Here is a 57,399-nt window from a genome sequence, read left to right on the forward strand (position 1 = left end):
TTCGCGGTCGCGGCGTCGACGCTGTGTCCGTTGCTCGTGCTGGGGATCTGGTGGCGAGGTCTCACCGCAACCGGTGCGATCGCCGGTCTGGTCGTCGGCGGGTTGTCGTCGGGTTCGGCGGCGTCGCTCGCCATCGCCGGGGTGATCGACGACGACGTCCTCGGCGGATGGGCGGCCGCGCTGGCCGGTTATCCGGGCGCGGTCACCGTGCCGCTCGCTTTCGGCACGATGGTGCTGGTCAGCCTCGCCACCCGACGACGGCTGCCCGGCGACCTCGCCCGGACGTTCGCACGCATGCACGTTCCCGAACGCGTCGGGATGGGCGTGGACCGTCTACCCGGTCGGACCGTCGACACGCCTCCCGCCGATCGGCAGACGGACCGACGCGACGTCTGACCGTTCACCGTTCGTCGGATCCGATCGACCGTCCGTCGCACAGACGACGACCTTCGGCGTGTGACCCACGACACCCGATTGCGGTGTGATCTGGGCCTCAATCAGGCTGTTCCCCGAAGAGCCATCACCGTGGGGCTCCACCACCGTGGCCCCATCACCTTGGAGGACAGTGTGTCGAACATCGACCAACCAGCAGCGGCACCACCGCATGCGCCGACGGGCGAGCAGTTCATCGAGATGCAGAACAGCCCTCAGTTCCAGGAACTGAAGGCACGGCTGCGCAAGTTCATCTTCCCGATGACCGCGTTCTTCCTGATCTGGTACGCGGTCTACGTGCTCCTCGGCGCCTTCGCGCATGACTTCATGTCGATCCAGGTCTGGGGCAACATCAATGTCGGCCTGATCCTCGGCCTGCTGCAGTTCGTGACCACGTTCGTCATCACCGGCCTGTACGTGCGCTTCGCGAACCGCGAACTCGACCCGCGCGCCGAGGCCATCCGCAACGAGATGGAAGGCGGACCGTCGCTGTGAACACCTCCGTACACACCACCACGCTCGCCGCCACCGTCGGCAGTCCGGCCGCCAACATCGCGATCTTCGCCGCGTTCGTGGCGATCACGATGTACATCGTCATCCGGGCGAGCAAGAACAACAACTCCGCCGCGGACTTCTTCACCGGCGGCCGTGGCTTCTCCGGACCGCAGAACGGGATCGCCATCGCCGGCGACTACCTGTCGGCCGCCAGCTTCCTTGGTATCGCCGGTGCCATCGCGGTCTACGGCTACGACGGCTTCCTCTACTCCATCGGCTTCCTCGTCGCCTGGCTGGTGGCTCTGCTGCTCGTCGCCGAATTGCTGCGCAACACCGGCAAGTTCACCATGGCCGACGTCCTCAGTTTCCGCCTGAAGCAGCGGCCGGTCCGTCTCGCGGCGGCCATCTCGACCTTGGCGGTCTCGCTGTTCTACCTGCTCGCCCAGATGGCCGGTGCCGGTGGCCTCGTCGCCCTGCTCCTCGACATCGAGGGCCGCGTGGGCCAGTCGATCGTGATCGCCGTGGTCGGGGCGCTGATGATCGTCTACGTCCTCATCGGCGGCATGAAGGGCACCACCTGGGTGCAGATCATCAAGGCGGTACTGCTCATCAGCGGTGCGGCGATCATGACCTTCATCGTCCTCGCCAAATTCGGCATGAACCTGTCCTCGATCCTCGGCTCGGCCCAGGACGCCATCTCCGGCTCGGCGAGCGAAAAGGTGGCCGCCCGTGACGTTCTCGCGCCCGGCGCCCAGTACGGCGGTTCGCTGGAATCGAAGATCAACTTCCTGTCGCTGGCCATCGCGCTGGTCCTCGGCACCGCGGGCCTGCCGCACGTGCTGATGCGTTTCTACACCGTGCCGACCGCGAAAGAGGCTCGTAAGTCGGTGGTCTGGGCGATCGCGCTCATCGGCGCCTTCTACCTGTTCACCTTGGTCCTGGGTTACGGCGCAGCCGCTCTGGTCGGTCCGGACAAGATCCTCGCCGCCGCCGGCGGACAGAATGCGGCGGCACCGCTGCTGGCGTTCGAGATCGGCGGCGTGGTGCTGCTCGGCATCATCTCGGCGGTCGCCTTCGCCACGATCCTCGCCGTCGTCGCCGGTCTGGCGATCACCGCGTCGGCGTCCTTCGCCCACGACATCTACGCGTCGGTCATCAAGCGCAACAGGGTGAGTGAGGACGACCAGGTCCGCGTCTCGCGCTACACCGTCGTCGTGCTCGGCATCCTCGGCATCGTCCTGGGCATCCTGGCCAACGGTCAGAACATCGCCTTCCTCGTGGCACTGGCCTTCGCCATCGCCGCGGCGGCGAACCTGCCGACGATCGTGTACTCGCTCTACTGGAAGCGGTTCAACACCCGCGGCGCCCTGTGGAGCATGTACGGCGGCCTGATCTCCACGATCGTGCTGATCGTCTTCTCGCCGGCCGTCTCCGGTTCGTCGACCGCGATGATCCCCGGCGCCGACTTCGCCTGGTTCCCGCTGGCCAACCCCGGCATCGTCTCGATCCCGCTCGCCTTCGTCCTCGGCATCATCGGCACGCTGACCAGCCCGGCGGACACCGGCACCCCCGAGCGCAATGCGGAGATGGAGGTTCGCTCGCTCACCGGCATCGGCGCGGAGAAGGCAGTGCAGCACTAGCCTTTCCGGCAGACCCACCCCTTTTCGGCAGAATCACCACCCTTCCAGGTGGTGATTTTGCCGATTAGGGGTGGGTTTGTCAGCGGAGGGCGATACCGACGCTCAGGCGTCCTGAATCCGCGCGAACGGGCGGGCCGCCTCGAGCTCGAACGCCAACTCCAACAGCGTGCGCTCATCGCCGAGGTCGGCCGAGAACTGGATTCCGACCGGCAGCCCCGACGTCGACTGCCCCAGCGGCAGACTGATGGCCGGGGTTCCCGACGTGTTGTTGGCGGGCGTGAACGCGACGTACCGGGTCAGACGATCCATCGCCTCGGCGAAATCGACACCCGGGTCGAGGTATCCGATCTCCGGAGGTAGGTGCGCGAGAGTCGGCGACAAGATCACGTCGAACTGGTCGTGCAGCGAGCGGAAAGCGGCCGTGGAGCGACGGAGTCCGCGGATCGACGACGGCATGCGATAGAAGTGGCGCAGCGCGTTCCGCGACAGGCCGCGCGTGAACGTGTCCAGCTTCTTGCGGTCGAACCCCTTGTCGTGCAGTCGCTTACCGGTACGGTCCAGCGCGAACGCCAACAGCGACCAGTAGTCGATGAACTGCCGGATGTAGGCGCGATCGACGGGCAACGGCACCATTTCCGTTCGGTGACCGAGGGATTCGACGAGCTCGGCGACATCGGTGACGCACCGTTGGGTGTCGCGATCGAGCAGCTGGCCGGTGATCGGTTCGGTGATCAGTGCGATCCGCAGACGCTTGGTACCGGGTCCCTCGACGAGACCCACCGGCGGCAGGCCGGGCGCGGGACGGAAACCCTGGGAGTCGTCGAGGAAGCGGGCGGTGTCGCGCACCGAACGGCTCACGATCCCGTTGCACACGAGATCGATCGGGGCGTCCTCGGCCTGTTTCGCCGGCGCGGTGCGACCCCGAGTCGGTTTGAGACCGACCAGACCGCATGCGGCAGCGGGGATTCGGATCGAACCGCCACCGTCGTTGGCATGCGCGATCGGCAGGGCACCCGCGGCCACGAGCGCAGCGGACCCACCCGACGAGCCGCCGGCGGAGTGGTCGGTGTCCCACGGATTGCGCGTCGGCTCGCGGTCGACATACTCCGTCGTGGCGGTCAGCCCGAAGGCCGGCATGTTCGACGCGCCGACGAAGTTGACGCCCGTCGCCAGGAACTGGTTGGTGAAGGCCTCGTTCGCCACGGCCGGGTTCGGAGCGACCGCCGCCGACCCATGACACGTGGGGAGACCCGCGAAGTCGGTGTTGTTCTTGATGATCGACGGCACGCCGCCGAACGACCCGAGCGGGAAGTCGTTGTCGACGGCACGCTTCCGGGCCCGTTCGCGGTCGTCGAAGGCGATCGCGTTCAGCTGCGGATTGACCGCGTCGATCCTGGCGAGGGCCGCTTCGACCGCCTCGGCTGCCGAGATCTCCCGGGAGGCGATTGCCGCGGCGATGCCGACCGCGTCCAGATCACCGAGCGCGTCGTCTCGGAACGCGTGAACCTTCTTCATGCCCGGACCCTATCGCCCGGAAGCGGGTCTCCGGGGCGGCTGGAGAACATCGAGACGACATCGTCGATCAACTCGGCGACATACGCATCGTCGACGGCCAGGCCGAACACCGCGTGGTGGTAGAGCGGCGCGATCACGTGGTCGAGCAGCTGCCGCACCGATGGCGCCGACTCGCCACGCGCGCGGGCCCGCGCGATCATCTCCTCCGCCTGCTCACGGCGGATCTCCCAGCACGGGCACACCTCGACGACGTCGTCGCGGGCCGCGACCATCGCCCGCAGGTACGCCCGGCGCTTGGGTCGGCCGATGTCGGCGGCTATGACGCGCGCCCACTCCGCGACGTCCTCGCGCAGCACCCCGGTGTCGGGAAGCGGTTCGCCCTGCGTCAGGGCGGCGACCGCCACCTCACCCAGGAGCACGTCGATCGACCCCCACCTGCGGTAGATGCTGGTCGGGTTGACCCCGGCGAGGTCGGCGACCTCGGGAATGGTCATCGTGTCGCGTTGTCCGGCGCCGACGAGCTGGCCGACCGCGGCATAGACCGCCGACTGCACCCGCGCACTCCGGCCACCGGGCCGCCTCGCGCGCGGCGCCGCATCCGCGGAGTCCGACTGCGACGTTGCGCTTCCCATAGCCATGCGACCATTATTGCAAATCGAATTGCTTTTGGAAGCGATCCCTGCCTATCGTCGTGCTTAATGCAACTGCGTTTGCGTTAAGGAGACGAGATGGCACCGCTACATCCTCACCGCGCGTTCTGGCTGATCGCGGCCACCTACGTGATGGTCCTCTTCGCCTCCGCCGCGCCGTCGCCGCTCTACCCGATCTACCAGGAGCTCTGGGGGTTCTCGTCGCTGACGCTGACCCTGGTCTTCGCGGTGTACGTGGTCACGATGCTGATGAGCCTGCTGACGGTCGGATCGCTGTCGGATCACATCGGCCGACGCCCGGTGCTCGCCGTCGCGCTCGTCTTGCTGATCGCCAGCATGGTGCTGTTCGTCGCGGCCCAGGACGTGGGCACGCTTCTCGCCGCCCGCGCACTCCAGGGCCTGGCCACCGGCGCGGCGATGGGCACCCTCACCGCGACCACCGTCGACCTCCAGCCCACCGCTCGCCTCGGCTCGACGATCATCGGCGCCGCACCGGCGTTCGGGCTCGCCGCCGGCGTCGGTGTCGCCGGCCTGCTCGTCGAGTACGCGCCCGCGCCGCGAATCCTGGTCTACGAGATCATTCTCGGCTTCTTCGCGATGCTTCTCGCCGCTCTGCTCATCATCCCCGAGACGCGCGAGCGCGAGGGATTCCGCTCACGCCGCCACCTCGCGGTCACCCTCGCCCCCCAGGTTCGCGTGCCCCGTGAGGTACGTCCCGTGTTCTTCGCCGCGGTGCCCACCCTGGTGGCCACCTGGTCCCTCGGCGGGCTGTACCTGTCGCTCGGATCATCCGTTGTCGCACGGGTCTTCGGCGTCACCAACCACGGTGCGGCCGGACTCATCCTCTTCACGTTCTTCGCCAGCGCGACCATCACGTCCCTGGTCATCACGGGACGGCCGTCGACGGTCAAGCAGGCCGTCGGCTACCCGACCCTCGCCGCGGGCGTGCTGATCTCGCTGTCCGGCGTGCTGACCGAGGCCCTGCCGCTCTACATCCTCGGTTCTATCGTGGCCGGTTCCGGATGGGCGGCGACCTTCCTCAGCGCGATGGACAACATCACCGCCGCGACACCGCCCGCCCAGCGCGGGCAGGTCTTCTCGTCGGTGTTCGTCGCGAGCTACCTCGCGTTCAGCGTGCCGGCGGTGATCGCGGGGGTTGTCCTGTCCCACATCGGTCTTCGCGCGACGATCATCGGCTACGTCCTGGTGGTCGCACTGTTCGGCGCGGTACTCGCCCTCCTCATGCGTCGTGCCGCCACGAGAGCCGACCGCGCCATCGCCACGATCGGCGACACCGGCCCACGACAACCGGTGGCGGCCGGCGAACCCTGACCGACGGGCTGGTACAGCTAGTCCCGGTCCCGCAGACCCACCATCCGGGTGGCCAGCCGCGCGTAGAACTTCCCCATCTCCTCGGGCGGGAGCGAGTTCTCGGCGCGATACCACCGCGCGACGTCGATACCCATCGACAGCATGGCGTTGGTGGTGGCCTGCGAATCGGCAGCATCGAAGTCGCCGTTCTCGATACCCGCATCGACGATCGCCCGCACCCGGCGGGTGATCTCCCGTCGCAGCTCCATGACCGTCTCGAGGTGATCGGGCGCGAGCGAGGCCAGTTCGTAGTTCACGACGCGAGCGCGGACGTGCTCGCGCGCATGATGCTCGGTGAACGCACCGATGACCGTCGCCAGCCGGTCACCCGGCGACGACGCCGGATCATCGACCTCGTCGATCATGTCGAGGATGCTTCGATGCCCGGCGTCGGAGAGCTCGAAGAGGAGCTCCTCCTTGGAGCGGAAGTGCACGTAGACGGCGGCCGAACTCATCTGCGCCCCGTTGGCGATATCCCGGGTCGTCGTGGCGTTGAAGCCCTTCGCCGCGAACGCCTCGACGGCGGCGAGCAGGAGTCGTTGCCGGGCCGCGACCGGTTGCACCCGGGTCGTCGGTTCGGTCGACGAGACCATGTACGCCTCCTCGAATTAGCTCGGCGACCATGCGCCAACCTTGCCGATTGACACCGTCCACGCGGCGCGGCATAGTGCAACATATCACTAAGCAAGCGCTTAGTCAGCGGCGGTCTTCCCGGTCTTTCCAGGTAGGCGGTCCGCGACCGGTGTCGCCGAACACCCGGCAACCCCCGACAGGAGTAGAGAAGAACCCATGCACCTGAAGTTCAGTCCGGAGGAAGAGGCGTTCCGCGAGGAACTGCGCGGCATCTTCGCGAAGGTCCCCGAGGACATCCGCAAGCGGAACGAAGAGGGCAACCTCAACTACCCCGACGACATCGTCACCGCCTCGCGCGTCCTCAACGAGCACGGCGTGCTGACTCCGAGCTGGCCGATCGAGTGGGGCGGCAAGGACTGGACGCCGATCCAGCACCACATCTACCGCGAGGAGATGAGCCTGGCGTTCGTCCCCGACCCGCTGCCGTTCAACGTCAGCATGATCGGTCCGGTCATCGCGCAGTTCGGGTCGCAGGAGATGAAGGAGAAGTTCCTCCCCCAGACCGCCAACCTCGACATCTGGTGGTGCCAGGGGTTCTCCGAACCCGAGGCCGGCTCCGACCTCGCCTCGCTGAAGACCCGCGCGGTCCTCGACGGCGACCACTACGTCATCAACGGTCAGAAGACCTGGACGACGCTCGGTCAGTACGCCGACTGGATCTTCCTGCTCGCCCGGACCAACCCGGATGTCAAGAAGCAGGCCGGCATCAGCATGTTCCTGATCCCGATGGACACCCCCGGCATCGAGCTGCGCCCCATCCAGCTCATCGACGGCAGCTATGAGGTCAACGAGGTCTTCTTCAACGACGTCCGCGTGCCCGTCGAGAACATGGTCGGCGAGGAGAACAGCGGCTGGACGCAGGCCAAGTTCCTGCTCGGCAACGAGCGCAACGGCATCGCCCGGGTCGGCTACACGAAGTCGAAGCTGGCGCGCGCCAAGGAACTGTCCAGGGAGGTCCGGACCGCCAACGGCACGCTGCTCGACGACCCGCTGTTCGCCACCCGCCTGGCCGAACTGGAGAACGAGCTGCTCGCCCTCGAGATCACCCAGCTCCGCGTCGCCGCGTCGTCGGCCGACGGCAAGCCGAACCCGGCGTCGTCGCTGCTGAAGCTCAAGGGAAGCCAGCTGCAGCAGGCCGCCATGGAACTCATCGCCGACATCGCCGGACCGGACTCGCTCCCGGTCGCCGGGGTCGACGTCGACGCCGCGAACGGCAGCGCAGCGGTCACCTCTCCCGAGTGGGCCCAGCTCGCCGCCCCGACCTACCTGAACTACCGCAAGGTCTCGATCTACGGCGGTTCCTCCGAGGTCCAGCGCCAGATCATCGACAAGGCGGTCCTCGGTCTCTGACCGCCGGCCCCGCTGACCTCACTTTCGACTTCACAGACCAAGGACGACAATGGATTTCGAGCTTTCCGAAGAACAGGGGATGTTGCGCGACACCGTGCGCGAGGTCCTCACCAAGACCTACGACGTGGAGACCCTCCGCAAGGTGACCGACACCGATCTCGGCTGGAGCGAGAAGGTGTGGAAGTCGCTCGCGGAGATCGGCATCCTGGGCCTGACCTTTCCCGAGTCCGAGGGCGGCATGGACGCCGGACCGGTCGAGTTCACCAGCGTGATGACCGAACTCGGTCGCGCCCTGGCACCCGAGCCCTACCTGGACTCGGTGCTCGTCCCGGGCTCGCTCCTCGAGGCCGCCGACGACGCGACCCGCGGCGAGCTGCGTCAGGGCCTCGCCTCCGGCGAACTGCTCATGGCCTTCGCCCACAACGAGCCCGGCGACCGCTGGCCAGTGGCCGCGGTGGCCACCACTGCCACCGCCGACGGCGTGCTCAACGGCACCAAATCCCTTGTCGGACACGGCGACGCAGCGCACAAGCTGATCGTCTCGGCGCGCGCCGGCGACGAGGTGGGCCTGTTCCTCATCGACGCCGACGCCGAGGGCGTCACCCGCACCCCCTACCGCACGCACGATCGTCGACGCGGCGCCGAGATCACCTTCAACGACGCGAAGGGAACGCGCCTCGGCAGCGGCGACGCGTCGGAGCTCATCGCCAACGCGGAGATCGGCATCCAGACCGCGCTGTGCGCCGAAGCCCTCGGCGCGATGGAACGCAGCCTCGAGCTGACCGTCGAATACCTCAAGTCGCGCAAGCAGTTCGGCGTTCCGCTGGCGACCTTCCAGGCGCTCACCCATCGCGCCGCGGACATGTACGTCCAGCTCGAACTCGCGCGCAGCCTGGTGCTGTACGCGACGACCGCACTCGCCGACGGCATCGCCGACGCGGCCATCGCCTCGCGGGTGAAGCTGCAGACCGTTCGCTCGGCACGCCTCATCGGCCAGGAGGCCATCCAGATGCACGGCGGCATCGGCATGACCGCCGAGTACCCGATCGCGCACTACGTGAGCCGCCTGACCGCGATCAGCCACACCCTCGGTGACGCGGACGCGCACGTCACCAAGCTGTCGAAGGACCTCGGTTCCTACGACATGCTCAGCGTCGGCTGACGCATCTCCTCGCTCCCTGAGGTGCGAGCTTGCGAGCCACGAAGGGCTGGTGACATTCTCACCAACCCTTCGTGGCTCGTCGCTTTCGCTCCTCACACCTCAGTACCCGCGGCCTGCTGGCCGTCGTGAGGACGAAAGAACTCGTGCTACCCACGGAAGTGTCGCGCTCTCCGCGGTTCTGGCGACGAATGCCCCACAGCGGGTCTCGCGATCGGAAATTCGCGTCCATCTGAGCTGCTTCGGAGGGCAATATGCCCTCGGAGGATGCTCACGGGGACATGTCCGTCAACGACTCGCCGCATCACGAAGTGCTTCGCGCCGCCGGCTCATCTGGCCACCGAGCCCGCGTCAGTGAGAAAGAAATGAGGTCGCACGCGACGTCACTTCGCCGCGTACCAGTCGCGGGTGCCCGGCGGATCGGTGGCGGGTTCTTCCGGATCAGGCAGCGGGTCGTCGTTCGGCAGGCGCTTTCGTGTCGGCGACCACTTACCCCCACCCACCGATACTGTTTCCTCAGCACACTCGGCGATGGAGAGGGACTCGGATGGAACTGCTGCGTGACAATCTGGCCGCCGGGGCGTCCTTCAGCCTCGTCGGGATCGCCTTGCTCGTCCTCGGATTCGTGGCGCTCGACCTGGTGACCCCCGGCCGTCTGCGGCAGCTGGTGTGGGTCGACCACAACCGCAACGCGGTCATCCTCACCACGTCGATGGTGATCGGACTGTCGATCGTGCTCGCCTGTTCGGTCGTCGACACCGAACTCCTCGCACTGTGGCGCGCGCTCCTCTACACCGCCGCCTACGTCGTCCTGACGATCGCCGTGATGATGTGGTCGTTCGTGCTCATCGACTGGCTGACCCCCGGCAAGCTGGGCACGCTGCTCCTCGAGAACGACGAGCACCCCGCCGGGTGGATCACCGCTGCCGTATTCGTCGGCATCGGCGCCGTCATCGGCATCACACTGCTGGTCTGAGCCCCTCCGTCGCACCGATCGCGCTTGTTGACGGTCCGCCAACAACGTATTGACGGTGCGCCTACAAGCCCATACTGTTGGCGACCATGACCGCATCACTCATCGAAGAGTCCATCGACATCGACGCCACTCCCGCACAGGTGTGGTCGGTGATCTCCGATCTCCAGCGTATGGGCGAGTGGAGCCCGCAGTGCAAGAAGATGATCATCCGCGGCGGCACCGTCGGGTTGGGGACGAAGACCATCAACATCAACCGCCGGGGACCGCTGGTGTGGCCGACCACCTCCAAGGTCGTGCGCTTCACGCCGAACCAGGAGATCGCGTTCCGCGTGGCCGAGAACCGCACCGTGTGGAGCTACACCATCACCCCGAACGGGTCGGGCGTCACCGTGACCGAACGTCGTGAGCTGAACGGCACCACCACCAAGGTGTCGTCGGTCCTCGTGGACAAGGTCATGGGCGGCACCGAGTCCTTCGAGGCCGAACTCAAGCTCGGCATGGCCGAGACCCTCGGCAAGATCAAGCGCGCCGCGGAGAGCAAGCTCGACCGCGTCTGAGGGCCATCAGGTTCGGCTGATCTTGTCGATCAGCTCGGGGAGGTCGGCCACCGAGTCGATGACGTGGTCCGGGTAGGGCCCGAACTCGTCACGCTGCAGCGCGTTCAGCGCCTCCTCGCGGAACTTGCCGGTGCGTACCAGCACACCGATCAGCGCCGACGCCTGCGCGCCCAGGACGTCGTTGTGCATGTCGTCCCCGACCATCACCACCTGGTTGGGCTCCAGCCCTAACATGTCGGTGGCGGCCCGGAACCCGAGTGGCGACGGTTTGCCGATCGCCTTGATCTTCTTGCCCGATGCCTTCTCGAGGCCCTCGAGGTACACGCCGGTGTCGATCGACAGCCCGTCGGCCGTCGACCACGTCATCGAACGGTGCATGGCGATGACCGGCACGCCGTCGAGCAGCATCTCGAGCACCTTCGACAGCGCGTGGTGGGTGAACACGGGCCCGGCCCCACCGAGAACCACGACCTCCGCGTCCGACGGGTCGTCGGTGAGTTCGACGCCGGTCATGTCCTCCGCGATCGGCCCCTGGTTGAGAACCCACACCCGCTTTCCCGGGAAGGTCGACGCCACATACTCGGAGGTCAGCTTCGCGGCGGTCAGGATCTCGCCGCCGTCGACGAAGAAACCGCAGTCGTTCAGCAGTTCCGCGATCTCGTTGCGCGAGCGCGAGGTGGTGTTGGTCAGGAACATCCGCGGGATCTTGCGGTCGGCGAGTCGGGAGACGGCCTCCACCGCGCCGGGCAGAGCCTTCCACGAGGTGACCATCACCCCGTCGATGTCGAGAAGCAGACCCAATGCCATGGGCACGAATGTAGTCCGCGGTCCCCGGCGACGCAGTGCAGGCATCCCGCGAATCGGGGACCGCGGCGAGACGCGACCGCCCACCTGGCATCCTGAGCGCATGCGTACCGTCGCAGAGCATCAGGCCGTCGTCGCGGCGCTGTTCGGCCCACCCGTCCCCGTCCGGCTGCCCGTCCCGGAGGCACTGGGCCGGGCAACGCTCGCCGACGTCGACGCACCACTGTCGCTGCCCGGCTTCGACAACTCCGCGATGGACGGATTCGCCGTCCTCGCCGCGGATCTCGCCTCCGCCGGCCCCGACTCCCCCGTCACACTGCCCGTCGCCGCGGACATCCCGGCCGGGCGCACCGACACCCTCACGCTCGCGCCCGGCACCGCGCACCGGATCATGACCGGCGCCCCGTTGCCGGCCGGCGCCGACGCGGTGGTGCCGGTGGAACTGACCGACGCGGTGATCGGCCCGGTCGCGGCCGCCGAGACGGTCACCTTCACGGCACCGGTCGAGTCCGGCAAACACATCCGGCGCGCGGGGTCCGACATCGGGCGGGGAGCACGGGCACTGCCCGCCGGCACCGTGATCGGCGCGCCGCAGGTCGGGCTGCTCGCCGCGCTCGGGATCGTCGAGGTCACCGTCGCGCGCCCGCTGCGCGTCGAGGTCCTGTCCACCGGTTCGGAACTCGTCGAACCCGGAAACCCGTTGCAGCACGGCCAGATCTACGAATCGAACGGGGCGATGCTCACCGCCGCGGCCATCGAGGCCGGCGCGCTCGGCCGGCATGTGCACTTCGTGCCGGACGACACCGGCGACTTCCTCGCGCGTCTCGACGAGGTCGCCGGCGAGGCCGACCTGATCATCACGTCCGGGGGTGTGAGTGCGGGCGCCTTCGAGGTCGTGAAGGACGCGCTGTCGGCCACCGGTTCCGTCGAGTTCGTCAAGGTCGCGATGCAACCGGGCATGCCGCAGGGGTGCGGTCACCACGTCGCGTCCGCCGGGTCCGACGGGACGGCCGGACCCACCGTGCCGATCATCACACTGCCGGGCAACCCGGTCAGCGCCCTGGTGTCCTTCGAGGTCTTCATCCGGCCCGCCCTCCGCACCGCGACGGGGTTGCCGCCGCACCGGCCTCGTGTGACCGCGCGCCTGGGCGCCGACATCCGCTCACCGCAGGGCAAGAGGCAATTCCTGCGCGGAGTCCTTCGGACGGACGAGGGCGGATCGGGCGTCGTCGTCGATCCGATCGGGCCGCCCGCGTCCCATCACCTGCGGTTCCTCGCCGAGGCCGATGCGCTCATCGACGTGCCCACCGAGACCGACGGCCTGGCCGCCGGATCTCCGGTCGACGTGCTCGTCCTGCGCTGAGCTCTAAGCTGGACCGGAGTCGCACCCACCGTGGTGCACGAGGTTTCATCGAGTCGCCCCACACCGGGCACAACAGGAGGTAGATCGTGGCCAGACGTCCGCGTCCGGACGAGGGCAACACCGGCCGTGTCGCCCATTTCCTAGACCTGGCCCGCGAGACCATCCCACCGATCCATCCGGCGGGTATCCCGTTCGTCGCCGCTCCCGCGGCGGTCGCGCTCCTCGGGCGCCGCCACCGCTGGATCGCTCGCCCCGCGGCCCTCACCGCCGGCGCCTGTGCCGCCTTCTTCCGCCACCCCGGCCGTATCCCGCCGACCGAGCCGGGCGTGGTCGTCGCCCCCGCCGACGGCACGATCGCGCTGGTCGACGAGGCGGTGCCGCCCGCCGAATCGGGCCTGGGCACCGAGCCGCTGCCCCGCGTCTCGACCTTCCTGTCGATCTTCGACGTCCACGTGCAGCGTGTGCCCATCGCCGGTACGGTCACCGCGGTGACCCACACGCCCGGAGCATTCCTGTCCGCGGACCTGCCCGAGGCCAGCCGCGACAACGAGCGCACCACGATGACCATCCGCACCACGGCGACCGGCGGAGGGGCGGGGCCGGACCTGGCGGTCGTCCAGATCGCCGGACTCGTCGCACGCCGGATCGTCTGCGATCCGGAGGTCGGCGACACGCTGCGTCTCGGCGACACCTACGGGCTGATCCGCTTCGGCTCCCGGGTCGACGTCTACTTCCCCGAGGGCACCACTCCCCGCGTCTCGGTGGGTCAGCGCGCCGTCGGCGGCGAGACCCCGTTCGCCTACCTGGATCTCTGACCCGGCCCGCCCGTGAACCCCCCCGCAGCGAACTCCTCCGACGGCCACTCCGGACTCCGGGCCGGTGGCCCCGGGATCCGCCGACCGACCCGACCCTCCACGACCCGCAACCCCACCGCGCGGTCGGCACGACGCCAGGCGCAGGCCCACGCCCCGACACCGGCGGCGCCACGGGAACCCGAGCGGCGTCGCGTCCGCCGACAGGCGCAGGCCGGGCGCATCATCATCCCGTCGTCGCTGACGATCCTCGCGATCTGCGCCGGACTGACGGCGATGCGCGCGGCGACCACCGGTGACATCGACGCCGCCATGGGTCTGCTCGTGGCCGCGGCCTTCCTCGACGGCATCGACGGACGGGTCGCCCGGCTCATGGGCGCGACCAGCCGGATCGGCGCCGAGATCGACTCCCTGGCCGACGCGATCAACTTCGGCGTGGTGCCGGCGATGATCGTCTACTTCCACCTGCTCGAGGGCCAGGATCTCGGTTGGGCGCTGGCGCTCGTCTACTGCTGCGCGGTCGTGCTGCGCCTGGCCCGCTTCAACACCCTGCTCGACGACGAGGAGGCACCCGGCTACACCAGGGACTTCTTCGTCGGCGTTCCGGCGCCCGCGGCCGCCATCGCCGCGCTGCTGCCGATCGGTCTCGCCCAGCAGTTCGGTGAGGGCTGGTGGACGTCGCTTCCCGCCGTCGGCGGCTGGCTGGTCCTGGTGGCCTTCCTCGCCGTCAGCCGGGTCCCGACCGCGTCGCTGAAGACCGCGTCGATCCCGCCCCGCGCGGTCGCCGGTCTCCTCGTCCTCGTCGCGGTCGGCGCGGCACTCCTGCTGACCTACCCGTACGTGCTGATGATGATCGCGATCCTCGGTTACGCGATCCACATCCCGTTCGCGTGGCGCTCACGGCGCTGGGTCGCCTCCCGACCGGAGTACTGGGAGGAGAGGCCCGCCGAACGTCGCGCACAGCGGAAGGCGTCGAAGACCGAGCCCGACGGCCGTCGACGACGCCCCGTCCTCAAGTCGCAGCGCCGGCTCGGCCTCAACCGTCCGACCGGCGCCCCGGCCATTGCTCACCAGCCCGCTGATCGCCCGACCGAGGACGACACCGCGGACCGGAACGCCGCGACCGCCGGCGCTGGACCGGTGGCCGCCGAAGCCGAAAGCGAGACCGAGTGAGCTCACAGGTGTCCCTGACGCTGACCGCGCGGCTCAACACCTCCGCGGCCGAGGCCCGGCGCGGCATCATCCGGGTCCATCCCGAGGTGCTGACCGCGCTGTCGCTGCGGGAATGGGACGCCGTGTCGATCACCGGCGCCCGCGTGACCGCCGCGGTGGTCGCGGCGACCGGCGCGGCGTCGCCGACCGGGATCGCGCTGCTCGACGAGATCCTCTTCTCCAACGCCGGGGTCAGAGAGAACGCCTCGGTGGTGCTGGCACCGGTGGTCGTGCACGGGGCGAGCCGGGTGATCGTGAACGGTTCGGTACTGGCCACCCAGTCGATCACCGAGTCCACGCTCCGGCGCGCGCTGCTCGGCAAGGTGCTGTCGGTCGGCGACGCGGTGTCGTTGCTGCCGCGCGACCTCGGCCCCGAACTCGCCGCCACCGAGGCGACGCGCGCCCTGGCCCGGTCCGTCGGCATCACCTGGACCACCGAACTGCTCACGGTCACCGGCACCGATCCCGGCTCCCCCGTCAGCGTCCAGACCAACACCGCGGTGTTGTGGTCGACGACCGCCGGCGTGGTACCCCCGCTCGGCGACGACCGCACCGGTTCACCGCGTCTTCCGGGCGCACTCGGCATCGTGCCCGAGGCGCAGGTCAGCGCACCCGCCCCGGCGACCGCGGCCGGCGTCGGCCGCCTCCCGGTGGAGGAGCCGGACGTCCCGGTCCGGCCGGTGTCCGAGCTGGTCGGCGTCGATTCCCAGATCACCAAGCTCACCGAATGGCTGGCGATCACGCTCGACGAGCCCGACGTGCTGCGCACCCTGGGAGCCGCACCCCGCCTCGGTGTCCTGGTGACCGGGCCGGCCGGCGGCGGCAAGGCGACAGTGGTGCGGTCGGTCTGCGCGAAACGCACACTCGTCACCGTCGACGGCCCGACGACCGGCGCGACCGAACCCAACACCCGCCTGCGCACGGTCTCCGACGCCGTCGCCCGGGCCCGCGCGACCGGTGGGGTCCTGCTCATCACCGACGTCGACGCCCTGTTGCCGTCCGAACCCGAGCCGGTCGCCACCCTCATCCTCGACGAGTTGCGGTCGGGCATCGCCGACGGTCGCATCGCACTCGTCGCGACCACGGCCGAGCCGGTCCGCCTCGACTCGCGCCTTCGCGATCCGTCGTTGTGCGACCGCGAACTGATCATCGGCCTACCCGACGCCGCGACGCGGGCGCGGCTGATGTCGGCGATCCTGTCGACGGTTCCGACCGAGGGCGACCTGGACCTCGACTCGGTGGCCGCACGCACGCCCGGCTTCGTCGCCGGCGACCTCGCCGCGCTCACCCGGGAGGCCGCGCTGCGCGCCGCCACCCGTGCCAGCAACACCAGGTCCGAACCGGCACTCCGCACCGAGGACCTGGTGGGCGCGCTCGACGTGATCCGCCCGGTCTCACGGTCGGATTCACCCGAGGTGGCCCTGGGTTCGATCACGCTCGCCGACGTCGGCGACATGGTCGAGACCAAGCAGGCCCTGACCGAGGCCGTGCTGTGGCCGTTGCAGCACCCCGACACCTTCGCCCGTCTCGGCGTCGACCCGCCGCGCGGTGTGCTGCTCTTCGGCCCGCCCGGCTGCGGCAAGACCTTCGTCGTGCGGGCGCTCGCCGCGTCCGGCCAGTTGTCGGTGCACACCGTCAAAGGTGCTGAGCTGATGGACAAGTGGGTCGGCTCGTCGGAGAAGGCGGTCCGTGACCTCTTCGCCCGCGCACGGGAATCGGCGCCGTCGCTGATCTTCCTCGACGAGGTCGACGCCCTCGCTCCCCGCCGCGGACAGTCCACCGACTCCGGGGTCGGCGACCGCGTGGTGGCCTCGCTGCTCACCGAACTCGACGGGGTCGAACCGCTGCAGGACGTGGTCGTGCTCGGCGCCACCAACCGGCCCGATCTCATCGATCCCGCTCTGCTGCGGCCCGGACGCCTCGAACGACTGGTCTTCGTACCGCCGCCGGATGCCGCCGCCCGCGGTGACATCCTGCGCGCCAGCGGCCGCGACGTCCCGCTCGACGACATCGACCTCGACGAACTCGCGGCCGACCTCGACGGCTATTCCGCCGCAGATTGTTCGGCGCTCCTGCGCGAAGCCGCCCTGTCGGCGATGCGCCGGGACATCAACGCCGCCGCGGTCACCGCCGACGATGTCACCGAGGCCCGGCGACGGGTCCGCCCCTCCCTCGACCCGGTCCAGGTGGAGGAGCTCAGGGCGTACGCCGAGCGCCGCCTGGACTGACCGGAGAGAATCGCCCCCACCACATGGACGATCGGTCACGCAGAAACTACTGTGGTTAGGTCAGATGCGGGCGCGCATAAGGTGTGCCGCACTTTGTGACGCGCTGAGAGGGGAACAATGGCACGGCCGTCCAAGCCGTTGATCAGTCGCGATGCCGCCGTGATGGCATCGATCGAGATCATCGACTCCGAAGGGCTCGACGCCTTCAGCCTCCCCAAACTCGCCAAGCATCTCGGGGTCCGCGCGCCGTCGTTGTACCACCACTTCGACGACAAGAACGAGATCCTCACCGAGGTCGCCCGGTACATCGCCGGCACCGCGGTGCGCCGGCCCCGGATGAAACCCGGACCGGACTGGCCGGAGTTCTTCGTGAACCTGGCCCTGAACTTCCGGCAGTCGATCCTCCGTCATCGCAATGCCGCACCGGTTCTGCTGCAGCACCTGCCCCGCGACCTGTTCACCGCCACCTACGAGGACACCGCCGAGTTCCTGCTGGAGTCAGGAGTCCCCGTCGACCTGCATGTCCGCATCCTCGACGGCATGGAGACGCTGTCCATCGGCGCGGTACTCATGGAGGCGATGCGGCCGCCGCGACCGCGCTCGGCGATCTTCCCCAACGTGTCGGCCGATTCGCAACCGCTTCTCGCCGAGGCGTTGTCGAAGAACGAACTGACCCAGAAGCAGCTGTTCGAGGCGATGATGCGGAGCTTCCTGCACGGCATCATCCGGGATCACGACCTCCCGGCCGCGGACGAGGTCGCAGCGGGCTGACGATGGGCGCGCTCGGACGGTCCTTTCGGGTCAGAGATCCAGAACCAGCCGCGCCGAGCAGCTGCGCGAGACGCAGACCATCATGCAGTCGTTCGCGGCCTGCTCGTCGTCGTCGAGCACCGAATCCCGGTGGTCCGGAACGCCGTCGAGGACGGTCTGTTCGCATGTTCCGCAGGTGCCCTCGCGGCAGGAGAAGTCGACCTCCACGCCATCGCGGAGGAGCGCGTCGAGGACCGTCTCGTCCGCTCCGACGGTCACCGTCCGTCCGCTTCGGTGGAGGACCACCTCGAACGCATCGCCGGGTGAATCCGATTCGGACGGAACGGACTTCGGCGAAAACCGCTCCAGGTGTAGTTCGACGCCGCGGGACCGGCACTTCTCTTCGAGAGCCGCCAGCAACGGTTCGGGTCCGCAGCAGTAGACGGCAGTACCCGGACTCACGGCGTCGAGTGCCGCGTCGAGGTCGAGCAGTCCGTGCTCGTCCTGCGGCCTCACCTGCACCCGATCCGAATACTCTTGTGCCAGAACATCCGCGAACGCCATCCCCGCCGCCGTCCGGCCACCGTAGAGCAGGGTCCACTCGGCACCGCACCCGTCGACCTCGGCGATCATCGGCTTCAGCGGGGTGATACCGATTCCGCCGGCGACGAACAGGTAGGCCGGTGCGTCGACGAGCGGGAAGTTGTTCCGCGGCCCCTTGACCGCGATCAGGTCGCCGACCGCCACGTCATCGTGCACGCTCTGCGACCCACCGCGCCCCTCCGGTTCGCGCAGGACCGCCACCCGGAGATGACGCCGGTCGGTGACCGCACCGCACAGGGAGTACTGGCGGATCAGGTTCTGCCCGAGCACCAGATCGAGGTGCGCGCCCGGCGACCACGCCGGGAGGTCGCCGCCGTCGGGGTCGGCGAGGACGAGCGATACGACCCCTTCGGCCGCAACCTCTTTCGCGACGACGCGCAGCTTGTGATGGTCGAGCACGCCGACGCCGGTCAGGTTGTCGTTCATCTAGGGCCTTCTCACATGTCGTGACGTCGTGTCAGCGGAATGCCGGTGGCGGACTCGCGCTCTCGCCGACCTGGTAGCAGGAGTGCACGTCCTCTTGCTCGTAGCCGAGCAGACGACACATCCGGACCGCGCCCGTGTCCTCCGGATCGATTCGCAACGTGGACAGCTGGACGTCGGCGTCGATCTGGTGCCAGAGCGCACCGAGCAGGAGCGCGGTGCCCACGCCCTCGCCGCGCGCGGCGGCCGAGAGGACCAGCGCGTGGACCGGCGCAGACCTGAGGTCGAGGTGACGGCGGTGGTCGATCGAGAACCACACGAAGCCCAGTACGTCTCCGTCCGCGTTCCGTGCATCGGCGATCAACCTGCCGCCGAGCCGCAGCTCGTCGGTGATGCGATCACGGTGCCGCGGTGCGAGTTCGGCGGATTCGAGGACATCGGCGAGCACCGGGTCGTCGGCCGTGAGTTCCCGCGGCTCGGTGAGGGTGACCCCGGCCGGGACCACCGGCTTGTCCAGCGGCAGCGCGAACGGCCCGGTCAGGTGCCGCACCAGGGTCCACTGCCGGCTGACCGCCGGGACACCGAACCGCCGGGTCAGGCGCCCCGAAGCGGGATGCGTCGAATATGCCCAGCACCGAAGTGCGGTGGCGCCGGTGTGATCCCAGCCGTCCGGGCCGGCCGTGTCGAGACCCATCTCCTCGACGAGCAGGGTCGTGATACCGCGCGACCGGTAGTCCGGATGAACCACACAGGAGACGGTCCCCAACCCGTCCGCGTCGACCGTGAGGTGCAGGTACGCCACGATCACCATCGGGACGTCCTCGAGCGGGCTGAGATCGCGACGTGCCTTGATGGGCAGGTGCGCAACGGTGCGGGTACCGTCACCGACCTCCCTCACCAACGCGGGGTCGATGTGTGAGAACCCGGCCTCGTCGTCGTATTCGGCTGCGGTGGTGACGAGTTCGATCACTTCGTCGAGTTCGTCGCCCTCGAGGCGAGGACGCCATTCATAGGTGATCATCGTGCACTCTCCTCGAGTGGCTGGAGCACTCCGTCGGCGACGAGCCTGCTGTACCCGGCCTCGTCGAGGCCCAGCAGCTCCACGGCGATCTCGTGCGTGTCGGCGCCGGGCAGAGGGGCCGGCCGTAGGGGCGCGTCGGCAATCGAGGTGAACCGCGCGACGCGCACCGCGGTGGGCAGGGGCGCCGGGAGCAGCGGATGCTCGAGTTGGGTGTAGGCCTCACGCGCCGACAGGTGCGGGTCGGTCAGCAGTTCGGGAAGCCGGACCATCGCCCCGGCGGGTACGCCGGCCTCCTGCAGGGCGGTCATCGCCTCGGTCGGCGTCCGCTCCGACAGCCATTCGGTCAGCACCTTGTCCGCCTCGTCGCGGTTCTCGATCCGCTTGGCCACGCCGTCGAATCGGGGGTCGCCGGCGAGATCGTCGCGGCCGATGAGGTGAGTGAGGTTGCGCCAGTCCTGATCATCGCGGACGGCGACCACGCACCACTCGTCGTCACCGGCACACGGGTACACGCCCGCGGGCGCGGCGAACGGGTCGGTGTTGCCCACCGCCGACACCGATCCCGGCGCCAGCGATTCGCGGACGAGTTGCCCGCCGAGCGCGACGAGAGCGGCGTCGGCCTGCGCCACCTCGATCTCGGCACCGCGACCGTGCGACAGTCGGGCGATCAGCGCGGCGAGTACGGCCACCGCCGCGACCTGGCCGCCGATGTGGTCGGGGTAGACGGTCGAGCCGTCGCTCAGGCCGGTGTCGGCGTCGGAGTATCGCCACAGTGCGGAGACCCCGCAGGCCGCGCGCACGAGTGGCCCGTACCCGAGTCGGTTGTTCCACGGACCGGTGCTGCCGAAGGCGCTGCCGTCGGAGACGATGATGCGCGGATTGATCTTGCGCAGTTCGTCGTAGCCGATCCCCATCGAGTCGAGGGTTCCGGGCTTGAAGTTGGCCAGGACCACGTCGGCTTCGGCGGCCAGCTGCCGGAACACTTCCCGGCCTTCGTCGGTGCGGAGGTTGACGCCCAGCGAGCGGCGGTTGCGATGTCCCCACGCCACGGATGCGGCGAGCGAAGCGCCCCTCTTCGACTGGCGGAGACCGTCCGGGAAGTCGCGGTTCTCGACCTTGATCACGTCCGCGCCGTGGTCGGCGAACTGGCGACCGAGTTCGGCGCCGAAGACGACCACACCGAGGTCGAGCACACGCAGCCCCGTGAACGGATGGGGCCCCGCCACGCCCGCGTCGGGGATCGACTCGTGGAGATCGTTTGTCCCGGACCAGAAGTCGGCCGCTTCGTCGAGCGACTGCGCGCCGTGCCGGAAGCCTGCGCGCTGTCGGTCGAACTTGACGTAACCCGACGGAATGCGCGCTTCGACACCCGGGGCGATCTCGACGTCGACGAGGGTGCCGGAAGCCGCGAAGTGGTCGTTGGTGAGCACCTCCGAGGGACGCAGCACGCCCCCGATCGGAATCCCGCGCGCGGCACCCTCGGCGACCAGTTCGTCGCGCGTGCGCCCGGCGAAGAGCTCTTCGATGAGTGGATGCAGCCGGTCGGCCGCGGCGAAGCGCGCCGGAATCGTGTCGTAGGCGGGGTCGGCGAACTCCTCGGGCTCGCCGAGCCAGGCGAACATCGCGCGCCACTGCCGCTTGGCCAGCAGGCAGATTCGCACCTGTCCGTCCGCACACCGCAGGACCGGATAGAAATTAATTCGCCGCATCGGGACGCCCACGCGGGAAGTCGTCACGACGACCGGCCGCGGCGGACCCCTGCACGCCGAAGCCGGGATCGAAGCCGTGGACCACCGACTCGAATGCCGAGATGTCCACGAGTTGTCCGCTGCCGGTCCGGAGTCGGTCGTAGTAGGCCAGCAACGCCGACCATGCGGCGTGCACCCCCACCGACTGCTCGACGAGGCCGGCCGGCGGCAGAAGCGGTTCACGGCCCGGTTCGCCGGATCGGGACAGCACCCCGCTCATCGCGTAGATCACGGATTCGGTCGCGGCCCAGTCCCGGTACGGACCGGTCTGACCGAACCCGCTGATCGAGACGGCGACGAGTCCGGGGGCCATGGCCAGGAGGTCTGCGGCGCCCAACCCCGTACCTGTCGGCAGCCCGTTCGGCGTGCTCTCCACCAGGATGTCGGCGGCGGCAACCTGATCCAGGAAACGAGTCCGGTCCGGTCCGGAGTCCAGATCCAGGACGACGACCCGCTTGTTCGCGTTGTTCAATGCGAACGGGATGCTGATCCCGGATTCGACCGGCTGGGACCGGCGTGAGGCCGAACCACCGGGCCGCTCCACGCGGACCACCTCGGCGCCCAGGTCGGCGAGAAACCGGCCGCACGACTCACCGAGGCCGTCGGTCACGTCGACGACCCGTACACCGGTTAGGGGCAGATCCGTCATGTCACTCCTGTTGCAGCTCAGTCGATCAGCGGGTGGCGAAATACACCGATTTGGGGGCGAGGTAGGGCGCGAGACCCTCTGGGCCGAGTTCACGTCCGAGACCCGATGCCTTCACCCCGCCGAACGGAGCGGTGAGGTCCAGGGCGTAGTGATTGACACCGACCGTCCCCGTTCGGATCCGGCGGGCCAGTTCGAGTCCGCGCTCCTCGTCGGCGGTCCACACGGTGCCGCCGAGTCCGTACACCGAGTCGTTGGCGATGCGCACCGCGTCGTCGGTGTCGGCGTACTCGGTGATGGTGAGCACCGGACCGAAGATCTCCTCCTGCGCAATGGGGGCAGAGTTGTCGACGCCGGCGAAGACGGTCGGCTCGACGAACCAGCCCTGCGCGAGGTCGGCGGGAACGCCTCCCCCCGTGGTGATCTGATAACCGCCAGCCCGGCCCGACTCGATGTGGCCGAGGACCCGCTCGCGCTGTGCGGCGCTGACGAGCGGACCGATGGCCGTCGTCTTGTCCAGCGGGTCACCGACGCGCAGCGCACGGACGGTCTCGGTGACCGCGTCGACGACCTCGCCGTAGCGAGACCTCGGAGCGAGAATCCGTGTGCTGGCGTGGCAGGTCTGCCCGTTGTTCACCAGCGACACCTCCAGCAGGTGATCGGCGAACACCCCGAGATCGGCGTCCTCGGCGACGATCGCCGCCGACTTGCCGCCCAGTTCCAGGGTCACCGGCCGCAGGAGCCGGCCGCACACCTCACCGATCGCCCGTCCGGCGACGGTCGACCCGGTGAAGGCCACCTTGTCGACCCCGGGATGTCCGACGAGGTGAGCACCGGCCTCGCGACCGCCCGGGACGACGTTGAGGACACCGGCCGGCAGGCCGGCCTCCTGCGCCGCGTCGGCGAAGACGAAAGCATCCAGGGCGGTTTCGGGCGCCGGTTTGAGTACCACAGTGCAGCCGGCCGCAAGTGCGGGCGCGATCTTCATCGCGGCGAGCGGCTGCGGGTAGTTCCACGGCGTGATCGCGGCGACGACCCCGACGGGCTCGCTGCGGACCACGGTCCGACCGCCGAGCGCACCGGGCCGCACCTCCTCGTCCTCCGCCGACCGGATCAGGCCGGCGTAGTACGACAGCATCGCCGCGGGGCCGTAGCCGTTCGTCGGCTTCGCGAGGGTGATCGGCATCCCGTTCTCCCGGCTCACCAGTTCGGCGGTGGCACGAGCACGCGCGGTCATCGCCGCCGCGAAACGGTCGAGGAGGTCGGCACGTTCGGCGCGACTCATCGAACCCCACGGTCCGTCGAGCGCGGCGCGTGCGGCCGCAACGGCGGCATCGATGTCGGTCGGTCCCGCGAGAGCGCTACGGCCGAGCACCTTCGCGGTGGCGGCTTCGATGACGTCGCCATGCTCTCCCGACGCCGGCGCCGTCCAGGTGCCGTCGATGAACAGTTCGTTGCGATCCAACATGATGACCCTTCGGAGTCTGAGTGCCTGGCTACAGGGTGTCTGCGTGGCCGAACAACACGGAGCTGACCAGCGGCGCCATCGGACCACCGATGAACAGCGAGGTCTTCGCGTCGGCGACCTGGTTGGTCGACGTACCCCGGATCTGTCGCACCGCTTCCACGGCGAGGTTCAGCCCGTTGATGAACGAGTCGGCGAGGTTGCCGCCGCTGGTGTTCACCGGGAGCTTTCCGTGCGGGGCGGTCAGGTTCTCCACCGTCATCACGGTGCCGGCCGCCTCACCGGGCGGGCAGAGGCGATGGTCGATGAGCGTCGCAACCGCGGGGCCGCTGAAGTTCTCGTAGACCTGCACCACGTCGACGTCGTCGGGGCCCAGACCTACCGACGCCCAGAGACGTTCGGCAACACCGGGTTTGCCGCCGTTGGCCGGACCGAAACCGGCGGTCGCGTACTGCTCGTCGTTGTCGACGCGCTCGCTGTAGCCGCCCGGCGCACCCTGCGCGCCCGCGATGACGTAGGCCGGATCGGCACGGAGGTCGCGCGCCCGGTCCGCGGAGACCAGGACGAGCGCCACCGCGCCGTCGCTCTCCCGCGAGCAGTCGTAGAGATGGAACGGCTCGGCGATGAGGCGCGACGACTCGTAGGTCTCCTCGTCGAGCGGCCGACCGTGGCCCTGGGCCGTGGGATTCTGCTGCGCATGCTGATACGCCGCCAGGACGAGTGAGCGCATCGCCGACCGCGGGACGCCGTCGTGCTCGAGCATCCGCTGAGTACGCATGGCGCAGATCTGCGCGGGCGAACCGACGCCGTGCGCCAGGAAATGCGGGCCGTAGTGGTATTTGGCGTATCCGAGTCGTCCGGTGTCGGCCTGGGACATGGCCCGGTACACGACGACGCACTGCGCCTGTCCCGATGCGATCGCGACAGCCGCGTTGGTGACGGCTGCGGCGACACTGCCTCCGCCGCCGCCCCACATCATGTTCGACCAACGGAGTTCGTCGACCATAAGGGCCGCGCCCAGGATGGGGCCGTCGTTGGAACCGCCTGCGTACGAGACGAATCCGTCGATCTCACGGGGCGATACCCCGGCGTCGGCACAGGCATCGATGATGGCCTTGATGGTCATCTGCTGTTCGGTCATGGGCGATTGCCCACGCTTGTAATGCATCTCGGCGACGCCGACGACGGCGGTCGCACCACGAATCGATCCGGACATCACTGCTCTCCATTCGGCGAGTCGGCCCGGCGCCACCGCAGCAGCGGCCAGGGTTCGCCCTCCTTGTGCTCGAAGACGCCGGTGACGGGCTCGCCGATGCGCGGTGTCCGCTCGACGTCGTCGACGAGCAGGCCCAGGACGCGGCGACCGCCGGCGTCGGCCAGTTCGACGAGAACACTGATGTAGGGCATCCGGTCGGACAGTTCCTCGATGTACGGGTACCAGCTCCGACTCCAGCTGTAGACGGTGCCCACCGGTTCGACGCGCTCCCATTCGAGGTCGAAGCCGTGACAGGAGCCGCACACCGACTGCGGACTCCAGATCCAGGTCCGGCAGGTGCCGCAGCGTTGTAGCCGCAGTTCACCGGCGAGAAGGCCCTCCCAATACGGCGCATCGAGACCGTCGGCCGCCGGCCCCCACGGGACGTCGACCGTCGGGGCGGTCATGCGCGATCACCGGGCGGGAAGTTCTCCAGGGCGGCCGCCAGCCAGGTGCCGTCGTCGCGTTCCCAGATCGAGCGCAGACCGATCTCGCGGCCATCGAAGGCGTACACCGCCTCACCGATCATCCGGTCGCCGTCCGCACGGACGCCGACGATCCGGTGGTTCTCGATCGCGCCACGGGGCACGTCGACGCCCTCGAACACGGTCGGGAGGTTCTCCTGGACCATCTCCGCCAGCGCGGACTTCATGTCCCCAGCGGCGACGTGGCCGACGTGCTGCGTATAGCGCGCACGAAAGTCGTCGATCTCGCTCATCGCGTCACTCCTTCACCGCCGGATGCCCGGCGTCTGTGCAATAAACCTTACGTCTTTAGATAATCACGGTCAATCGAGGCGGGCCGTACCGGACTGCTCGACCCGCAGTCGGCGGCCGGCCATCTCGGCCTCGGCGAGCTCACGGAGGTCACCGGAGTCGGTGACCACCGCCAGCGTCCGCGCGCCGCCCGGTACGCGCGCCGCCACGAATGCCTTCTCGGGGTTACCGTCTCGACCGAAAGCGACTGTCCAGGATTCGATCTCGGCAATTCCGTCATGGGTCTCGGCCACCGTGGTCGTCGGCTCCGCATCCACCTCGGCCTGGACGTTCTCGCGGCGGAAGCCGTCGACCGGCGGTTCGGTGCTGTAGACGCCGAACGCATGCTTGGTCAGGTACCCGCTGTTCGCGGTCACCAGACCGTAGGTACCCGGCGACTCGCGAAGTCGCGAGACGACCGTGGCGATGGCGCGCGTGCTGTAGTTGTTCCACGGCCCGCCGGCGAAGGTGAGACCACCGGTGCAGGTCAGCGGGCGCTGCGTACCACTCGGATCGACCCCCAGTGCGACGACCCGCCTCGACTCGTCGATCGCGCCGCCGTACTGCTCGCCGCCGTGCGTCGACAGGATGCGCCGCAGTCGGGCGACATGCCGGTCGTTCACGATCCGGGTGCTGTCCTGGGCCCCGCGCAGCGGCAGTTCTGCAAGCAACCGCTCGACGAGCGCCGGTCGCACCGACTCCTCCACCAGCACGTAGTCGGGAGCGGTACACGTCTGGCCGGCGTTCACCGCCTTGGCCCAGGCGATCCGCCGGGCGGCGACGTCCACATCGGCGTCGGAGGCCACGATCACCGGGCTCTTACCGCCCAGCTCGAGCGTCACCGGGGTCAGATTGCGAGCGCTCGCCGCCATGACCGCACGGCCCACCGGCGTCGAGCCGGTGAAGAACGTGTGATCGAACGGCCGCCCGGCCAGCGATGCGCTGACCTCTGCGTCACCCAGCACGAGGCGAACCGCCTCGGCATCGACGTACCGCGGCAGCTGCTCCGAGAGATATCTCGCGGTCGCGGCGGAGATCTCCGACGGCTTCACGACCGCGGCGTTCCCCGCTGCCAGACAACTCACCAGTGGATGAAGGGTCAGCAGGATCGGGAAGTTCCAGGCGCCGAGGATGAGAGCAACTCCCTTGGGCTCCGGGACAATCCACGCTTGACCCGGCGCGGTCGCCGCACTCACCCGAACCCTCTCCGGCTTCATCCACTGCGCCAGGTTCGCAAGCGTGTGCCGGATCTCGTGCCGGACAGGCGCGATGTCGGCCATGAACGTCGCCATCGGGTCTCGCCCGAGATCGGCGCACACCGCGGCCGCGATACCGGCCTCGCAGTCGTCGATGAATCGCAACAACCCCTCGAGCTGAGCCACCCGCCAGGACAGCGGCCTCGTGCGCCCACTCGTGAAAGCCCTACGGGCACAATCGAGGTCGTGGTCGATGCCGGCGGTGGTCGAGCCGGCGGGGATCTGGGTAACACTCATCGATGACTCCGGTTTCTTCGCGGGGTGCCGACAGCCCACCGTGGGCCGGCTAGATACCGTGAGCATACATAGTGTTCAGACGTGACGTCAATCACAAAAACGGCAGTGCAGATCCGAGTTCGATCGATGTGCGTCACGCACGATTCCACCGCCGATCACCGGGAGTTCCGCCGGAATAGTCCGAAATCGACTCGGCAGGAGGGTTTTCGAACTCTCCCGCGTCGCGTTGTGCAGCGCGGTCAGCGACGTCCGTAGATCGCTGCGAAGACGAATCGTGTGACCATCTCCGTGACGGCGGCACGGTCGCCGAGATGGGCCTCCCCGGCCAGCGAACCGGCAATCGTGCGTTCGATCGTCCACAACAGGGTCGCCGCATACTCACGAACGGGCGGCCCGGCGGGCGCGAGACCTCGCTTCCGATCGGCGAGGATGATCGACTCGAGCACGGTCTCCATCGCACTCATCGCCGCCAGGTATTCGACACGCAGTTCGGGCAGACGCGGCCACTCGTGCACGGCGTTCTTGATGACCGCCCCCGCGTGACGATCGACGTTCAACCACTGGTCGACCTGGGCCATGAGCGCCGACGGGTCCGCCCGATCGACCTCGACGATGTCAGCGAGCCCGGCGACGACATGCGCGGCCGCTTCCCGGAACAGGACGACGAAGGCATCTTCCTTGCTGCGGAAGTAGAAGTAGAAGGATGCGCGAGAAGTGTTGGAGTGCTTGAGGATCTTCGCCACCGACAGCTCGGCGAGGGTCTCGGTCATCAGCAGCTCGCGCATCGAGTTCAAGATGTTGCGCGCGGTCTCGGTTTCGACGGCCACGGGTTCCGCGGCCGGCGGTGCGGTCACCTCGGTCGCGGCGTCCTTCGCCGTCGCGCGCCGCCCCTTCGCCGGGGCGCGTCCTCCGTAGATGGCCGCCTCGTTGATCGCGGTCAACGACGTCGTGACGCTCGCGGCGGCCGGCAACCGATCATCGAGACCACGGGTGCTCACGTAGAAGGCACGCTCGGCGCCGCCGACCAGCATCGCGGCGAGCATCACCGCGGGAGCTCCGTCAGGTGCCCGACCCTCGGCTCGCTCGAACCTGATCTGTTCCGCCAGAGCCGACACGAACTGTTCGAACATGCGCTGCCACGCCTCGGCGACCGCCGGTCGGCTGTGCATGTGCTCGATGACCGCGCAGATCACTGCTCCGTGCTTCGACCACATCTCGAGCGTCTGGTCGAGACTCGACCCCATTCGCCGGGCCCGGTCGCGACCCGGGTCCGTCCCCCACGGTGCGTCGAGACCGTACGACTCGTCGAAGACACGGCCCAGGAGCGCAACCAGCACGTCGTACTTGTTGGCGAAGTAGTGGTAGAAATTCGCCCGGGACAAACCGCCGACCTCCAGGATCTGCGCCACCGTCAGGTCCTGGAGAGATGTGTTGGCCAGCAATTTCTCGGTCGCGTCGAACACCGCGATCTCCGCCGCGGAACTCCCGTCGTGGTCACGGGGGCGTCGACGCGCGAACGAACCCTGGCTCATGGGAGAAGAGTAGTAGATGTCCGGACACGCCGTCTGCAGGGTCGTCTGCAGGGAGGGACCGGGGTGACCTGATCGTTCACGACCGGAGTCCGGCACCGGTCCGCAGTCCCGCCAGCAACGCCTCGTCGAAGTCGTCCGGACACTCCAGCATCGGATAGTGACCGGCGTCCAGCTCCACGAGCTCACCGCCCAGACGATCCCGCACCCACCGGGCACCGCGCACCGAGAGCGCCGGGTCCGCGTCGCCGACGATCTGTGTCACCGGCAGCGACAGACGATTCAGCAGATCGACCTGCTCGGTGGTCATCAAGGTGCGCAACGCCGCCCCAGCGGCCCAGCTCGGGGTCTGAAGCGAGATGCGATGCAGCCAATCCAGCACCGACGGTTCCGGGTCGCTTCCCTTGAAAGGGTCCCCGACCGCCTTCCGCCGGAAGGAGATCCGGTCGGCGTGCTCGGCCGCGAGCATCGCCTCGAGCGGCCCCTCCGGCGGCACCCCGAAGGGGAAGGTCTCGTGTCGCGCCGACGCGACGCCGTTCGACGCGACGAGCACCAGGGAACGCGCGAGATCCGGTCGCCGACAGGCCAATCGCATCGCGACCAGGCCACCCAGCGACCATCCGACGAGGGCCACCCGGTCGAGGGCGCGTTGCTCGATGACCTCGATGGCGTCGTCGCAGAGTGAGTCGATGTGACAACCGGCGCGAGGGGCGTCCGAGTTCCCATGGCCCCGAAGGTCCATCGCGACCACCCGGTGGCCGCTCTCAACCAGCACACGGATCTGCCGATCCCACACCTCCCCACTCAGACTCCAGCCGTGGATGAGCAGCACACCCGGCCCGTCACCGACGTCGTGGAACGCGATCCGGACGCCGTCCCGCGTCAGGACATGGAAGTGGTTCATCCGAGCCGGCCTCCGCCGACGAAGGTCGCGACCTCGTCGACACTCTGACGGTGTGTCCGATAGCCGTTGACCGGGTGATCGACATCCGCGTAACCGAAGGAGATCCCCAGCAGAACCTGCCGGTCAGCGGGTAAACCGAGATGCTCACGGAGGAGGGGTGCCTGAGTGGCGAGCGCCGCCTGCGGAATCGCGGCCACCCCGCGACTGTGCGCCGCGAGCAGAAAACTCTGGACGAAGAGCCCGCAGTCGACGGCGCCGTAGGTGCCCAGGACCTCTTCGGTGGTGAGCACGGCAACGTTCGGGGCGTCGAAGAAATCAAAGTTGCGCAACGTCTGTCGCGCCGAACCCACCCGATCGTCCCGGGCGATACCGAGGCTGTCGTACAGCTGCCATCCGCTCTCCCGACGGCGCTCGCGGTACACCCCCTCGTAGGCCCGCGGGAACTCGACGTCCGGCCGGACATCGGCCCCGGACGCAACCCGCGCCCGCAGCGCTTCCCGTAGGCGACCAGTGGCGTCGCCCTCGGTGATGTGCAGGTGCCACGGCTGGGTGTTGCACCAGGAGGGGGTTCGGCGTGCGATGTCGAGGATCGCTTCTATCTCGTTGCGCGGCACCGCCGTAGGCCGGAATGCGCGACAGCTCCAGCGCGTGGCCAGCAGGTCGCGCAGCACTTCGGCGGCGAGGCCGGAACCGACTGCGCCGGTCTCGTGGGTCGGGACTCCGGACATTGGCTTGTCTCCTCCTGATGGATCTTGCTCGCCGGCCGGTGGCACCAGCGACGAGACACCTAACCAGACATGAAGTGTAGACATAGTGTTCAGTCGGGTCTACCCTGCCGTGTAACGGCCGTCACACCGGCCGCTTCACGCACTCGGCGAGGAAGAGGACATGACACCCCACGCAGCACCACAGCCGGACGAGCAGACTTTTCGCGGCGACCTGGATGTACCGACGGGATTGCCCCGCGGGATCGACCTGGGACGAATCGCTAACAAGGACAAGGCAATAGCCATGTATGGGAGAGACCTGGTCGAGAAGCTGACCGACCACGCACTCCTCGCCGACGACTACGCGTACGCGGCGATGCTCGACTTCAAGGACCCGTCGTACACCTCGACGTGGCGCACGTTCGACCAGGCACTCGAGTACGGCATCGACGCCGTGGACGATCCGAGTCCCGGATTGATCGCGCTGTTCGAGCAGCTCGACCGGGTCCCCGAATGGGTCGACTTCGACCAGCTCTACCGGGGCGCGGTCGCGTTCTGGCGCGCCGGACCGATCGTCCCGCCGGTCCTCGCCTGGGGTGCGATCGCCGGCGGGTTCTCGATGTACAGCGCCACGCGCCCGGTCCTGTTCAGCGGCCGGCTGCGCAAAGAGGACAAGGTCGGGACGCGACTCATCGAGAGCTTCCGTTACGTGGTGGCGGCGTACACCCCGGGCGGGATGAGGCGCTTCGAGGAAGGGTTCCGGCTGACCGCCAAGGTCCGCATGATCCACGCCGCCGTCCGTCACAGCCTCGGGCGCTCGGACCACTGGGACTGGGCGAACTGGGGCATCCCGATCAACAACCTCGACAGCATGGTCACCCAGGCCGGGCAGTTCGGTGTCAAGTTCACCGATGCCGTCCAGTCCGCCGGAATCCGTTACAGCGACCGCGAACTCGACGACATCTTCGCTCTGAGCCGCTATGTCGGTCATGTCATCGGTGTCCCGGAGGACATCTTGCACACCGACTACGACGACGCCCGCCGAAAGACAGATCTGCACACTCTCATCGAGTTGCCGCCGGACGAGCTCTGCCACGACGTCGTGCATTCGATCATCGAGTACAGCGTCGAGAACCCGCCCGGCGATGTCGAGGTCCTGCCGGGGCCGGTCGCGAAGTTCATGACGAACGAACGAAGGCTGAAACTCGCTTACGGACTGCTGCACTCGTGGATTCCGCCGCATGTGATGGACGCTCTCGGCGTCGAGAAGACCGCTTGGCGGCACATTCTGCCGGCCATCAGTCCCCTCGTCACCTTCGCCGATCGTGTCGGGCGGATACTCCCGCACGACGACGAGAAGGCAGCCTTCGCCATGCTTCGCCAGTTCAACGACGCGATAAAGCTTCCTGACGGAGCCGACAAGCAGATGGCCGTGGCCAACCCGGACGAGGTTCACGCGGACATCGCCGCGAACAAGGGCGGCATGCCGGTGGTGGCGAAACGATGACCACACATCGGACATCGGCACCACGTCCCCCGTGGCCGGGCCCCGATTGGTCCGGCACACCGGACAACTCGTTCCGGCCGAACGCGGAGTTCGGCGACGCGGAGCTCGCAGCTGCGCTCGAGGAAGCGAATCTGCCGATTCTGCTCGGATCGCTGGCATTGCTCACCGGTGACGACCGCTGGATTCGTGAGCCGTTTCTTCCCACCCCGCCGCCCGACCTCGGCGACCACGATGGCGGTGGTTTCGGTCCGGAACTCGCGACCCGCATCCGACAGGAAGCACACACGGCACTGTGCGCCTGGCGTGACGGTGACCTGACGATGGCCGATCCCCCGGCACCCGAACGACTTTCGCAAATCCTGTCGGTCATCCTGGCCGAACAATCCCCGACGACTACGGCCGGCTGCTCGGCGAGGAGATGGGGATCCACCGACGCCACTCCGAACCGTCGTCACCGCCGGCGGACGGTTTCCGGGTCGCCGTCATCGGTGCCGGCATCTCCGGACTCGCGATGGCGATCCGCCTGGAGCAGGCGGGAATCGACTACATCCTGATCGACAAGAACACTGCCGTCGGCGGCACGTGGCACGAGAACGTGTATCCGGGCTGCGGCGTCGACACCCCGAGTTACCTGTACGCGCTGTCCTTCGACCCCAAACCGGACTGGTCGAGTCACTTCGCTTCCCAGCATGAACTGGCCGAGTACTGGCGGGATCTGGCCGAGCGGCACGGCGTGCTCGCACGAACACGGTTCTCGACCATGGTGGATTCAGCCGCCTTCGACTCCGGCACCTCGACGTGGACACTCACGGTCCGTTCGGTCCACACCGGTGAGGCCGAGAACCTCACCGCGACCGCCGTCGTCAGTGCCGTCGGACTGCTGAACCAGCCGAGCATCCCGGACCTTCCGGGACTCCAGGACTTCGACGGTCCGGTTCTCCACACCGCCCGTTGGGATCCCGAGTTCGACCTCCGGGGCAAACGCGTCGCCGTGGTGGGCACGGGCGCCAGCGCGATGCAGTTCGTCCCCGCCGCGGCCGAGATCGCCGCACAGGTGCGTATCTTCCAACGGTCACCGCAGTGGGCGATGCCCCATCCGTTGAAAGGTGTTGCGGTACGCGCGTCGACACACTGGCTGAACGAACACGTGCCGTTCTACCTGGCGTGGTACCCCGCCAGGCTGTTCTGGCGCATGGGCGACAAGGTGTGGCGTCTGCTGCAGGTCGATCGCGATTATCCGCACCTCGGCCGCGCCATCAACAAGGGAAACGACCGGCTCCGCGCGATGCTCACCGCATACATCGAAAGCGAGTTGTCAGATCGCCCGGACCTGTTGGAGAAGAGCCTTCCCGATTATCCGCCGTACGGAAAGCGTCTGCTGATCGACGCGGGCTGGTTCCGCACCCTGCGTCGGGACAATGTGGACCTGATCACCACCGGGATCGAGACCATCACGCCGAACGGTGTCGCCACCACGGCGGGAACGACTTTCGAGGCCGACGTGATCGTCCTCGCCACGGGGTTCCGATCGGTGGACGTCCTCGGCTCGGTCGAGGTCCGCGGACGTGACGGACGAACTCTGCGGGAGGTCTGGGGCGATGACGACGGTAGGGCGCATCTCGGGATCACCGTGCCCGGGTTCCCCAACTTCTTCTGCCTATACGGCCCGAACACCAACACCGGCCACGGCGCGACGGTCATCGCCGGGACGGAGATGCAGATCCAACACGTGACCGCATTGCTCGCCACGATGATCGACGATCGCCTCGCGACCATCGAGGTTCGTCCCGAGGCGTACGAGGCCTACAACCGGGAACTCGACGAGGCGCTCGCGGACACCCGTCTGGCATTTCGGCGGCACCACCACATACTACCGCAACGATCGTGGGCGGATCGTCACCAACAGCCCATGGCGCTACGTCGACTACTGGCGACGGGTCCACCAACCCGATCCGGCCCACTTCCTCACCACCCGCGACACCGTCACGGCCGGCCTGCGCTCCGCCGTCGCGGAACCTGTTGCCCAACCCGGGTGAATTCCCACTCCCTCAACGTGATCGAGACAGGACCCATGAACCGCACACAGACATCGCCGGAACCCGTCGCGGCTCCCGGTATCTCCGCCACCACCCTGGTCGAGGCCTTCCAGGCAACCGCGGCGAATCGCACCCACTGCACCGCCCTGACCGCATCCGGCGACAACCGTTCGTACACCTGGGGCGAGTACCGCGACGCGGTGGAGGAAGTGGCCACCGGCCTCGCGAGCCTCGGCGTCTCCCGCGGTGACACCGTCGCCCTCATGGTGCGCAACAGTCCCGAGTTCCACATCCTCGACATGGCGGTGCTGCACCTCGGCGCGACCCCGTTCTCCATCTACCTGACCTCGGCGCCCAACAGATCAGCTACCTGTTCGAGAACGCGGGCAACCGCGTCGTCGTCGCCGATCCCGAGTTCGTCGACGTTCTCCGACGCACGGCGGCGCCCACCGTCGAACACATCGTCGTCAACGGCGCCGTCGACGACGGTCCGCACGGCCGCGACGACGGTCCCGAGGCGCTCATCTGCCTCGCCGACCTCCGGCGGCATCCCTCGGACGGCTTCGACTTCGAACAGGCCTGGCGCACCGTCGGGCCCGACGACCTGGCGACCCTGATCTACACCTCCGGGACCACCGGCGACCCCAAGGGGGTCGAGCTCACCCACGCGAACCTCATGTTCGTGATGTTCACCTGCAACCTGCGCTTCCCGTTCGCCTCCGACGGCGCGGCGATCAGCTACCTCCCCACGGCACATGCGGCCGACCGCGTCTTCTCCCACTATCTGGCGACCGTGACCGGATGGCCGATCACGACCGTGCGCGACGCGACAGCCGTCTTCGCCGCCGTGGCCGAGGCGCGTCCGACCTGGTTCCTCGGCGTTCCCCGGATCTGGGAGAAGCTCCGTGCCGCACTCCTCGCCCGTTTCGCCGCACTTCCGGACGATCAGCGAGAACCCACGCTCGCAGCAATCGAGGCGGCAACGCGCAGGGTACAGATGGAGCAGCGTCACGAACCGGTCCCGGCCGAGGTCGAAGCGTCGGTCGCCGCCGCCGACGGACAGATCTTTGCCGGACTCCGCGCCCAGCTCGGCCTCGACCGCGTCGCGCTGCTCATGACCGGCGCCGCCCCGATCGCGCCGGCGGTACACGAGTTCTTCCTCGCCATCGGCACTCCGCTCCAGGAAGGTTTCGGCATGTCCGAGACCGGAGCACTCGGCTTCACCAACCTGCCCACCGACATTCGGGTCGGGAAGGTCGGACTCGCGCAACCGGGTACCGAGGCGAAACTGGCGCCGGACGGCGAACTGCTCCTGCGCGGCCCCCATGTGATGAGGGGCTATCGCAAAGACCCCGAGAGGACCGCCGAGGCCATCGACGAGTCGGGTTGGCTGCACACCGGTGACATCGCACGGATCGACGAGGACGGATGGGTCACGATCGTCGACCGCAAGAAGGAACTCATCATCAACGCCGCCGGTAAGAACATGTCGCCGGTGTACATCGAGGGCAAACTCAAGAGCGCATCGCCGCTCATCGGACAGGCGTGTGTCCTCGGCGACCGGCGCCCGTACAACGTCGCACTGATCGTCCTGGATCCGGACGCCGCGGACACCTACGCGGCCGCGCACGGACTCGCCGACGGCTCCCCGGCGACACTGGTCGCGGATCCTGCCCTGCAGGCCGTGATCGCCGAAGCAGTCGAGCGTGCCAATGGTCAGCTGTCGCGGGTCGAGCAGGTCAAGCACTATCGGCTGCTCGCCGACGAGTGGCTACCGGATTCCGACGAACTGACACCGACCATGAAACTCAAACGACGCGCAGTCGCCGAAAAGTACGCCTCGGTCATCGACGAGGTCTACTCCGAGTGTTCGCCGTAGCCACCGAAACCGCCCCTGGAACCACCCTCTGTAGCCGCGCCGACGTGGCGTCGTCGGGCAGTCTGTGGAGGGCGGATTTCGAGGGCGCTTTGCGGTTCGGACTATGACTTGGCGGTGGCGGCCGGGACCGCGCTCGGCAGGAACGCCGGAAGAACGAAGTTACGCAACATGTCCCGGTGTTCGGGGTCATCCGGACGGTCGAAGTCCAGACGCCCGACGAGGATGAACTGGACGAGCGCGATCCACTCGGCCATCTTCTCCTTGTCGACGTCCCGGCGAATCTCGCCGCGCTCCATCGCCCGTTCGATGACCGGGTCCCACATCTCCGCGGTCAGCCGCGCGGCGAGGCCCGAGGCACCGACCAGCGGTTCGGCCATCTGCATGTGCTCGGGGCTGACGAGGATGCGGATCAACGGATCGCGACGTCCGCGGTCGACCAGGAAGATCAGGCCCTCGACGAGCTGATCGGCGAAGGTCTCCTTCTCGAGCATAAACTTCCGCGCTTTGGCGAACAGCATCCGCGAGCGCCGCTCGATGATGGCCGAGATGAGCGTGTCGCGGTCGCCGAAGTAGCGGTAGACGGTCGGGCGGGACACCCCGGCCTCGCGACCGATGTCGTCCATTGTCGTCTTGGTTACGCCGAATCGCTGGAAAACCTTCTCCGCAGCGACCATGATCTGTTTACGGGCCTCGTCGACGTCCTCACTCAGGACATTGCCCGTCTTTCTGCGTGCCACGTGTGTGCACCTCCCTCAAGCGATGTTACAACGGACAAACTGTGTCATCTGTCCGCGAGGCGGAAAAAATCGAGACAGCCTCGTCGTCCGTGGCGTCGAGCCGGCCGACAAGCAAAACGACCGAGGTGCGGATGTCCCTCCGCAACCTCGGCCGTCTCACACCCAGCGCGTATCCCGTCTAACGCACGCGCACCCCTCAGCGCACGCGATCGAAGCGAGTGTCCACGTCCTTGTACTCGTCCCGGATCACCGTCTTGGCGATCTTTCCACTTGGGAGCCGGGGCAGCGGGTCCTGCCGGATCACCACGTAGCGGGGCACCTTGAAGTCGGCCAGGACCTGCTGGCAGTGCTCGACGACCTTCGGGTTGACCACGAGCGACTCGGAGACCTCACGGTCGGCGACGAGCACGCTGAGGACGCCCTCGGGGATCACACCCTCTTCGACGAGTTCGGCGACCACGTCGGCGAACACCGACGGCGACAGCGGCGCCTCGGGCGAGGTCTTGAGGACGACCGAGCAGCCGGCGGCCAGGGCCGGGATGACCTTGAAGGCGATGCTGCCGATGGGTCCGTTCCAGGGGATGATCGCGGCGACGACGCCGGTCGGCTCCTTGACGATGCGGGAGACCCCGCCGTCGGCGCGCGGACGCTCCTCGACGACGTTCACCTTGCGCGCCTCGGCGGCCACCGCGCGGTACAGGCCGAGCACCATCTGCTGGGTCATCGCGCTGACGGGCGCGGTGACGCCGACCTCGACGATGCCGAGTGTCGTCAGTTCGGGGACCCGTGCCTCGAGGCGGTCGGCGATGGTGTCGATCACGTCGGCGCGTCCCGCAGGCGATTTGCGCGCCCACTCACCGCCGTCGAACGATGCCCGGGCCACGTCGACGGCACGCGCCATGTCCTCGGCGGTGGCGGCACGGACGCGGGCCGCGGTGCGCTCGGAGTACGAGTCGACCACGTCGATCCAGTCATTGCCGCTCGATTCGACCCAGCGGCCTCCGTGAAGACTCGGTCGCGGTCGGCGATGGTGGCGAGCGGGTCGGTCGCCTGTTCGGTCGTCGTCATGGAACAGCTCCTCGATGAGTGGATGTAATGTGCGCCCCGGAGTCCAGGGCGGACAACACGGTGACGCAGCGTTGTGAAGCGGGTCACAGGAGAGACTAGTAACCGAAAGGCGTTAGGTCAACACCTGACATGTTCTGTCATTTGTCTCGCAGCTCCGGCCACGAAAAAGCCCCCGCCGCAGCGGGGGCTGATGCGCCGGATTATTCCGCGTTCACCAGGTAGAACACCGATGAACCACCACCGGCTGCCTGGGGTGATGCGCCGATCTGGACCCAGAAGGTCGATCCGCCCTTGGACGCGGACAACACGGCGACCGACTGACCACCTTCGGTGGAACGGTGCGATTCGGTGTAGCCGGCGTCGGTGAGCTTCTTCGCCGCCGCGTCGAGCTGGTTGCCGGCATTCGCCGGGCCCTGGACGGTGACCTCCCAGCCGTCGGCGCGTGTACCGCTCGCCGAGAGCACGTGCCCGTCGATCAGCGGCACCTGCGTGACGGGAAAATCCGACGGCAGCGGGACACCCTCGGGACCGGCTTGCTCCTCCTCACCGCACCCGGCCAGGGAGCCCGCGACCACCACGATCGAAGCCAGTACCACAAGGAGACGCCAGAGCCAGTCGAACCGGAACATACGGGCAACGGTAAAGTAGTTCCCGCGGGCGTTCGCCCGTGACACCCCGCCGGGAGAAAGACGGAGTGCCCTTTTGATATCCGTGTTGACTGCGTTGGCAGTGTGCGCACTGATAGCGCCCGCAGTCATCCACTGGATCGGCACCCGGGGCTTTTACATCCTCGCACTCGCGCCGCTCGGCGCCCTGATCTGGGTGATCTCCCACTGGCCCGACCCGGAAGCCGACCGCGCCGTCGTGGAGACGGTGAGCTGGGTTCCGTCGCTGCAGATGGACATCGTCACCCGGTTCGACACCCTCGCGGCGATCTTGTCCGTGCTGATCCTCGGGGTTGGCGCCCTAGTGCTCTGCTACTGCGCCCATTACTTCGACGACGCCCGTCCCCGCGTTGCGCTGTTCGGCGGCGAGATGGTCGCCTTCGCCGGTGCCATGTTCGGTCTGGTCGTCTCCGACAACATGCTCGTGCTCTATGTGTTCTGGGAACTCACGACCGTGCTGTCGTTCATGCTGGTCGGCTTCTACGGCGTCCGCGCGACTGCCCGCCGGTCGGCCACCCAGGCGCTGCTGGTCACCACCTTCGGCGGTCTGGCCATGCTCGTCGGCATCATCATGCTGGGCGAACGGTCCGGGACCTACCTGCTCTCGGAGATCATCGCGGCGCCGCCGACCGGAGTCTACGTCGACGTCGCGATCGTCCTGTTGCTCATCGGCGCGCTCAGCAAATCGGCCATCGTCCCGTTCCACTTCTGGCTCCCGGGCGCCATGGCCGCCCCCACCCCGGTCAGCGCGTACCTGCACGCCGCGGCGATGGTGAAGGCCGGCATCTACCTGATCGCGCGGCTGGCCCCGGCCTTCTCGGTCACCGCCAGCTGGCAGGTCGCCGTCGTCGGACTGGGCGCGTTCACGATGGTCCTCGGCAGCTGGCGGTCGCTGCGTGAACTCGACCTCAAGCTCATCCTGGCCTTCGGCACGGTGTCACAGCTCGGGTTCATGGCCGTGCTCGTCGGCATCGGCGACGCCAACGTGGCCATGGCCGGACTCGCCATGCTCGTCGCGCACGCCATGTTCAAGGCCTCGCTGTTCATGGTCGTCGGCATCATCGACCACGCCACCGGTACCCGCGACATACGTAAACTCGCGCGGCTCGGTCATCGGCTACCCGTGCTCGCCATCACCGCCGCGGTCGCCGGCGCCAGCATGGCCGGCATCCCCTTCACCTTCGGTTTCATCGGCAAGGAAACCGCCTTCGCGTCGGTCTGGGACACCGGCGCCCTCGCCCCCTGGCAGGCCCACACCGTCGACATAGTGCTGCTCGTCGGCTCGATCATCACCTGCGCGTACACGCTCCGTTTCCTGTGGGGAGCCTTCGGCCGCAAGGTGCGGCACACGCCCAGCCCGGCAGTGGCGAAGATGCACGCACCCTCATGGGCCTTCTACCTCTCCCCGGTCGTCCTCGCGGTCGCCGGAGTGGTGGCCGGACTCGTCAGCGGACCGATCGGCGATCTCTTCGAGCCCTACGCCGAGACCCTGAACAGCTACGGCCACGAGATCGAACACCTCGCCCTGTGGCATGGATTCGGCCTCCCGGTGATCTTCTCGATCATCGTCATCGTGGGCGGTGTGATCGCCTTCCTCGGCATCCGCCGAATCCGCGACCGCGTCTTCGGGTTCCGGCCCCTGCTCAACGCCGACCGCATCTACGACGCTGCGCTGCGCTCGGCCGACACCATCTCGCTGCTGCTGACCCGCAACACCCAGCGCGGTTCACTGCCCATCACCCAGGGCGTCATCCTGTGCACGGCGATCCTGCTGCCGACGATCGTCCTGTTCCTCGGCGCGCGCGACCGGCTGCAGGTCGACTACAGCGCCACCGCGGTCCAGGTCGTCATCGGCGGAATCATGATCGCCTCGGCGCTCGCCGCGGTCGTCCTGCGCAATCGTCTCGCCGCGACACTGTTGGTCGGCATCACCGGCTACGGCTGCGGCATGCTGTTCGCGCTCTACGGCGCCCCCGACCTCGCACTCACCCAGTTCCTGGTGGAGACCCTGACGCTGGTCATCTTCGTGCTCGTGCTGCGCAAGCTGCCCGCCGAGCCGGAGAAGCGGCATGCCACGGGCTTCAAGCCCCTCCGCGCGCTGATCGGTCTCGCATTCGGCGCCATGCTCGTGGTGATCGGTCTGTACGCGGCCTCCGCGCGCTCGACCGAGCCCCTGCACGTCGACCTCCCCGAAGCCGCCTACGAGTACGGGCACGGCGCGAACGCGGTGAACGTGCTCCTGGTCGACATCCGCGCCTGGGACACGATCGGCGAGGTGTCGGTGCTGATCGTCGCGGCGACCGGCGTCGCCTCGATGGTGTTCCGCAACCGACGCTTCGGCGCGGCACCACGCGTCGCCGACGCCATCCGGCTGCAGGCGGGCATCAGTGGCGACGATTCGGACGACGACGATCCGATCCCACCCGACCGCACGACGTGGCTGCTCGGGTCGGGTCTGCGCGACCCGCGGCACCGTTCGATGGTGCTGGAGGCGACGACACGTCTGCTGTTCCCGACGATGGTGGTGCTCTCGGTCTACTTCTTCTACGCCGGCCACAACTCGCCGGGCGGTGGGTTCGCCGGCGGACTCACGGCGGGACTCGCACTCGTCCTGCGGTACCTCGCCGGCGGACGCTACGAGCTCGGTGAGGCCCTGCCGATCGAACCGGGCCGCATCCTGGGCGCGGGTCTGGCGATCTCCGCCACCACCGCGATCACCTCGATGTTCCTCGGGGCCCCGGCGCTCTCGTCGGCCGTCTTCGAGATCACCGTCCCCGTCCTCGGCGACATCAAACTGGTCACCGCGCTGTTCTTCGACCTCGGCATCTACCTCATCGTGATCGGCCTCGTGCTCGACGTGCTGCGCAGTCTCGGTGCGCGTCTCGACGTCGAGACGACGGTGGCCCGCACCACGGTCCGGTCCCGGACCTCGTCGGAGACGGTCCCGGCCGAATCGGACGAACCGACAGCCGAGAACGTACCGACCGGGAAGGGGCAGGTGGCGCGATGAGCACCAACCTCCCGCTCCTGCTGGTCGTCGGATTCATGGCCGCCTGCGGTGTGTACCTGCTGATGGAACGCAGCCTGGTCCGGATGCTGTTCGGCCTGCTCCTGTGCGGCAACGCGCTGAACCTGATGATCATCGTGGTGTCCGGCGGGATGGGCAATCCGCCGATCCTGGGCCGGTCGTCGGAGAACCGTGCAACCGACGCCGACCCGCTCGCACAGGGGATGGTCCTGACCGCGATCGTCATCACCATGGGTGTGGCGGCGTTCGTGCTCGCGCTCGTGTACCGGCTGTTCGTGATCAACCGAGACGACGACGACGTCGAGGACGACGTCGAGGACGTCAAGATCAAGACCGGCACGCTCGACACCGCCCCCGACCGCGACCGCAGCGACGACCCGGTCACCTTGTCCGACACCGTGACCGGCGACTACTTCGACGACGCGGGCAACCCGCTCACCCCCGAGGAGGTCGCCGAGCGGCACTCCGCCCTGCATGAGACCGACATCATGCCGACCGACTCGGACGTCATCGACGAGATCGGTTCCGACGACACCGAGGACGACCCGGACGTCGTGGGCGACAAGGTGCCCGACGACGACTCGGGCGAGCCGAATGTCATCGGCAGCTCCGGTGAGAAGATCGCCGCCGACGACGCAGCACACAGCTCCGAAGGGGGTGACCGATGACTCCGCAGCCGTCCTGGATTCCCGTCCTGATCGCCCTGCCGACGCTGGTGCCCCTGGGCGCCGCCGCGCTGTCGCTGCTGCTGGGCCGGAGCCCCCGGTTCCAGCGCGTGGTCGCCATCGTGGCGATCTCGGTGGCGTTCATCACGTCGTGTCTGCTGCTCTACCTGACCGACCGGCACGGCACCTTCGCCGTCGCGATCGGCGGTTGGGGCGACAAGGGTTACCCCAACGGTCCTCTCGGGATCACGCTGGTCGTCGATCAACTGGCCGCCCTGATGCTCGTCGTCTCGACGATCGTGCTGCTCTGCGTCGTCGTGTACGCGATCGGTCAGGGCATCCGGGACGGCACGGCGCAACAGCCGACGTCGATCTTCCTGCCGACCTATCTCATCCTCACCGCGGGTGTCTGCAACGCCTTCCTCGCCGGCGACCTGTTCAACCTGTACGTGTCCTTCGAGGTGCTCCTCACCGCGAGTTTCGTGCTGCTGACGCTCGGTGCCAGTGAGGAGCGCGTGCGAGCCGGCGCGTCGTACGTGATGGTGTCGATGGTGTCGTCGCTGATCTTCCTGGCCGGCATCGCCTTCGCGTACGCCACGACCGGCACGCTGAACCTCGCGGAGATGGCCGTCCGTCTCGACGACGTCTCCAGCGGTACCCGCAACGCCCTCTACGCCGTGCTGCTGGTCGCCTTCGGCATCAAGGCCGCGGTGTTCCCGTTGTCGACCTGGTTGCCCGACTCCTACCCCACCGCCCCCGCACCGGTCACCGCGGTGTTCGCCGGTCTGCTCACGAAGGTCGGTGTCTACGCGATCGTCCGCGCCCACACACTGCTGTTCCCCGGCGGGTCGATGGACACGGTGCTGATGGTCGCGGGTCTGCTTTCGATGTTCGTGGGCATCTTCGGCGCGATCGCACAGTCCGACATCAAACGTCTGCTGTCGTTCACCCTCGTCAGCCACATCGGCTACATGGTCTTCGGTGTCGCGCTGTCGTCGGAACTCGGCATGTCGGCCGCGATCTACTACGTCGCCCACCACATCCTCGTCCAGACCACGTTGTTCCTGGTGGTGGGACTGATCGAACGTCAAGCGGGTTCGGCGTCGTTGCGGCGTCTCGGTGGCCTGATCGCCAGCCCGATCCTCGCCGTCCTGTTCCTGGTCCCGGCCCTCAATCTGGGCGGCATCCCACCGTTCTCCGGGTTCATCGGCAAGGTCGCCCTTCTCCAGGCCGGCGTTCAGAACGGCTCGGTGCTGGCCTGGATTCTGGTGACCGGTTCGGTCGTGACCAGCCTGCTCACGCTGTATGTGATGGCCCGCATCTGGACCAAGGGTTTCTGGCGGCCTCGTGCCGACGCCCCCGAGGGCGAGCTGGCCGACCAGGGACCGTCCGCACTCATCGACGAACGCGACGAGGGCGCCTTCTCCGACCGTGAGGACGTCGGCCGCATGCCGGCGATGATGGTGCTCCCCACGTTCGCGATGGTCGTCGCCGGTCTGGTGCTCACGCTGTGGGCAGGCCCGATCTTCGACTTCACCGACAGTGCCGCGACCGACGTCGTCCACCGCGGCGTGTACGTCGAGGCCGTACTGGGCGGAGGTGAAACACGGTGACCACCGGAGAACCGCACACCGGCAAGCACACGGGGCCGCCGAAGCGGCGCGCGCCCGTGGTCTCCACCAAGGGGCCCGTGCTATCGCTGGTGATCAACACCTGGCGGGTGTCGCTGCTGTTCGTCTTCTGGCACTTCGTCAGTGCCCTGGTGTGGCTGCGCAATCACACGAGCCTGCCCAAGTGGCTCGGCGGCGACGGCCGCGAGGTCGGGGTCCGGCTGTGGACCATCGCCTGGCTGACCTTCGTGTGGGTCTTGTTGTGGGGCACCGTCTCCTGGGCGAACGTCATCGGCGGTGTCGTCCTGGCGATCGCGGTGCTCACCGTGCTGCCGCTGCCCCGCGTGCCCGTCGAGGGCCGTATCCATCCGTTGTCGGTGGCGCGGCTCCTCGTCCGGATGATCGTCGACTTCTTCGTCTCGAGTGTGCAGATCGGCTGGATGGCCCTGCGTCCCGGCCGTCCGCCGCTCGGCGCGGTCGTGCGAGTCCGGGTGGCGATCAAGTCGGACATGGTTCTCACGCTCGCCGTCGACTACCTGAACCTCGTGCCGGGCACGATGGTACTCGAGATCGATCACCGGCGGCGCATGCTGTACGTCCATGTCTTCGACGTCCGCTCGGAGAAGAAGGTGCGCGCCTTCTACGACCAGGTGGCGTATGTCGAGCGCATGTTCATCAAGGCCTTCGAGCGCGACAGCGAATGGCATCCCAGCCCGTACCACGGCATCGACGAGGACTTCCATCACGTGCGGCCCATCGAGCCGGTCGACGGCGCCCGACCGGCCGAAGAACCTGACCGGACCACGGGCCGGTCGGATCGAGGGGGGTCATGAGCGTGGTGTGGACGATCGTGGCGGCGATGCTGTTGCTCGCCGCGGTCCTGACGACGGTCGCGATCCTGCGGGGTCCGACCACACTCGACCGCCTGGTCGCGCTCGACGTACTGATCGCCCTGTGCATGTGTGGCCTCGGCGTGTGGGCGGCCTACAGCCGGGACTCGACCGTCGTGCCGGCCATCGTCGCGCTGTCGTTGGTCAGCTTCGTGGGATCGGTGTCGATCGCACGCTTCCGTGTGCGGGATGACCAGACATGACGGTGAAGAAATGATTGTGGACATCGTCAGCGCGACGCTGATTCTCGTCGGCTGCCTCCTTGCGGTCACCGCGGCCATCGGCCTGGTCCGGTTCCCGGACACGCTGAGCCGAATGCATGCGGCCACCAAACCGCAGACCTTCGGCCTGCTGCTGGTCCTGATCGGCGCCGTCGTGCGACTCGGCGACAGTGTCGACAGTGGAATGCTCATCCTGGCCGGACTCTTCGCGCTGATCACCGCACCCGTGGTCGCACACCGGATCGGACGCCTGGCGTATCAGGAGCAGCGTGCCCGCGACGGCCTCATGGAGGAGCGGGACATGGAGGCACCCGACCGGGATTAGCTCCCGCTCCCTGAGTAGGCAACCCCACTGCCGGTTGAGCCGACACACAACCCCACCGCCGGTTGAGCCGACACCGAGCGCAGCGAGGCGTCGCGTCGAAACCCCGTTGAGCCGACACACAACCCCACCGCCGGTTGAGCCGACACACGACCCCACTGCCGGTTGAGCCGACACCGAGCGCAGCGAGGCGTCGCGTCGAAACCCGGCCGCCACCACACCCACCGACCGGTTGAACCAACAAGGCACGAGGTTTCGACGCGGTGGCTCGCTTCGCTCGCTACCGGCTCAACCAGCAAGGCACGAGGTTTCGACGCGGTGGCTCGCTCCGCTCGCTACCGGCTCAACCAGCATGGCTAGGCTTCGACGCGGTGGCTCGCTCCGCTCGCTACCGGCTCAACCAACAAGGCGCGGTTTCGACGCGGTGGCTCAACCGGCAGGCCCTGAGCGCCGGTTGACGTACGGTCAGTCCAGCTCGGCGACCACCGACGCGACGACGTCGCGCATCGAGTGGGTGTCGAGGTAGACCGCGCGCTGGCGCTGATAGCTGGCGCCCTTGTCGATGATGGTCCCGATGCCGGCGAGTTCGTCGACGCAGCCGAGGTCGCGCGCGATCGGCTGCAGGCGTTCGAGCAGCTCGTGGAGATCGTCGGTGACGAGTTTCTCGGTGCAGTCCGCGTCGAGGATGACGATGGCCTCGAGTCCGTAACGCGCTGCCCGCCACTTGTTCTCCTGAACCAGCCAGGGCGCCATCGTCGGCAGCGTCTCGCCCGCGGAGAACCGGCGGTCGAGATCGACGACGAGGCAGTGGATCAGCGCGACGATCGCCGAGAGCTCACCGAGGTTGGTCATGCCGTCGCAGACGCGCACCTCGATGGTGCCGAGATGGGGCGACGGGCGGATGTCCCAGCGGATCTCGTTGAGGTGGTCGATGATCCCGGTCGTCTTCTGATCGGCGACGAAGTCCTCGAACTGCTCCCAGGTCTCGAACTGGAACGGCAACCCCGCGGTCGGGAGCTGCTGGAACATCATCGCCCGGTTGCTGGCGTAACCGGTGTCCTGGCCGGCCCACATCGGCGACGACGAGGACAGCGCCAGCAGATGCGGATAGTAGTTCAGCAGGGCGTCGAGGATCGGGAGCACCTTGTCGCGGTGGCTGATCCCGACGTGGACATGGACGCCCCAGATGAGCATCTGCCGACCCCACCACTGGGTGCGCTCGATGAGCTCGGCGTACCGGTGTCCCTCGGTCAGCAGTTGGGTCGAGTACTCGGCGAAGGGATGGGTGCCCGCGCCGTACAGGTCGACGCCGAGCTCCTCGGTCAGCACGCGCACCACACCGAGCGTGTCGGTGAGGTCCGCGATCGCCTCGCCGGTGGTGCGGCAGATGCCGGTCACCAGCTCGACGGTGTTGCGGAGCAACTCCTTGTGGATCTTCCCCAGACGTTCGGGGTGATGCTCCTCGACCGCGGCGAACAGTGCCGCCGCCGAGTTCGACAGATCGCCGGTGACCTTGTCGGTCAGCGCGAATTCCCACTCGACCCCCAGGGTGGGGGTCGGCGACCCGTCGAACTCGATCGGTGTCACGGACGGCCGCGATCGATGCCGGATCGCGGGTGCCTAGCTCTGCTCTTCGATGACACCGCAGGCGATGCGGGACCCGGCGTCACCGGTCTTCAGGGTGTCTTCCTTCGGCCCGCCGGGGTACTTGTCGGCCGGGATGTTGCCGAAGTTGTCCGGCTTCTCGTGGATCATGATGGCCTTGCCGAAGATCTGGTCCAGCTTCACCGCGTCCGTCGTGGTGACGGTACGGCCCGTGTGGTCCTCGAGGATGTTGATCGAGACCAGGTCACCGCTCGAGGGGTGGCTGGTGTTCCCGTCGACCTGCAGGTGGCCGCCGGCCGAGGTGAAGGCCTGCGCCCCACCGGAACCGGCGTCGCACACACCGTTCTCGTGGATATGCATGCCGTGGAAGCCCGCCGGCAGATCGCCGTCGGTGACGCGCACGCTGACGGTGACCGGACCATCGCTCTCGGACTCGGCCGAGAAGGTGGCCTCGCCGACGACCTTGCCGGACGTGTCCTTGATCTCGGCGACGGCGGTCTGGCCGGTGGGCTCGCCGTCGACGTCGTCCGCAGCACCCGGAGGCAGCGGCTTGTCGGTGACCACGGGCGGCGTCGTGCCGGGGACATCCGTGGGATTCTGGTCGGGGCTGCAACCGGCCAGGGCAACCCCGATCAGTCCCGCGGAAGCCAACGCGGCGAGGGCGCGCGACGCGGCGAGTTTCGAACGTCCGGACATGTCACTCCTTGATCACTGTCACCGGGATTGCGCCCGGCTGGGGCGGTTCACTGGGCGTCGGCCCAACGGTGCGCGACGACTACAGGCGCGCTGTTGAATTTTCTGAATGCTTCGACGATAGTCCGGCGGCGTACGTCACGATCCACTGACCGCGGTCACCACGATCACCGGCAACCCGCCCCGGCACCGGGTGAACGAGCTGGGACGTTCCTCGACGGAGACGGTGCCGCCGAGCGCGTCCGCCAGCTGATCGGCCTGCGCCTTGTCGGAGTCCTCGTCGTAGAAGATCGTGTTCTCGCTGAAGCCACCCGCGGTGTAGTTGCCGGGCTGGGCCATGGTGTAGCCCTTCTCCTTCAGCAGGTCGGTCACATCCGAGGCGAGTCCGGACACCTGGCCGGCGTTGATCACGCACACACGCTTCGCCGACGCCGACGCGGAGGTCGACGACGGGGTCGCGGAGGTGGGCGTCGAGGTGGCGGTCGCGGTCGTCTCGGCCTCCGGTTCGCTTCCCGAGGTCGCCGCGGAATGCCAGCCGAGCCCGATGAAGACGACGGCCACTGCGAAGAGCATCATCGCCCCCGCGCGCAGCGGGAGGCGATTGGGCTCACGGTCTGCATTCATCACCGACGACCTTAACGCACCTCGGATGGCTGACCGGGGTCAGCGTCTCAGGTGATCTCGAAGCCCAGACGGCGCGCGGCGCGGGCCTTCTGGCGCGACGCCCTCAGCCGCCGGAGTCGCTTGACGAGCATCGGATCCGCGGCGAGCGCTTCCGGGCGGTCGACCAGCGCGTTGAGCACCTGGTAGTACCGGGTCGCCGAGAGTCCGAAGAGTTCCTTGATGGCCTCTTCCTTGGCGCCGGCGTACTTCCACCACTGCCGTTCGAAGGCCAGGATGTCGTGTTCCCGGCGCGTCAGTCCGTCCGCACCGAGCTCGTGCGGATCGAGCTGGACTCCGTTGTCGGGGGTGGGTTGATCGCCGTCGTTCTGGCTACGCGCAGCTGCGCCGTCCATCTCACTCCCTCACCGATAAACCTGATGACCCTCACACCGTCGCTGACGTGCGCCGGGCCGGCGGACCGACCCGGGTTTCCCGATTCGGACCTCGGAGGACACGGCGACGAATCACAACGGTGTGGTTCGCAGACAATCTAACCACGGTCTCGACGTCCCATCGCGCTGTGACTCGCCACGACGCACGCTCGACCGGGGCCACGTGTGAGCCGTCGCTGTTAGCCTCGCCTCACCACGTACACGTCGATCCGGGGGGAATCGGATGATCTCAGGACTGTCGCGCGGCCTGACCGCGTTGTTCGCCGGCGTCGGCATCGCTGCGGGCACGGCTCTCGCCGCACCGGCGGTGGCCGCGCCGGCCGCGTCGGGTGAGCGGGTCGTGGTGATCGTTCCGGGCCAGCAGCTCTACGCCGACGAGCGCCAGAACGAGGAGACCTTCCGGCCGCTCGCCGACGCCATCCGCTCGGCCGGGCACCGGGTCGTCTACGCCCACGCGAGCGGCCGCGACGTGGCCTCCGACGCCCGGTTGATCAGGGACGTCGTCGACCCGCTCACGGCGGGCGCCGATTCGGTCGGCATCGTCGCCCACAGCGCCGGCGGCCTCGGTGCGCGTCATTATCTGAAGTTCCTCGGTGGCGCCCGGGTGGTCGACGAGTACGTGGCGATCGGCACCGCCCAGTACGGCTCTCCCGGCGGATGTTCGCAACCGCGCGACGGAGGCTACGACACCTGCATGTACGCCGACGCCGTCACACGACTCAACGAGGGTCCGGATGCTCCCGGCCCGACCCGCTATTCGGTCGTCCAGAGCGACGGGGAGTGGACCGACGGCCGGCTCGACGGCACGGCGCAGTGTCGCGCCTACTCGCCGGTGCCCCTGGCCAACACCGGATTCGACCACGCCATCGAGATGCGGGACCCGACGATCATCGCCCGGGTGGTGACGTCGCTCCGGGGCGGTTGCGCCGGGCAGGTCGTCACCGATCCCGTCGATGGCTTCGATTGGCAGTCGACCCTGTTCCCGGGCATCCCGGGCCCGCTGGGTGACGCCGTCCGCGACGCCGTACCCGGCGTCGTTCCGGCGCCCTGAGCAGCTATAGGGTGATCGACATGGCGATTCTCCCGATCTGCATCGTGGGCGAGCCGGTGCTGCACCAGCCCACCTCCCCGGTTCCGCTCGACGCGGACGGCCGTCCGTCGCAAGACGTCATCACCCTCCTCGACGACATGTTCGAGACCATGGACGCCGCCCACGGCGTCGGGCTGGCGGCCAACCAGGTCGGTGTCGGGTCCCGCATGTTCGTCTACGACTGCCCTGACGGCGACCGCATGGCCACCCGTCGTCGCGGCGAGGTGATCAACCCGGTCCTGGAGACCTCCGAGATCCCGGAGACCATGCCCGATCCCGACGACAACGACGAGGGCTGCCTGTCCGTGCCGGGCGAGCAGTTCCCCACCGGCCGCGCCGACTGGGCACGCGTCACGGGCGTCGACCGGACCGGCGCCGAGGTCGTCATCGAGGGCAACGGCTTCTTCGCACGGATGCTGCAGCACGAAGTGGGACACCTCGACGGCTTCCTCTACGTCGACGTCCTCGTCGGCCGCAACGCGCGGGCCGCGAAGAAGGCCATCAAGCGCAACAAGTGGGGTGTACCCGGACTGACCTGGCTGCCGGGCGCCGTCGCCGACCCGTTCGGGCACGACGACGATGACGACGACTGACCGATTCTGACCAGGCCACAACGGACGACAGTGTCCCAGCTGCACACGACGAAGTCGGGCGCCGTGATCGGCGACCGAGTCGTCGTGCGCTATCTGCTCGGTCAGTCGACCCCCGCCGATTGGCGCGGCAATCCCGGTGCGGCGCAATCGGATGTCACCGGCATCCTGATCGACGACGCCGACCCGATTCGCCTGGAGCGCGACGGCGAGGTGGTGTCGATTCCGGGGACCTCCATCACCTCGGTGCGGTTGCTCTCGGCCAAGCCGGTGCGCAACAGCGAGATCCGCACTCTCGAGAGTGTGGCCGCGCGATCGTGGCCAGGCGTGGAGACGGCGTGGATCGCGGGATGGTTCGTCCGCGCCGGGCACGGGTTCAGCCGCCGCGCGAATTCCGCGGTCCCACTGGACCGCTCGGCACACCCCGATGCGACGACGCTCAGGCGGATCGCGCAGTGGTACGCCGATCGGGGACTACCGCCACTCCTCGCGCTTCCGGAACGATTGATGACGGCGTCCACCGTCGGTGGCGTCGAGGACATCGAGGTGCAGATGCTCACCGGCGACCTACCGGCGCTGGCGGCCCGCCTGGCCGAGTCCCGTTCCGACGCAGTGCGTCTCGCCGACGATCCCGACGCGGACTGGCTCGCCGCCTACGCCGGGCACCGCTCCGGCCACGACGCCGACACGGTTCGACAGGTGGTGACCGCCGGCGACGGACCGCGAGCCTTCGCCGCGATCCACGCCGACACGGGGTCGTCCGTGGCCACCGCGATCGGACGGGGCGTGGTCACCGAATCACCGGATGGCCGCCGATGGCTGGGACTGTCGGCACTGTGGACCGATCCGGAACGACGCCGAAGCGGGTTGTCGTCGCAGGTCCTCGCCGCACTGGTGGCGTGGGGTGCCGAGCACGGCGCCGGCCATGCCTATCTGCAGGTCGAGACGACCAACCGTCTCGCCGGTGCGTGGTACCGCCGAGTCGGCTTCGGTCTACACCACAGCTACCGCTACGTCACCCCCGACATTCCCGCCACCGACCCCACCCTGCAGGAACACTGATGCCGAGTCGCCCACGCTCGACACCGACCGTCGCACGACGTCGCCGACCGGCCGCGATCACCGCAGTGGCGTTCGTCGTCATCGCGCTGGTCCTCGCGGTGACCTGGTTCGTCAACAGCGCCGGCGATTCCGGAGCCGATGAATCCGCGACGGCCGGTTCCGTCTCGTCGAATGGTTCGACCATTCGGACCCCGGCCACCACCACGACAACTCCCAGGCCGTCCGCGGCGAAGACGCCCCCGCCGGCCGCGGCCCCCGCGCATGTCGCGCGTACGCTCGCCCTGATCGACGCCGGTGATTGGCCGGAGGCCGCCCGGGCGCCGGGAACGAAGGGCGGGATCACCTTCCGTAACAACGAGCGTCGGCTGCCGGCCACGGATGCCGACGGACGCCGCATCGCCTACCGGGAATGGGACGTCAACCCGAAGGAGCCCGGCCGCAGCCGGGATGCCGAACGGATCGTCACCGGGAGTGACGGCACCGCCTGGTACACCGCCGATCACTACCGCTCGTTCATCCTGATCCGAGGACCGTCATGACTCCACGCGACGATCTCGGTGCTCGTCTCCGTCGGTTCCTCGACGCCGCCGGGAAAGTCGGCCCGGCCGTCGGACTCACGCTCGAGTCGGAGCTGCCCGATCTGGGTCCCGACACCCGCCTGCGCACCGTCAGCGGTACCGCGGCGACCACCACCGGCACGCTGTTCACCACCTTCGCCCGCGCGTGGGATTTCCCGGATCACTTCGGACGCAACCGCGATGCCTTCGACGACTGCATGCGCGATCTCGACGCACCCGACGCCGCCGGCCGAACTCCGACGACCATCGTCACCCACCTCACGAAGGCCGACCGACTGCTCGACGAGGACAATGCCGGCTTCACGTGGTTCGCCGACTCGATCGGTTTCTACCGTGATCACTATCGTGATGCCGGACGGACTTTCGCGCTCATCCTGTCGACCTCGGGTTCCCGTGCCTCCGCCGTCCGGGCCCGTTGGGACGCCGCAGGTGTGCCGGTCGCCGAACTCGACAGCCACAGGGAGAGCTGATGCGGATCGCCACGTGGAACGTCAACTCCATCCGAGCGCGTTCGGAGTCGGTCGTCGAGTGGATGGAGCAGGCCGACGTCGACGTCCTCGCCATGCAGGAGACCAAATGTCACGACGACGCCTTCCCGTTGATGAGTTTTCTCGCCTCCGGGTACGACGTCGCTCATGTCGGGCAGGGCGCCTACAACGGGGTCGCGATAGCTTCGCGAGTCGGACTCGACGGGGTGGAGGTCGCCTTCGACGGGGTACCCACCTATCCGGTCGACGACCAGCCGATCCGCGAGGCCCGCGCGATCTCCGCGGTGTGCGCGGGGATCCGCGTGTGGAGCCTGTACGTGCCGAACGGCCGCACACCAGAGGACCCGCACTACGAGTACAAACTCCGCTGGCTCGACGCCCTCGGTGACCACATCGCGCTGCGACTGGCTCACGATCCGGCCGCCGAGATGATGCTGGCCGGCGACTGGAACGTCGCGCAGACCGACGACGACGTCTGGGATCGCGAATACTTCGACGGACGCACCCACGTCACACCTCCGGAACGCGCAGCGGTGCAGCGCTTTCTGGACGGCGGTCTGGTCGACTCCGCGCTCCCCTACGCCCCGGGTTACACGTTCTGGGACTACACCCAGTTGCGCTTCCCACGCGACGAGGGGATGCGGATCGACTACGCGTTCTGTTCGCCCGCGCTCGACACACGCGTGATGGGCGCGCACATCGACCGCGAGGCGCGGAAACGCAAGGGCGCCAGCGATCATGCCCCGGTGGTGTTCGACCTCGCTTGACCTGCTCCCTGAGGAGCGAGCTTGCGAGCGTCTCCCCGCTCCCTGAGGAGCGAGCTTGCGAGCGTCTCGAAGGGTCCTTTCGATACGCCCTCCGCAAGCTCCGGGCTACTCAAGGAGCAGAAAGAGCGAGCTTGCGAGCGTCTCCCCGCTCCCTGAGGAGCGAGCTTGCGAGCGTCTCGAAGGGTCAGGCGAAGGACTTGCCCGGGATCCAGTAGGCCTGCGCCTTCACCGACCTCTTGGGCATGCCGTACTCGGTCTTCAGCGTCGCCGACACCGCGCGGGTGCTGACCGAGTCCAGTGCGACCCAACCGAAGTGGTCGTGCGCCGCGAACGCCGAGGCGCGCACGGCGTGGACGAGTGCGGCGCCCTCGTCCTCACGCGCGATCCAGTGGACGGTGTCGTGCGCACGAGCACGCAGCGGCAGGGACCTGTCGCTCTCATGCTGGTACTCCAACCAGATCGTGGCAGGCATCTCCGGGCGATCGGATGCCTCGATGGCGTCGAGCAGCGAGTTGATCGCCGGCAGTGAGGCCGGGTCGCCGGCGATGATCCAGCCGCGGATCCCGTCTGCGGGCATCGCGAACCTCGAACCCATCACGGTCGCGTTGATCGTGTCCCCGGGCTGCGCCTGCTGCGCCCAGCGGGCGGCGATGCCGTCGTGGATCGCGAACTCGATCCCGAACGTGTCGGCGACGGGGTCGGCATCGACGACGGTGTATCCCCGCTGATGGAGTCTTCCCGCGTCGTCGAACCACAGCCGAATCCACATCGTGGGGTGCGGTGCCCTCTTCGCGAGCAGCCCTCCGCCGGTGAACGTCAGGCGCACATAGTGATCGGTCACCACCTCGGAGCCGGTCACGGTGAGCCGGAAGTCGTCGCCGCCCAGCAGCTTGAGGACGGCGCCCTGCCATCCACGACCTCTTGTCACCACCTGGCTCACTGTCGCTCGACCGATCCGAGCGTCCCGTCCTCGACCATCTGGCGGGTTTCGAGGCGACGGATCTTGCCCGAGGTGGTACGTGGAACCGAATCCGGGGCCACGAAGATCACCTCCGCCGGCATGATCCCGCATGCCGATGCGACCTCCGACATGACCTCGGCACGAGCCTTTTCCGGGTCCGAACCCTTGTACTCGGCGACGATCACCAGGCCCGGACGCGACGACCCTTCGCCCCGCGCCATCGCGACCACGCCGCCACGCCGAACGCCGGCGGCCTCGGCGGCCGCGCGCTCGATCTCGATCGGGAACAGGTTGCGTCCGGCGACGATGATGACCTCTTTGGCCCGTCCACAGATGACCAGGCGGTCGTCGATCAGGTAACCGAGGTCACCTGTGGAGAACCATTCCCCCGCACCGAGATCGGCGCTGCCGAGATAGCCGCGCATCATCGAGGCACCACGGATCTCCACGTGGCCCACGGAACGACCGTCGATGGCGGGAACGTCAATATTCGGTTCGACGATCCGAATCTGCATGCCGCCCAGCGGCTTTCCGAGGATCGCGTACCGGCGTCGAATGGGCTCGCCGCCGCCGGGCGGAGTCACGGTCACCTCGTCGTAATGTGCGCCCTCGCCGACTGCGGGCATCGTCACGGCACAAGCGGATTCGGCCATGCCGTAGGCGGGTGCCGCCGCCGAGCGATCGAAACCGAACGGCGCGGTCGCCTCCAGGAACTTGTCGAATGCGTCGGCGTCGATCGGCTCGCCGCCGCTGATCGCGACGCGGAGGTTCGACAGGTCGACGTCGCGCAGGAGCTTCCCGTAGCGACCGAGGATGTCGTAGGCGAAGTTCGGGGCGGCCGTCACGGTGGCCTTCGTCTCGGTCAGCCACTGCATCCACTTGAACGGCGCGGCGGCGAACGCGGTGTTCGGCACCACATAGGTGGAGATGCCGGTGGTCATGCCGGCGAGCAGAAACATCAGGCCCATGTCGTGGTACAGCGGGAGCCAACTGAACCCCGTGTCGCGGGTGCGGTGCAGCCCGAGGCGGCTCACGAGTTCGATCGCGTTGGAGTACACGGCCGACGCCGGGAGCACCGCGGTCTTGGGGTCACCGGTCGACCCGGCGGTGCCCTGCAGGACAGCGACGGTGTTGCTGTTGACGTTGCGGGCGACGAAGTCGGTGGTGTCGGCAGCGACACCGAACTCGGCGACCCGCGCGATCCTGAGGTGACCATCGACCTTCGAGAGCAGGTCGAGCTGGGAGCCGCTTCCCAGGACTGTGCCGACGCCGATCGAGACGAACCGCGAGTAGGTGGTCTGCGCCCACCGGTCCTCGTCGGCTCCACGGATGGGTCCGGGCAGAATGCTCACCGGCACTCCGACGAGCCACGCACCCTGGATCGCGGCGATCAGGTCGACGGTGGGATCGCCGATGAGTCCGACAGCGAGCGGCTCGTGCAGCTCACTGTCGGCGAGTAGCTGCATCGCGATCTGCTCGGCGCGTGCGTGGACCTCGCGCCAGGGCGCGGTGACCCACTCGCCGGTGTCGGAGTCGAGCACGGACAGCGTGGTGTTCCCCGCCGACATCGCCTCTCGGACAGTTGCTGCGAGGGTATTGGTGGAGCCGGCCTCCTCCAAGACCACGCTGCTCTGCGACATGTTCGTTCCCCGTTCTCGCCGACCGCGGCGTCGGCTATCTCGTTCATCTGGCGAATGGCGTCCACTGCGCCGGAGCGCGCGAATCGCGTGGGTCGCGGCGACCGAACTCAACTCACCACCCTTGGGTAGGTTAGCCTAATCTTTGTAACGCACAAGGGGTGGTCCACTGCTCACCGAAGCGTGATTCAGATCATCTGGCGACATGACGTTCAATAACTTAGGCTAACCTAAGTTTTGTCGCCGGCGGACGTTGGTCGCGGCGACTAGTCAGTATACCCTACCCTAAATTGACGTACACGATTAGACGACGCTCCCGAACCGCGAGAGGCACTTCGGCTGATGGCCACGAACTCCGAGATGACATCCACCATCACCGATCTCGCCGACCCTGCCGTCATCCGTGCCGAGGTCGCCGGCGCTCTCGGCGTGACACCGGAGTCCCTCGACCCCACCCAGGACCTCATCGCCCAGGGACTCGACTCCCTGCGCATGATGCGACTGGCCGGCACCTGGCGCAAACGCGGCATCGACATCGACTTCGCCCGCCTGGCCGCCGCACCCACACTCGACGCCTGGACCGCACTCATCGGAAGTCCCGCGACCACCGCAGACACCGACGAGTCCCCGGAGAACGTCGACCCCACAGCACCTTTCCCGTTGGCGCCGATGCAGCACGCGTATTGGATCGGCCGCTCCGACAGCCATGCGTTCGGCAACGTCGCCGCGCACCTCTACATCGAATTCGACGGTCACGACATCGATCCGGACCGCTTCACCACCGCCATGGGCGAACTGCTGGAGCGCCATCCGATGCTGCGGGTCCGCGTACTCCCCGACGGCACCCAGGTCGTCGGACCCGCCCATCCCGAGGCCATCGCCGTCCACGACCTGCGCAGCCAATCGGCCGAGATGGTCGATGCGATCCTCGCCGAGAAGCGTTCACACGGAACGCATCGAGCCCTCCCGGTCGAGGAGGGTGCGGTCATCCGAGCGGAACTGAGCCTGCTGCCGGGCGGTTCCACCCGCGTACACCTCGACGTCGACATGATCGCGGCCGACGCCATGAGCTACCGCGTCTTGGTCGACGACTTCAGTCGTCTCTACCGCGGGGAGACCCTGCCGGAACTCGGGGTCACCTTCGCGACGATCACGGCCGACCGGACGTCCCGTGACATCCGCGACGAGGACCTCGCATGGTGGCGGGAGCGCATCCCCCACCTGCCCGGACCGCCCGAACTCCCACTCGACGATCGCGCCGCCCGCGGCGAGACGGAGCCGCGCAGTGTCCGCCTGCACCATTCGGTCTCCGCCTCCGAGTGGAAGCGACTCGAGGAACACGCCCACCGCCGGGGCGTCACCCCCGCGGCTGCGGTGGCGGCGGTCTTCGCCGAGGCCGTGGGCACGCATTCCGCGAATTCCCGGTTCCTGCTGACTGTTCCGCTGTTCGATCGTCCGCAGATCCATCCCGATGTCGAACGCGTGGTCGGCGACTTCACGTCCTCGATCCTCGTCGACGTCGACCTGAGCGAACCGGCGACGCTGGCCGAGCGCGCACGCCAGATACGTTCGGCGATGCACGACGCCGCCGCCCACGGTTCGATGAACGGCCTCGACGTCCTCCGCGAACTCGGGCGTGCACGAGGCGAATCCGTCGTCTCGCCGGTCGTGTTCACCAGCGCGCTAGGGCTCGGCGATCTCTTCTCCGCGCAGTCCACCGACGTACTCGGAGACCCCGCGTGGATCGTC

General features: G+C 68.1%; 49 protein-coding genes and 3 pseudogenes (2 of these 52 only partly in view). 28 read left to right on the forward strand and 24 right to left on the reverse strand.

Annotated elements, in window-relative coordinates:
- The 3 genes from GOAMI_RS12355 to GOAMI_RS12365 all read left to right on the forward strand — a co-directional run.
- Positions 1-396, forward strand: partial view of a sodium/solute symporter gene (locus GOAMI_RS12355; protein WP_006436855.1) — the end only. The gene continues 1,392 nt to the left of window position 1, outside the view; 396 of the gene's 1,788 nt are visible here — the last part of the coding sequence; the start codon falls outside the window, past its left edge; the stop codon is at positions 394-396.
- A gap of 171 nt (positions 397-567) precedes the next feature.
- Positions 568-927: a DUF485 domain-containing protein gene (locus tag GOAMI_RS12360; RefSeq protein ID WP_006436856.1), complete on the forward strand. Its 360-nt coding sequence runs from the start codon at positions 568-570 to the stop codon at positions 925-927.
- Positions 924-2,567, forward strand: a complete 1,644-nt coding sequence (locus GOAMI_RS12365) for a monocarboxylic acid transporter (RefSeq protein ID WP_006436857.1) — start codon at positions 924-926, stop codon at positions 2,565-2,567. The genes GOAMI_RS12360 and GOAMI_RS12365 overlap by 4 nt, the downstream gene beginning before the upstream one ends.
- Before the next feature lie 102 nt (positions 2,568-2,669).
- Here GOAMI_RS12365 and GOAMI_RS12370 read toward each other — a convergent pair whose 3' ends face one another.
- Positions 2,670-4,082: an amidase gene (locus tag GOAMI_RS12370; RefSeq protein WP_006436858.1), complete on the reverse strand. Its 1,413-nt coding sequence runs from the start codon at positions 4,080-4,082 to the stop codon at positions 2,670-2,672.
- Entirely contained in the window at positions 4,079-4,720 is a 642-nt protein-coding gene (locus GOAMI_RS12375; RefSeq protein ID WP_040004802.1) for a TetR/AcrR family transcriptional regulator, read from the reverse strand. Before GOAMI_RS12375 ends, GOAMI_RS12370 begins: the two co-directional genes overlap by 4 nt.
- A gap of 90 nt (positions 4,721-4,810) precedes the next feature.
- On the opposite strand from GOAMI_RS12375, the gene GOAMI_RS12380 reads away from it, so the two are divergent.
- Positions 4,811-6,064, forward strand: a complete 1,254-nt coding sequence (locus GOAMI_RS12380) for an MFS transporter (RefSeq protein WP_006436860.1) — start codon at positions 4,811-4,813, stop codon at positions 6,062-6,064.
- A 17-nt stretch (positions 6,065-6,081) separates the two neighbouring features.
- Here GOAMI_RS12380 and GOAMI_RS12385 read toward each other — a convergent pair whose 3' ends face one another.
- On the reverse strand, positions 6,082-6,696 hold the full coding sequence (locus tag GOAMI_RS12385) for a TetR/AcrR family transcriptional regulator (protein WP_006436861.1): 615 nt from the start codon (positions 6,694-6,696) through the stop codon (positions 6,082-6,084).
- Between the two features lie 196 nt (positions 6,697-6,892).
- Here GOAMI_RS12385 and GOAMI_RS12390 point away from each other — a divergent pair, with 196 nt between their 5' ends.
- The 4 genes from GOAMI_RS12390 to GOAMI_RS12405 all read left to right on the forward strand — a co-directional run bounded on the left by GOAMI_RS12390 (position 6,893) and on the right by GOAMI_RS12405 (position 10,778).
- A complete protein-coding gene (locus GOAMI_RS12390; protein WP_006436862.1) occupies positions 6,893-8,086 on the forward strand; it encodes an acyl-CoA dehydrogenase family protein in 1,194 nt (397 codons plus the stop codon).
- A 49-nt stretch (positions 8,087-8,135) separates the two neighbouring features.
- Positions 8,136-9,248, forward strand: a complete 1,113-nt coding sequence (locus GOAMI_RS12395; protein ID WP_006436863.1) for an acyl-CoA dehydrogenase family protein — start codon at positions 8,136-8,138, stop codon at positions 9,246-9,248.
- A gap of 544 nt (positions 9,249-9,792) precedes the next feature.
- Positions 9,793-10,221: a DUF350 domain-containing protein gene (locus GOAMI_RS12400; RefSeq protein WP_006436864.1), complete on the forward strand. Its 429-nt coding sequence runs from the start codon at positions 9,793-9,795 to the stop codon at positions 10,219-10,221.
- 86 nt (positions 10,222-10,307) lie between these two features.
- Positions 10,308-10,778 (forward strand): SRPBCC family protein, encoded by a 471-nt coding sequence (locus GOAMI_RS12405; protein WP_006436865.1) that lies wholly within the window; start codon positions 10,308-10,310, stop codon positions 10,776-10,778.
- Positions 10,779-10,784: 6 nt separating this feature from the next.
- Here the strand turns inward: GOAMI_RS12405 and GOAMI_RS12410 are convergent, their stop codons facing one another.
- Positions 10,785-11,585 (reverse strand): HAD-IIA family hydrolase, encoded by an 801-nt coding sequence (locus tag GOAMI_RS12410; protein ID WP_006436867.1) that lies wholly within the window; start codon positions 11,583-11,585, stop codon positions 10,785-10,787.
- A gap of 100 nt (positions 11,586-11,685) precedes the next feature.
- Between GOAMI_RS12410 and moeA the strand changes: the two genes are divergently transcribed.
- The 5 genes from moeA (at position 11,686) to GOAMI_RS12435 (ending at position 17,968) form a co-directional block, all read left to right on the forward strand.
- Positions 11,686-12,945 carry a molybdopterin molybdotransferase MoeA gene (moeA, locus tag GOAMI_RS12415; RefSeq protein ID WP_006436875.1) on the forward strand — a complete coding sequence of 420 codons (1,260 nt, stop codon included), beginning with the start codon at positions 11,686-11,688 and terminating at the stop codon, positions 12,943-12,945.
- Between the two features lie 86 nt (positions 12,946-13,031).
- Positions 13,032-13,760 (forward strand): phosphatidylserine decarboxylase, encoded by a 729-nt coding sequence (locus tag GOAMI_RS12420; RefSeq protein WP_006436876.1) that lies wholly within the window; start codon positions 13,032-13,034, stop codon positions 13,758-13,760.
- 12 nt (positions 13,761-13,772) lie between these two features.
- Positions 13,773-14,930: a CDP-alcohol phosphatidyltransferase family protein gene (locus GOAMI_RS12425; RefSeq protein WP_006436877.1), complete on the forward strand. Its 1,158-nt coding sequence runs from the start codon at positions 13,773-13,775 to the stop codon at positions 14,928-14,930.
- On the forward strand, positions 14,927-17,197 hold the full coding sequence (locus GOAMI_RS12430; protein ID WP_006436878.1) for an AAA family ATPase: 2,271 nt from the start codon (positions 14,927-14,929) through the stop codon (positions 17,195-17,197). The genes GOAMI_RS12425 and GOAMI_RS12430 overlap by 4 nt, the downstream gene beginning before the upstream one ends.
- Positions 17,198-17,314: 117 nt before the next feature.
- Positions 17,315-17,968: a TetR family transcriptional regulator gene (locus GOAMI_RS12435; protein WP_006436879.1), complete on the forward strand. Its 654-nt coding sequence runs from the start codon at positions 17,315-17,317 to the stop codon at positions 17,966-17,968.
- A gap of 30 nt (positions 17,969-17,998) precedes the next feature.
- Here the strand turns inward: GOAMI_RS12435 and GOAMI_RS12440 are convergent, their stop codons facing one another.
- The 11 genes and pseudogenes from GOAMI_RS12440 to GOAMI_RS12490 all read right to left on the reverse strand — a co-directional run bounded on the left by GOAMI_RS12440 (position 17,999) and on the right by GOAMI_RS12490 (position 30,517).
- The gene (locus tag GOAMI_RS12440; protein WP_006436880.1) at positions 17,999-18,976 is read right to left on the reverse strand and encodes a PDR/VanB family oxidoreductase; all 978 of its coding nucleotides are present in this window, start codon (positions 18,974-18,976) and stop codon (positions 17,999-18,001) included.
- Between the two features lie 31 nt (positions 18,977-19,007).
- The gene (locus tag GOAMI_RS12445; RefSeq protein ID WP_006436881.1) at positions 19,008-19,994 is read right to left on the reverse strand and encodes a GNAT family N-acetyltransferase; all 987 of its coding nucleotides are present in this window, start codon (positions 19,992-19,994) and stop codon (positions 19,008-19,010) included.
- A pseudogene (locus tag GOAMI_RS12450) lies at positions 19,991-22,391 on the reverse strand (CaiB/BaiF CoA transferase family protein). The gene GOAMI_RS12445 and the pseudogene GOAMI_RS12450 overlap by 4 nt, the downstream one beginning before the upstream one ends.
- Positions 22,392-22,416: 25 nt before the next feature.
- Entirely contained in the window at positions 22,417-23,856 is a 1,440-nt protein-coding gene (locus GOAMI_RS12455) for an aldehyde dehydrogenase (protein WP_006436884.1), read from the reverse strand.
- A 28-nt stretch (positions 23,857-23,884) separates the two neighbouring features.
- A complete protein-coding gene (locus tag GOAMI_RS12460) occupies positions 23,885-25,069 on the reverse strand; it encodes a thiolase C-terminal domain-containing protein (RefSeq protein WP_006436885.1) in 1,185 nt (394 codons plus the stop codon).
- Complete coding sequence (locus GOAMI_RS12465) at positions 25,069-25,515, reverse strand: Zn-ribbon domain-containing OB-fold protein (RefSeq protein ID WP_006436886.1); 447 nt, start codon at positions 25,513-25,515, stop codon at positions 25,069-25,071. Before GOAMI_RS12465 ends, GOAMI_RS12460 begins: the two co-directional genes overlap by 1 nt.
- Positions 25,512-25,826 carry a hypothetical protein gene (locus GOAMI_RS12470; protein WP_006436887.1) on the reverse strand — a complete coding sequence of 105 codons (315 nt, stop codon included), beginning with the start codon at positions 25,824-25,826 and terminating at the stop codon, positions 25,512-25,514. Before GOAMI_RS12470 ends, GOAMI_RS12465 begins: the two co-directional genes overlap by 4 nt.
- A gap of 69 nt (positions 25,827-25,895) precedes the next feature.
- Entirely contained in the window at positions 25,896-27,422 is a 1,527-nt protein-coding gene (locus GOAMI_RS12475; protein ID WP_255219193.1) for an aldehyde dehydrogenase family protein, read from the reverse strand.
- Positions 27,423-27,595: 173 nt separating this feature from the next.
- Positions 27,596-28,888: a TetR/AcrR family transcriptional regulator gene (locus GOAMI_RS12480; protein WP_040004805.1), complete on the reverse strand. Its 1,293-nt coding sequence runs from the start codon at positions 28,886-28,888 to the stop codon at positions 27,596-27,598.
- A gap of 76 nt (positions 28,889-28,964) precedes the next feature.
- Entirely contained in the window at positions 28,965-29,789 is an 825-nt protein-coding gene (locus tag GOAMI_RS12485; protein WP_006436890.1) for an alpha/beta fold hydrolase, read from the reverse strand.
- On the reverse strand, positions 29,786-30,517 hold the full coding sequence (locus GOAMI_RS12490) for a nitroreductase (protein ID WP_006436891.1): 732 nt from the start codon (positions 30,515-30,517) through the stop codon (positions 29,786-29,788). The genes GOAMI_RS12485 and GOAMI_RS12490 overlap by 4 nt, the downstream gene beginning before the upstream one ends.
- 160 nt (positions 30,518-30,677) lie before the next feature.
- Here GOAMI_RS12490 and GOAMI_RS12495 point away from each other — a divergent pair, with 160 nt between their 5' ends.
- Positions 30,678-32,003: an oxygenase MpaB family protein gene (locus tag GOAMI_RS12495; RefSeq protein WP_006436892.1), complete on the forward strand. Its 1,326-nt coding sequence runs from the start codon at positions 30,678-30,680 to the stop codon at positions 32,001-32,003.
- A gap of 523 nt (positions 32,004-32,526) precedes the next feature.
- Positions 32,527-35,918, forward strand: a pseudogene (locus GOAMI_RS23910) (AMP-dependent synthetase/ligase); the annotation flags it as partial.
- 101 nt (positions 35,919-36,019) lie between these two features.
- Here the strand turns inward: GOAMI_RS23910 and GOAMI_RS12510 are convergent.
- The 3 genes and pseudogenes from GOAMI_RS12510 to GOAMI_RS12520 all read right to left on the reverse strand — a co-directional run bounded on the left by GOAMI_RS12510 (position 36,020) and on the right by GOAMI_RS12520 (position 38,352).
- Positions 36,020-36,655: a TetR/AcrR family transcriptional regulator gene (locus GOAMI_RS12510; protein ID WP_006436896.1), complete on the reverse strand. Its 636-nt coding sequence runs from the start codon at positions 36,653-36,655 to the stop codon at positions 36,020-36,022.
- A gap of 355 nt (positions 36,656-37,010) precedes the next feature.
- Positions 37,011-37,723 (reverse strand): annotated as a pseudogene (locus GOAMI_RS12515) (aldehyde dehydrogenase family protein); the annotation flags it as partial.
- A 200-nt stretch (positions 37,724-37,923) separates the two neighbouring features.
- Positions 37,924-38,352, reverse strand: a complete 429-nt coding sequence (locus tag GOAMI_RS12520; RefSeq protein ID WP_024500250.1) for a hypothetical protein — start codon at positions 38,350-38,352, stop codon at positions 37,924-37,926.
- Positions 38,353-38,425: 73 nt separating this feature from the next.
- Between GOAMI_RS12520 and GOAMI_RS12525 the strand changes: the two genes are divergently transcribed.
- From GOAMI_RS12525 to mnhG, 6 genes are read left to right on the forward strand one after another with little or no spacing between them, the layout of a single operon-like run.
- Positions 38,426-41,398 (forward strand): Na+/H+ antiporter subunit A, encoded by a 2,973-nt coding sequence (locus GOAMI_RS12525; RefSeq protein WP_006436899.1) that lies wholly within the window; start codon positions 38,426-38,428, stop codon positions 41,396-41,398.
- The gene (locus GOAMI_RS12530; RefSeq protein ID WP_006436900.1) at positions 41,395-42,084 is read left to right on the forward strand and encodes a Na(+)/H(+) antiporter subunit C; all 690 of its coding nucleotides are present in this window, start codon (positions 41,395-41,397) and stop codon (positions 42,082-42,084) included. The genes GOAMI_RS12525 and GOAMI_RS12530 overlap by 4 nt, the downstream gene beginning before the upstream one ends.
- Positions 42,081-43,694, forward strand: coding sequence for a Na+/H+ antiporter subunit D (locus tag GOAMI_RS12535; RefSeq protein ID WP_006436901.1), 1,614 nt, complete (start codon positions 42,081-42,083; stop codon positions 43,692-43,694). Before GOAMI_RS12530 ends, GOAMI_RS12535 begins: the two co-directional genes overlap by 4 nt.
- A complete protein-coding gene (locus GOAMI_RS12540) occupies positions 43,691-44,524 on the forward strand; it encodes a Na+/H+ antiporter subunit E (RefSeq protein WP_006436902.1) in 834 nt (277 codons plus the stop codon). Before GOAMI_RS12535 ends, GOAMI_RS12540 begins: the two co-directional genes overlap by 4 nt.
- Positions 44,521-44,784, forward strand: coding sequence for a monovalent cation/H+ antiporter complex subunit F (locus GOAMI_RS12545; protein ID WP_006436903.1), 264 nt, complete (start codon positions 44,521-44,523; stop codon positions 44,782-44,784). Before GOAMI_RS12540 ends, GOAMI_RS12545 begins: the two co-directional genes overlap by 4 nt.
- Before the next feature lie 10 nt (positions 44,785-44,794).
- Complete coding sequence (mnhG, locus tag GOAMI_RS12550; RefSeq protein ID WP_006436904.1) at positions 44,795-45,127, forward strand: monovalent cation/H(+) antiporter subunit G; 333 nt, start codon at positions 44,795-44,797, stop codon at positions 45,125-45,127.
- 462 nt (positions 45,128-45,589) lie between these two features.
- Here mnhG and GOAMI_RS12555 read toward each other — a convergent pair whose 3' ends face one another.
- The 4 genes from GOAMI_RS12555 to napA all read right to left on the reverse strand — a co-directional run bounded on the left by GOAMI_RS12555 (position 45,590) and on the right by napA (position 48,438).
- Complete coding sequence (locus GOAMI_RS12555) at positions 45,590-46,711, reverse strand: glutamate--cysteine ligase (protein WP_006436905.1); 1,122 nt, start codon at positions 46,709-46,711, stop codon at positions 45,590-45,592.
- Between the two features lie 33 nt (positions 46,712-46,744).
- A complete protein-coding gene (locus GOAMI_RS12560; RefSeq protein ID WP_006436906.1) occupies positions 46,745-47,425 on the reverse strand; it encodes a superoxide dismutase family protein in 681 nt (226 codons plus the stop codon).
- Positions 47,426-47,560: 135 nt separating this feature from the next.
- On the reverse strand, positions 47,561-48,046 hold the full coding sequence (locus GOAMI_RS12565) for a LytR C-terminal domain-containing protein (protein ID WP_006436907.1): 486 nt from the start codon (positions 48,044-48,046) through the stop codon (positions 47,561-47,563).
- A 47-nt stretch (positions 48,047-48,093) separates the two neighbouring features.
- On the reverse strand, positions 48,094-48,438 hold the full coding sequence (gene napA, locus GOAMI_RS12570) for a nucleoid-associated protein NapA (RefSeq protein WP_006436908.1): 345 nt from the start codon (positions 48,436-48,438) through the stop codon (positions 48,094-48,096).
- Positions 48,439-48,700: 262 nt separating this feature from the next.
- Between napA and GOAMI_RS12575 the strand changes: the two genes are divergently transcribed.
- Genes GOAMI_RS12575 through GOAMI_RS12600 form a run of 6 tightly spaced genes read left to right on the forward strand, consistent with a single transcriptional unit; the run spans position 48,701 to position 53,052 of the window.
- Complete coding sequence (locus GOAMI_RS12575) at positions 48,701-49,528, forward strand: esterase/lipase family protein (RefSeq protein ID WP_006436909.1); 828 nt, start codon at positions 48,701-48,703, stop codon at positions 49,526-49,528.
- Between the two features lie 20 nt (positions 49,529-49,548).
- Entirely contained in the window at positions 49,549-50,160 is a 612-nt protein-coding gene (locus GOAMI_RS12580) for a peptide deformylase (protein ID WP_040004806.1), read from the forward strand.
- A gap of 30 nt (positions 50,161-50,190) precedes the next feature.
- Positions 50,191-51,219 (forward strand): N-acetylglutamate synthase, CG3035 family, encoded by a 1,029-nt coding sequence (locus GOAMI_RS12585; RefSeq protein WP_006436911.1) that lies wholly within the window; start codon positions 50,191-50,193, stop codon positions 51,217-51,219.
- Positions 51,219-51,758 (forward strand): guanyl-specific ribonuclease, encoded by a 540-nt coding sequence (locus GOAMI_RS12590; RefSeq protein WP_040004803.1) that lies wholly within the window; start codon positions 51,219-51,221, stop codon positions 51,756-51,758. Before GOAMI_RS12585 ends, GOAMI_RS12590 begins: the two co-directional genes overlap by 1 nt.
- Positions 51,755-52,267, forward strand: a complete 513-nt coding sequence (locus GOAMI_RS12595) for a barstar family protein (protein ID WP_006436913.1) — start codon at positions 51,755-51,757, stop codon at positions 52,265-52,267. Before GOAMI_RS12590 ends, GOAMI_RS12595 begins: the two co-directional genes overlap by 4 nt.
- Complete coding sequence (locus GOAMI_RS12600; RefSeq protein WP_006436914.1) at positions 52,267-53,052, forward strand: exodeoxyribonuclease III; 786 nt, start codon at positions 52,267-52,269, stop codon at positions 53,050-53,052. Before GOAMI_RS12595 ends, GOAMI_RS12600 begins: the two co-directional genes overlap by 1 nt.
- Positions 53,053-53,236: 184 nt before the next feature.
- Here the strand turns inward: GOAMI_RS12600 and GOAMI_RS12605 are convergent, their stop codons facing one another.
- A complete protein-coding gene (locus GOAMI_RS12605) occupies positions 53,237-53,992 on the reverse strand; it encodes a siderophore-interacting protein (RefSeq protein WP_006436915.1) in 756 nt (251 codons plus the stop codon).
- Complete coding sequence (gene mbtM / locus GOAMI_RS12610) at positions 53,989-55,653, reverse strand: long-chain-fatty acid--ACP ligase MbtM (RefSeq protein WP_006436916.1); 1,665 nt, start codon at positions 55,651-55,653, stop codon at positions 53,989-53,991. The genes GOAMI_RS12605 and mbtM overlap by 4 nt, the downstream gene beginning before the upstream one ends.
- Positions 55,654-55,992: 339 nt before the next feature.
- On the opposite strand from mbtM, the gene GOAMI_RS12615 reads away from it, so the two are divergent.
- Positions 55,993-57,399, forward strand: partial view of a non-ribosomal peptide synthetase gene (locus tag GOAMI_RS12615; protein WP_006436917.1) — the 5' end (the start) only. It continues 2,049 nt past the right edge of the window; the window shows 1,407 of its 3,456 coding nt (coding positions 1-1,407); its start codon is at positions 55,993-55,995; its stop codon lies beyond the right edge, outside the window.

The sequence above is a fragment of the Gordonia amicalis NBRC 100051 = JCM 11271 genome, from assembly GCF_000332995.1.
Lineage (GTDB): Bacteria > Actinomycetota > Actinomycetes > Mycobacteriales > Mycobacteriaceae > Gordonia > Gordonia amicalis.

Bases quoted from the DNA above. Each gene is read 5' to 3' on its own strand.
- GOAMI_RS12370 (WP_006436858.1), bottom strand. From the start codon at position 4,082: ATGAAGAAGGTTCACGCGTTCCGAGACGACGCGCTCGGTGATCTGGAC.
- GOAMI_RS12375 (WP_040004802.1), bottom strand. From the start codon at position 4,720: ATGGCTATGGGAAGCGCAACGTCGCAGTCGGACTCCGCGGATGCGGCG.
- GOAMI_RS12380 (WP_006436860.1), top strand. From the start codon at position 4,811: ATGGCACCGCTACATCCTCACCGCGCGTTCTGGCTGATCGCGGCCACC.
- GOAMI_RS12385 (WP_006436861.1), bottom strand. From the start codon at position 6,696: ATGGTCTCGTCGACCGAACCGACGACCCGGGTGCAACCGGTCGCGGCC.
- GOAMI_RS12390 (WP_006436862.1), top strand. From the start codon at position 6,893: ATGCACCTGAAGTTCAGTCCGGAGGAAGAGGCGTTCCGCGAGGAACTG.
- GOAMI_RS12395 (WP_006436863.1), top strand. From the start codon at position 8,136: ATGGATTTCGAGCTTTCCGAAGAACAGGGGATGTTGCGCGACACCGTG.
- GOAMI_RS12400 (WP_006436864.1), top strand. From the start codon at position 9,793: ATGGAACTGCTGCGTGACAATCTGGCCGCCGGGGCGTCCTTCAGCCTC.
- GOAMI_RS12405 (WP_006436865.1), top strand. From the start codon at position 10,308: ATGACCGCATCACTCATCGAAGAGTCCATCGACATCGACGCCACTCCC.
- GOAMI_RS12410 (WP_006436867.1), bottom strand. From the start codon at position 11,585: ATGGCATTGGGTCTGCTTCTCGACATCGACGGGGTGATGGTCACCTCG.
- moeA (WP_006436875.1), top strand. From the start codon at position 11,686: ATGCGTACCGTCGCAGAGCATCAGGCCGTCGTCGCGGCGCTGTTCGGC.
- GOAMI_RS12435 (WP_006436879.1), top strand. From the start codon at position 17,315: ATGGCACGGCCGTCCAAGCCGTTGATCAGTCGCGATGCCGCCGTGATG.
- GOAMI_RS12440 (WP_006436880.1), bottom strand. From the start codon at position 18,976: ATGAACGACAACCTGACCGGCGTCGGCGTGCTCGACCATCACAAGCTG.
- GOAMI_RS12445 (WP_006436881.1), bottom strand. From the start codon at position 19,994: ATGATCACCTATGAATGGCGTCCTCGCCTCGAGGGCGACGAACTCGAC.
- GOAMI_RS12455 (WP_006436884.1), bottom strand. From the start codon at position 23,856: ATGTTGGATCGCAACGAACTGTTCATCGACGGCACCTGGACGGCGCCG.
- GOAMI_RS12460 (WP_006436885.1), bottom strand. From the start codon at position 25,069: ATGTCCGGATCGATTCGTGGTGCGACCGCCGTCGTCGGCGTCGCCGAG.
- GOAMI_RS12465 (WP_006436886.1), bottom strand. From the start codon at position 25,515: ATGACCGCCCCGACGGTCGACGTCCCGTGGGGGCCGGCGGCCGACGGT.
- GOAMI_RS12470 (WP_006436887.1), bottom strand. From the start codon at position 25,826: ATGAGCGAGATCGACGACTTTCGTGCGCGCTATACGCAGCACGTCGGC.
- GOAMI_RS12475 (WP_255219193.1), bottom strand. From the start codon at position 27,422: ATGCTCACGGTATCTAGCCGGCCCACGGTGGGCTGTCGGCACCCCGCG.
- GOAMI_RS12480 (WP_040004805.1), bottom strand. From the start codon at position 28,888: ATGAGCCAGGGTTCGTTCGCGCGTCGACGCCCCCGTGACCACGACGGG.
- GOAMI_RS12485 (WP_006436890.1), bottom strand. From the start codon at position 29,789: ATGAACCACTTCCATGTCCTGACGCGGGACGGCGTCCGGATCGCGTTC.
- GOAMI_RS12490 (WP_006436891.1), bottom strand. From the start codon at position 30,517: ATGTCCGGAGTCCCGACCCACGAGACCGGCGCAGTCGGTTCCGGCCTC.
- GOAMI_RS12495 (WP_006436892.1), top strand. From the start codon at position 30,678: ATGACACCCCACGCAGCACCACAGCCGGACGAGCAGACTTTTCGCGGC.
- GOAMI_RS12520 (WP_024500250.1), bottom strand. From the start codon at position 38,352: ATGTTCCGGTTCGACTGGCTCTGGCGTCTCCTTGTGGTACTGGCTTCG.
- GOAMI_RS12530 (WP_006436900.1), top strand. From the start codon at position 41,395: ATGAGCACCAACCTCCCGCTCCTGCTGGTCGTCGGATTCATGGCCGCC.
- GOAMI_RS12535 (WP_006436901.1), top strand. From the start codon at position 42,081: ATGACTCCGCAGCCGTCCTGGATTCCCGTCCTGATCGCCCTGCCGACG.
- GOAMI_RS12545 (WP_006436903.1), top strand. From the start codon at position 44,521: ATGAGCGTGGTGTGGACGATCGTGGCGGCGATGCTGTTGCTCGCCGCG.
- mnhG (WP_006436904.1), top strand. From the start codon at position 44,795: ATGATTGTGGACATCGTCAGCGCGACGCTGATTCTCGTCGGCTGCCTC.
- GOAMI_RS12560 (WP_006436906.1), bottom strand. From the start codon at position 47,425: ATGTCCGGACGTTCGAAACTCGCCGCGTCGCGCGCCCTCGCCGCGTTG.
- GOAMI_RS12565 (WP_006436907.1), bottom strand. From the start codon at position 48,046: ATGAATGCAGACCGTGAGCCCAATCGCCTCCCGCTGCGCGCGGGGGCG.
- napA (WP_006436908.1), bottom strand. From the start codon at position 48,438: ATGGACGGCGCAGCTGCGCGTAGCCAGAACGACGGCGATCAACCCACC.
- GOAMI_RS12575 (WP_006436909.1), top strand. From the start codon at position 48,701: ATGATCTCAGGACTGTCGCGCGGCCTGACCGCGTTGTTCGCCGGCGTC.
- GOAMI_RS12580 (WP_040004806.1), top strand. From the start codon at position 49,549: ATGGCGATTCTCCCGATCTGCATCGTGGGCGAGCCGGTGCTGCACCAG.
- GOAMI_RS12590 (WP_040004803.1), top strand. From the start codon at position 51,219: ATGCCGAGTCGCCCACGCTCGACACCGACCGTCGCACGACGTCGCCGA.
- GOAMI_RS12595 (WP_006436913.1), top strand. From the start codon at position 51,755: ATGACTCCACGCGACGATCTCGGTGCTCGTCTCCGTCGGTTCCTCGAC.
- GOAMI_RS12600 (WP_006436914.1), top strand. From the start codon at position 52,267: ATGCGGATCGCCACGTGGAACGTCAACTCCATCCGAGCGCGTTCGGAG.
- mbtM (WP_006436916.1), bottom strand. From the start codon at position 55,653: ATGTCGCAGAGCAGCGTGGTCTTGGAGGAGGCCGGCTCCACCAATACC.